Origin of the sequence: Pseudomonas sp. MWU12-2345 (assembly GCF_023242385.1) — a bacterium.
GTDB classification, from domain to species: Bacteria; Pseudomonadota; Gammaproteobacteria; order Pseudomonadales; family Pseudomonadaceae; genus Aquipseudomonas; species Aquipseudomonas gingeri_D.
Genome location: NZ_JALLJA010000012.1, coordinates 1 through 57,051 on the forward strand (window position 1 = coordinate 1; position 57,051 = coordinate 57,051).

The 57,051-nt window shown below is 62.0% G+C and carries 54 protein-coding genes and 1 pseudogene (1 of these 55 only partly in view); 17 read left to right on the forward strand and 38 right to left on the reverse strand.

The window, feature by feature from the left end; translation table 11 throughout:
- A pseudogene (locus tag M5C71_RS21750) lies at window positions 1–126 on the reverse strand (electron transfer flavoprotein subunit beta/FixA family protein); the annotation flags it as partial.
- Window positions 127–688: 562 nt separating this feature from the next.
- Here M5C71_RS21750 and M5C71_RS21755 point away from each other — a divergent pair.
- Together M5C71_RS21755 and M5C71_RS21760 are read left to right on the forward strand one after the other, a co-directional pair.
- Window positions 689–2,353, forward strand: coding sequence for an electron transfer flavoprotein-ubiquinone oxidoreductase (locus tag M5C71_RS21755; RefSeq protein WP_248768699.1), 1,665 nt, complete (start codon window positions 689–691; stop codon window positions 2,351–2,353).
- A 76-nt stretch (window positions 2,354–2,429) separates the two neighbouring features.
- The gene (locus M5C71_RS21760) at window positions 2,430–2,684 is read left to right on the forward strand and encodes a hypothetical protein (RefSeq protein WP_248768700.1); all 255 of its coding nucleotides are present in this window, start codon (window positions 2,430–2,432) and stop codon (window positions 2,682–2,684) included.
- Here M5C71_RS21760 and M5C71_RS21765 read toward each other — a convergent pair.
- Window positions 2,645–3,538 (reverse strand): AraC family transcriptional regulator, encoded by an 894-nt coding sequence (locus M5C71_RS21765; protein WP_248768701.1) that lies wholly within the window; start codon window positions 3,536–3,538, stop codon window positions 2,645–2,647. The genes M5C71_RS21760 and M5C71_RS21765 overlap by 40 nt on opposite strands.
- Window positions 3,539–3,717: 179 nt before the next feature.
- On the opposite strand from M5C71_RS21765, the gene M5C71_RS21770 reads away from it, so the two are divergent.
- Complete coding sequence (locus M5C71_RS21770) at window positions 3,718–4,770, forward strand: NAD(P)-dependent alcohol dehydrogenase (protein WP_248768702.1); 1,053 nt, start codon at window positions 3,718–3,720, stop codon at window positions 4,768–4,770.
- Between the two features lie 127 nt (window positions 4,771–4,897).
- Window positions 4,898–5,539: a TetR/AcrR family transcriptional regulator gene (locus M5C71_RS21775; protein WP_248745693.1), complete on the forward strand. Its 642-nt coding sequence runs from the start codon at window positions 4,898–4,900 to the stop codon at window positions 5,537–5,539.
- 125 nt (window positions 5,540–5,664) lie between these two features.
- Here M5C71_RS21775 and M5C71_RS21780 read toward each other — a convergent pair whose 3' ends face one another.
- The 4 genes from M5C71_RS21780 to M5C71_RS21795 form a co-directional block, all read right to left on the reverse strand.
- Window positions 5,665–9,240 (reverse strand): molybdopterin cofactor-binding domain-containing protein, encoded by a 3,576-nt coding sequence (locus M5C71_RS21780; protein WP_248768703.1) that lies wholly within the window; start codon window positions 9,238–9,240, stop codon window positions 5,665–5,667.
- 16 nt (window positions 9,241–9,256) lie between these two features.
- The gene (locus tag M5C71_RS21785) at window positions 9,257–9,733 is read right to left on the reverse strand and encodes a (2Fe-2S)-binding protein (protein ID WP_103499675.1); all 477 of its coding nucleotides are present in this window, start codon (window positions 9,731–9,733) and stop codon (window positions 9,257–9,259) included.
- Between the two features lie 291 nt (window positions 9,734–10,024).
- On the reverse strand, window positions 10,025–10,474 hold the full coding sequence (locus M5C71_RS21790; protein ID WP_100940725.1) for a MarR family winged helix-turn-helix transcriptional regulator: 450 nt from the start codon (window positions 10,472–10,474) through the stop codon (window positions 10,025–10,027).
- A 246-nt stretch (window positions 10,475–10,720) separates the two neighbouring features.
- Window positions 10,721–11,773, reverse strand: a complete 1,053-nt coding sequence (locus M5C71_RS21795) for a 2,5-dihydroxypyridine 5,6-dioxygenase (protein ID WP_103498261.1) — start codon at window positions 11,771–11,773, stop codon at window positions 10,721–10,723.
- A gap of 311 nt (window positions 11,774–12,084) precedes the next feature.
- Here M5C71_RS21795 and M5C71_RS21800 point away from each other — a divergent pair, with 311 nt between their 5' ends.
- From M5C71_RS21800 to M5C71_RS21820, 5 genes are all read left to right on the forward strand, one after another.
- The gene (locus M5C71_RS21800) at window positions 12,085–13,233 is read left to right on the forward strand and encodes an FAD-dependent monooxygenase (RefSeq protein ID WP_103498260.1); all 1,149 of its coding nucleotides are present in this window, start codon (window positions 12,085–12,087) and stop codon (window positions 13,231–13,233) included.
- Window positions 13,230–14,036 (forward strand): alpha/beta hydrolase, encoded by an 807-nt coding sequence (locus M5C71_RS21805; protein ID WP_248768704.1) that lies wholly within the window; start codon window positions 13,230–13,232, stop codon window positions 14,034–14,036. Before M5C71_RS21800 ends, M5C71_RS21805 begins: the two co-directional genes overlap by 4 nt.
- A 24-nt stretch (window positions 14,037–14,060) precedes the next feature.
- On the forward strand, window positions 14,061–14,693 hold the full coding sequence (locus M5C71_RS21810; RefSeq protein ID WP_248768705.1) for an N-carbamoylsarcosine amidohydrolase: 633 nt from the start codon (window positions 14,061–14,063) through the stop codon (window positions 14,691–14,693).
- 172 nt (window positions 14,694–14,865) lie between these two features.
- Window positions 14,866–16,176 (forward strand): MFS transporter, encoded by a 1,311-nt coding sequence (locus M5C71_RS21815; protein WP_103498257.1) that lies wholly within the window; start codon window positions 14,866–14,868, stop codon window positions 16,174–16,176.
- A gap of 90 nt (window positions 16,177–16,266) precedes the next feature.
- The gene (locus tag M5C71_RS21820) at window positions 16,267–17,346 is read left to right on the forward strand and encodes a nucleoside hydrolase (RefSeq protein WP_248768706.1); all 1,080 of its coding nucleotides are present in this window, start codon (window positions 16,267–16,269) and stop codon (window positions 17,344–17,346) included.
- Window positions 17,347–17,482: 136 nt separating this feature from the next.
- Here M5C71_RS21820 and M5C71_RS21825 read toward each other — a convergent pair whose 3' ends face one another.
- On the reverse strand, window positions 17,483–18,025 hold the full coding sequence (locus tag M5C71_RS21825) for a cysteine hydrolase family protein (RefSeq protein ID WP_103498256.1): 543 nt from the start codon (window positions 18,023–18,025) through the stop codon (window positions 17,483–17,485).
- A gap of 238 nt (window positions 18,026–18,263) precedes the next feature.
- On the reverse strand, window positions 18,264–18,809 hold the full coding sequence (locus M5C71_RS21830) for a histidine phosphatase family protein (protein WP_248768707.1): 546 nt from the start codon (window positions 18,807–18,809) through the stop codon (window positions 18,264–18,266).
- 164 nt (window positions 18,810–18,973) lie between these two features.
- Between M5C71_RS21830 and copC the strand changes: the two genes are divergently transcribed.
- The 3 genes from copC to M5C71_RS21845 all read left to right on the forward strand — a co-directional run bounded on the left by copC (window position 18,974) and on the right by M5C71_RS21845 (window position 21,729).
- A complete protein-coding gene (copC, locus tag M5C71_RS21835) occupies window positions 18,974–19,351 on the forward strand; it encodes a copper homeostasis periplasmic binding protein CopC (protein ID WP_103498254.1) in 378 nt (125 codons plus the stop codon).
- Between the two features lie 4 nt (window positions 19,352–19,355).
- Window positions 19,356–20,207 carry a copper homeostasis membrane protein CopD gene (gene copD, locus M5C71_RS21840; protein WP_248768708.1) on the forward strand — a complete coding sequence of 284 codons (852 nt, stop codon included), beginning with the start codon at window positions 19,356–19,358 and terminating at the stop codon, window positions 20,205–20,207.
- Between the two features lie 151 nt (window positions 20,208–20,358).
- Entirely contained in the window at window positions 20,359–21,729 is a 1,371-nt protein-coding gene (locus M5C71_RS21845; protein ID WP_248768709.1) for a gluconate:H+ symporter, read from the forward strand.
- Window positions 21,730–21,901: 172 nt separating this feature from the next.
- On the opposite strand, the gene M5C71_RS21850 is transcribed toward M5C71_RS21845, so the two are convergent.
- A complete protein-coding gene (locus tag M5C71_RS21850; RefSeq protein ID WP_103496794.1) occupies window positions 21,902–22,387 on the reverse strand; it encodes a GNAT family N-acetyltransferase in 486 nt (161 codons plus the stop codon).
- 61 nt (window positions 22,388–22,448) lie between these two features.
- Entirely contained in the window at window positions 22,449–23,009 is a 561-nt protein-coding gene (locus M5C71_RS21855) for a DUF4865 family protein (protein ID WP_103496793.1), read from the reverse strand.
- A gap of 106 nt (window positions 23,010–23,115) precedes the next feature.
- On the opposite strand from M5C71_RS21855, the gene M5C71_RS21860 reads away from it, so the two are divergent.
- Window positions 23,116–23,982 (forward strand): LysR family transcriptional regulator, encoded by an 867-nt coding sequence (locus tag M5C71_RS21860; RefSeq protein ID WP_103496792.1) that lies wholly within the window; start codon window positions 23,116–23,118, stop codon window positions 23,980–23,982.
- A gap of 104 nt (window positions 23,983–24,086) precedes the next feature.
- Here M5C71_RS21860 and lpxO read toward each other — a convergent pair whose 3' ends face one another.
- The 22 genes from lpxO to M5C71_RS21970 all read right to left on the reverse strand — a co-directional run bounded on the left by lpxO (window position 24,087) and on the right by M5C71_RS21970 (window position 43,504).
- The gene (gene lpxO / locus M5C71_RS21865) at window positions 24,087–24,986 is read right to left on the reverse strand and encodes a lipid A hydroxylase LpxO (protein WP_103496791.1); all 900 of its coding nucleotides are present in this window, start codon (window positions 24,984–24,986) and stop codon (window positions 24,087–24,089) included.
- Between the two features lie 310 nt (window positions 24,987–25,296).
- The gene (locus M5C71_RS21870; protein ID WP_283094046.1) at window positions 25,297–26,208 is read right to left on the reverse strand and encodes a PfkB family carbohydrate kinase; all 912 of its coding nucleotides are present in this window, start codon (window positions 26,206–26,208) and stop codon (window positions 25,297–25,299) included.
- A gap of 162 nt (window positions 26,209–26,370) precedes the next feature.
- Complete coding sequence (locus M5C71_RS21875) at window positions 26,371–27,837, reverse strand: cytosine permease (protein WP_248768710.1); 1,467 nt, start codon at window positions 27,835–27,837, stop codon at window positions 26,371–26,373.
- Between the two features lie 115 nt (window positions 27,838–27,952).
- Window positions 27,953–28,957 (reverse strand): ADP-ribosylglycohydrolase family protein, encoded by a 1,005-nt coding sequence (locus M5C71_RS21880; RefSeq protein ID WP_103496788.1) that lies wholly within the window; start codon window positions 28,955–28,957, stop codon window positions 27,953–27,955.
- Window positions 28,954–29,667 carry a GntR family transcriptional regulator gene (locus M5C71_RS21885; protein WP_103496787.1) on the reverse strand — a complete coding sequence of 238 codons (714 nt, stop codon included), beginning with the start codon at window positions 29,665–29,667 and terminating at the stop codon, window positions 28,954–28,956. Before M5C71_RS21885 ends, M5C71_RS21880 begins: the two co-directional genes overlap by 4 nt.
- A gap of 194 nt (window positions 29,668–29,861) precedes the next feature.
- Window positions 29,862–30,425: a DUF1285 domain-containing protein gene (locus tag M5C71_RS21890; protein ID WP_248768711.1), complete on the reverse strand. Its 564-nt coding sequence runs from the start codon at window positions 30,423–30,425 to the stop codon at window positions 29,862–29,864.
- 2 nt (window positions 30,426–30,427) lie between these two features.
- Complete coding sequence (locus M5C71_RS21895) at window positions 30,428–31,045, reverse strand: DUF4823 domain-containing protein (RefSeq protein ID WP_248768712.1); 618 nt, start codon at window positions 31,043–31,045, stop codon at window positions 30,428–30,430.
- 67 nt (window positions 31,046–31,112) lie between these two features.
- Window positions 31,113–32,081 carry a radical SAM protein gene (locus M5C71_RS21900; RefSeq protein ID WP_103496784.1) on the reverse strand — a complete coding sequence of 323 codons (969 nt, stop codon included), beginning with the start codon at window positions 32,079–32,081 and terminating at the stop codon, window positions 31,113–31,115.
- A gap of 137 nt (window positions 32,082–32,218) precedes the next feature.
- The gene (locus tag M5C71_RS21905) at window positions 32,219–32,857 is read right to left on the reverse strand and encodes a TetR/AcrR family transcriptional regulator (protein ID WP_103496783.1); all 639 of its coding nucleotides are present in this window, start codon (window positions 32,855–32,857) and stop codon (window positions 32,219–32,221) included.
- Between the two features lie 415 nt (window positions 32,858–33,272).
- A complete protein-coding gene (locus M5C71_RS21910) occupies window positions 33,273–34,058 on the reverse strand; it encodes a TatD family hydrolase (RefSeq protein WP_248768713.1) in 786 nt (261 codons plus the stop codon).
- A gap of 13 nt (window positions 34,059–34,071) precedes the next feature.
- Window positions 34,072–34,428 carry a PilZ domain-containing protein gene (locus M5C71_RS21915; protein ID WP_103496781.1) on the reverse strand — a complete coding sequence of 119 codons (357 nt, stop codon included), beginning with the start codon at window positions 34,426–34,428 and terminating at the stop codon, window positions 34,072–34,074.
- Window positions 34,429–34,471: 43 nt separating this feature from the next.
- A complete protein-coding gene (locus M5C71_RS21920; protein WP_103496780.1) occupies window positions 34,472–35,458 on the reverse strand; it encodes a DNA polymerase III subunit delta' in 987 nt (328 codons plus the stop codon).
- Window positions 35,451–36,083, reverse strand: coding sequence for a dTMP kinase (tmk, locus tag M5C71_RS21925; protein ID WP_103496779.1), 633 nt, complete (start codon window positions 36,081–36,083; stop codon window positions 35,451–35,453). The genes M5C71_RS21920 and tmk overlap by 8 nt, the downstream gene beginning before the upstream one ends.
- Window positions 36,084–36,102: 19 nt before the next feature.
- Complete coding sequence (gene mltG / locus M5C71_RS21930; RefSeq protein WP_103496778.1) at window positions 36,103–37,338, reverse strand: endolytic transglycosylase MltG; 1,236 nt, start codon at window positions 37,336–37,338, stop codon at window positions 36,103–36,105.
- A 1-nt stretch (window position 37,339) separates the two neighbouring features.
- Window positions 37,340–38,155, reverse strand: coding sequence for an aminodeoxychorismate lyase (pabC, locus tag M5C71_RS21935; protein ID WP_248768714.1), 816 nt, complete (start codon window positions 38,153–38,155; stop codon window positions 37,340–37,342).
- Complete coding sequence (gene fabF, locus M5C71_RS21940; protein WP_248768715.1) at window positions 38,155–39,399, reverse strand: beta-ketoacyl-ACP synthase II; 1,245 nt, start codon at window positions 39,397–39,399, stop codon at window positions 38,155–38,157. Before fabF ends, pabC begins: the two co-directional genes overlap by 1 nt.
- A gap of 111 nt (window positions 39,400–39,510) precedes the next feature.
- Window positions 39,511–39,747 (reverse strand): acyl carrier protein, encoded by a 237-nt coding sequence (gene acpP, locus M5C71_RS21945; RefSeq protein WP_152737125.1) that lies wholly within the window; start codon window positions 39,745–39,747, stop codon window positions 39,511–39,513.
- 196 nt (window positions 39,748–39,943) lie between these two features.
- Window positions 39,944–40,684, reverse strand: coding sequence for a 3-oxoacyl-ACP reductase FabG (fabG, locus tag M5C71_RS21950; RefSeq protein ID WP_103496774.1), 741 nt, complete (start codon window positions 40,682–40,684; stop codon window positions 39,944–39,946).
- A gap of 16 nt (window positions 40,685–40,700) precedes the next feature.
- Window positions 40,701–41,639 carry an ACP S-malonyltransferase gene (fabD, locus tag M5C71_RS21955; RefSeq protein WP_103496773.1) on the reverse strand — a complete coding sequence of 313 codons (939 nt, stop codon included), beginning with the start codon at window positions 41,637–41,639 and terminating at the stop codon, window positions 40,701–40,703.
- A gap of 127 nt (window positions 41,640–41,766) precedes the next feature.
- Window positions 41,767–42,777: a phosphate acyltransferase PlsX gene (gene plsX / locus M5C71_RS21960; RefSeq protein WP_283094042.1), complete on the reverse strand. Its 1,011-nt coding sequence runs from the start codon at window positions 42,775–42,777 to the stop codon at window positions 41,767–41,769.
- Between the two features lie 3 nt (window positions 42,778–42,780).
- A complete protein-coding gene (gene rpmF / locus M5C71_RS21965; RefSeq protein WP_003179396.1) occupies window positions 42,781–42,963 on the reverse strand; it encodes a 50S ribosomal protein L32 in 183 nt (60 codons plus the stop codon).
- Between the two features lie 13 nt (window positions 42,964–42,976).
- Entirely contained in the window at window positions 42,977–43,504 is a 528-nt protein-coding gene (locus M5C71_RS21970) for a YceD family protein (protein ID WP_100940760.1), read from the reverse strand.
- Between the two features lie 106 nt (window positions 43,505–43,610).
- Between M5C71_RS21970 and M5C71_RS21975 the strand changes: the two genes are divergently transcribed.
- Window positions 43,611–44,189 (forward strand): nucleoside triphosphate pyrophosphatase, encoded by a 579-nt coding sequence (locus M5C71_RS21975; protein WP_248768716.1) that lies wholly within the window; start codon window positions 43,611–43,613, stop codon window positions 44,187–44,189.
- Between the two features lie 131 nt (window positions 44,190–44,320).
- On the opposite strand, the gene sppA is transcribed toward M5C71_RS21975, so the two are convergent.
- Genes sppA through rluC form a run of 3 tightly spaced genes read right to left on the reverse strand, consistent with a single transcriptional unit; the run spans window position 44,321 to window position 46,945 of the window.
- On the reverse strand, window positions 44,321–45,316 hold the full coding sequence (gene sppA, locus M5C71_RS21980; RefSeq protein WP_248768717.1) for a signal peptide peptidase SppA: 996 nt from the start codon (window positions 45,314–45,316) through the stop codon (window positions 44,321–44,323).
- A 20-nt stretch (window positions 45,317–45,336) separates the two neighbouring features.
- The gene (locus M5C71_RS21985; protein WP_248768718.1) at window positions 45,337–45,999 is read right to left on the reverse strand and encodes an HAD-IA family hydrolase; all 663 of its coding nucleotides are present in this window, start codon (window positions 45,997–45,999) and stop codon (window positions 45,337–45,339) included.
- Window positions 45,989–46,945: a 23S rRNA pseudouridine(955/2504/2580) synthase RluC gene (gene rluC / locus M5C71_RS21990; protein ID WP_103496768.1), complete on the reverse strand. Its 957-nt coding sequence runs from the start codon at window positions 46,943–46,945 to the stop codon at window positions 45,989–45,991. The genes M5C71_RS21985 and rluC overlap by 11 nt, the downstream gene beginning before the upstream one ends.
- 712 nt (window positions 46,946–47,657) lie before the next feature.
- On the opposite strand from rluC, the gene rne reads away from it, so the two are divergent.
- The 3 genes from rne to M5C71_RS22005 all read left to right on the forward strand — a co-directional run bounded on the left by rne (window position 47,658) and on the right by M5C71_RS22005 (window position 53,694).
- Complete coding sequence (gene rne / locus M5C71_RS21995; protein ID WP_248768719.1) at window positions 47,658–50,957, forward strand: ribonuclease E; 3,300 nt, start codon at window positions 47,658–47,660, stop codon at window positions 50,955–50,957.
- A 204-nt stretch (window positions 50,958–51,161) separates the two neighbouring features.
- The gene (locus M5C71_RS22000) at window positions 51,162–53,288 is read left to right on the forward strand and encodes a hypothetical protein (protein WP_248768720.1); all 2,127 of its coding nucleotides are present in this window, start codon (window positions 51,162–51,164) and stop codon (window positions 53,286–53,288) included.
- Window positions 53,289–53,292: 4 nt separating this feature from the next.
- Window positions 53,293–53,694 (forward strand): hypothetical protein, encoded by a 402-nt coding sequence (locus M5C71_RS22005; protein WP_248768721.1) that lies wholly within the window; start codon window positions 53,293–53,295, stop codon window positions 53,692–53,694.
- On the opposite strand, the gene M5C71_RS22010 is transcribed toward M5C71_RS22005, so the two are convergent.
- The 3 genes in view from M5C71_RS22010 to M5C71_RS22020 are tightly spaced (each overlapping or abutting the next) and all read right to left on the reverse strand, a layout consistent with a single transcriptional unit that may run on beyond the window.
- On the reverse strand, window positions 53,672–54,271 hold the full coding sequence (locus tag M5C71_RS22010) for a nucleotidyltransferase family protein (RefSeq protein WP_248768722.1): 600 nt from the start codon (window positions 54,269–54,271) through the stop codon (window positions 53,672–53,674). The genes M5C71_RS22005 and M5C71_RS22010 overlap by 23 nt on opposite strands.
- Entirely contained in the window at window positions 54,264–55,250 is a 987-nt protein-coding gene (locus M5C71_RS22015) for an XdhC family protein (protein WP_248768723.1), read from the reverse strand. Before M5C71_RS22015 ends, M5C71_RS22010 begins: the two co-directional genes overlap by 8 nt.
- Window positions 55,250–57,051, reverse strand: the 3' portion of a protein-coding gene (locus M5C71_RS22020) for a xanthine dehydrogenase family protein molybdopterin-binding subunit (RefSeq protein ID WP_248768724.1). Its footprint extends 517 nt past the window's final position; 1,802 of the gene's 2,319 nt are visible here — the last part of the coding sequence; its start codon lies off the right edge, out of view; the stop codon is at window positions 55,250–55,252. Before M5C71_RS22020 ends, M5C71_RS22015 begins: the two co-directional genes overlap by 1 nt.

Here is a 57,051-nt window from a genome sequence, read left to right on the forward strand (position 1 = left end):
TGCGATTTCGCAGAACGGGTTCATCGACATCTTGACGTTGGCGAGGTCGACGCCGGAATTGTCCGCCTTGACGCGGACCTTGACGTTGTAATCGACAACGCGTTTGACAGCTACAAGAACCTTCATGGATTCCTCGTTACTCTCCGGTGAAAAGGAAATCGCCAGGACTCATCCTGGCGGTTGATGCTCAACGGCGCACGACTCCATAAGAAGCACAAGGGCACCTCCAAAAACGCCGGCACTTGATAAGGAAAATACCAACGCCGACCACCCTATACCGTCCGTCGGACGTGACCGGGCAGTCATGAACCGTCAAGGCGTGTAAACTCCGCGCCAGAACGGCATGCCGCTGTACTTCCCACTGCCTTCGCCCTGTCTTTAGAGGGGCTCCTGAATCCTTGATTCAGCCTACGGCGAGCGCGAAACCGCCCGTATCTTGACCGGAACGCCCATTCCGGTCAATACGGCAAAATGGCCAGTCATAAGCCGCGCTTCTTTGATTTATCTAGCCTGCAGCGAATTCAAACAAACGTTTGTATTGGACGCTGGTAGTGGTGTAGATATAATGCGCCGCCTAGAGAGAAAGATGTCTCATCCGTGATCCTCCTCCCGACGTGGTGCAGGAATACTGGAGCGCGACACCAAACCTCCAATTAGAAAAATGTGAGCCTTGAGTAGGAGAGAGTCTGTGGAACGCGAATACATGGAATTCGACGTGGTCATCGTCGGTGCCGGCCCCGCAGGCCTGTCCGCCGCTTGCCGGCTGAAACAGAAAGCGGCCGAAGCGGGTCAGGAAATCAGCGTCTGCGTCGTGGAGAAAGGTTCCGAGGTCGGTGCCCATATCCTTTCCGGCGCGGTGTTCGAGCCACGGGCCCTGAACGAACTGTTCCCGGACTGGAAAGAGCTCGGCGCGCCGCTGAACACCCCCGTCAAGCGCGACGACATCTATGTCCTGCGCAGCCACGAGACCTCGACCAAGGTTCCCGACTTCTTTGTGCCCAAGACCATGCACAACGAAGGCAACTACATTATCTCCCTGGGCAACCTGTGCCGCTGGCTGGCCCAGCAGGCCGAGAACCTGGGCGTGGAAATCTACCCGGGCTTCGCCGCCCAGGAAGCGCTGTTCGACGAGAACGGCGTGGTTCGCGGGATCATCACCGGTGACCTGGGTGTCGACCGTGAAGGCCATCCGAAAGACGGCCTCTACACCCCTGGCATGGAACTGCGCGGCAAGTACACGCTGTTCGCCGAAGGCTGCCGTGGGCATATCGGCAAGCAGCTGATTTCGCGTTTCAAGCTCGACAGCAATGCCGATGCCCAGCACTACGGCATCGGCCTGAAGGAAATCTGGGAAATCGATCCGGCCAAGCATGAGCCAGGCCTGGTGGTGCACACCGCCGGTTGGCCGCTGGACATCATGAGCGCCGAGAACACCGGCGGCTCGTTCCTCTATCACCTGGAAAACAACCAGGTGGTGGTGGGTCTGATCGTCGACCTGTCCTACAGCAACACCTTCCTGTCGCCGTTCGACGAGTTCCAGCGCCTCAAGCATCACCCGGTGCTCAAGCAGTACCTGGAAGGCGGCAAGCGCATCAGCTACGGCGCCCGCGCCATCTGCAAGGGCGGCCTGAACTCGCTGCCGAAGATGGTCTTCAACGGCGGCGCGCTGATCGGTTGCGACCTGGGCACCCTGAACTTCGCCAAGATCAAGGGCAGCCATACCGCGATGAAGTCCGGCATGCTCGCCGCCGAAGCCGTGGCCGAGAAGCTGCTGGCCGGTGCCGAGGGTGGCGATGAGCTGCACAGCTACGTCGAGTCGTTCAAATCGAGCTGGCTGTACGAAGAATTGTTCGCCAGCCGCAACTTCGGCCCGGCGATGCACAAGTTCGGCCCGATCGTCGGTGCCGGCTTCAACTGGCTCGACCAGAATATCTTCGGCGGCAAACTGCCGTTCACCCTGCACGACACCAAGCCGGACTATGCCTGCCTGAAGCTGGCGAAGGACTCGACGAAAATCGATTATCCGAAACCGGACGGCAAGCTCAGCTTCGACAAGCTCAGCTCGGTGTTCATCTCGGGTACCAACCATGAAGAAGAGCAGCCCTGCCACCTGAAGCTGAAGGACCCGAGCATTCCGATCGGCAAGAACCTGCCGCTCTATGATGAGCCCGCACAGCGTTACTGCCCGGCCGGTGTGTATGAGGTGATCACCCAGGAAGACGGTGCGAAGCGTTTCCAGATCAACGCCCAGAACTGCGTGCACTGCAAGACCTGTGATATCAAGGACCCTTCGCAGAACATCACCTGGGTCACCCCTGAAGGCGCCGGCGGCCCGACTTACCCGAACATGTAAGTCCTCGCTACAACAGAAAGGCCCCTTCGGGGCCTTTTTGCTTACTTAAGAATAATCTCAAGCTTGGCTGTGATTTGTGCTTACCCGCGGAGCTTGTAGCGTCCTCAAGGCCTTTTCGCGGGCAAGCCATGCCGGCACGCCCAGCTATATCGCCCCGGAAGCCTACGGCGGCGCCCCCCGTCCTTTGCTGGAGCGCGAACCGCTCAAGGTCTGGCGCGCCCTGGCGTTCGCGCTGAAAAGCCCGGCGATCCTGGTGATCGGCGAAGTGGCGGCCAGCGCGTCAAGCCAGGTTCAAGCCGCCCGCTCGTCCCCGGGGCTGCGTTCGAAGTAGCGTTTGTACTCGCGACTGAACTGCGAGGAGCTCTGATACCCGACCCGATGGGCGACCTGCGCCACACCGAGGCCGTCGGCCAGCAACAATTGTTGTGCCTTGAGCAGGCGCAGGCGCTTGAGGTATTGCACCGGCGACAGCAGGGTGACGCGCTTGAAATGCTCGTGAAAGGTCGACAGGCTCATGTTCGCGCAACTGGCCAGGGTCTCGACATTCAAGGGCTCGGTGTAATGGGCATGCAAAAGACTCAGGGACGCCGCGATCCGGGAAAAATGCCCCTGCTGCTCCACCAGCGCACGCAGCACTTCCGACTGCGGCCCGCGCAAGGCGGCGAACAACAACTCGCGCACCCGCGCCTCCCCCATGACACGACACTCCAGCGGGTCCCGCAGGCAACGCAGCAAGCGTTCGACGCAACCACGCATGCTGTCATCCAGCACCACCGAGGCCATGGATTCCGGGGTCTGGGCCGCCGCCGGGCTGTCATGGTTGAAACCCATGGCCAAGACCAGCTCCCCGAGCACCGCCCGGTCGATAGCAACGGAAATCCCCAGCAGGGGCGCGCCATCACTGCCGGCAAAGGTCTCGCACTCGAAGGGCACCGAAAGGGCCTGGATCAGATAGTGTCCGGCGCCATATTCCAGAGTCCGCACCCCCAGGTAGGCCAGCTTGCTGCCCTGGACAATGATCATCAGGCTCGGCTCGTAGATCTGCGGACCACGGGCCACATCACAGCCGACGCGCAACACCTGCACGCCCGGCAACAGGGTCGGGACGAAGCCGTCACGGGTGGCCAGGGGCTCGATCAGCGCAACCAGGGGGGCATTGGCGTCCAGATGACGGGTCAACTGCATGGCAAAAACTTCACGGAAAGAGGGATGAGAACATCTTCGCAGGTCCGGGGACACAGGCGAATGGCGAAAACGCGATACCGGAGGAATAGGCAAGACACGCGGAGGAATCGCCATGGCCGTGTCCAGCTTCGACGCCGACAATGCATCGCCTCAACCGTCACAGCTTTGCGAGGCTCCTCATGTACACCGCCATCGGTTATGCCGCCCAGTCGCCAACCACGCCCCTCGCCCCCATGTCCTTCCAGCGTCGCTCGCCGCGACCTGACGATGTCGCCATCGAGATCCTCTACTGTGGCGTCTGTCACTCCGATATCCACCAGGCCCGCAACGAGTGGGGCATTGCCGTCTACCCGTTGATGCCCGGCCATGAAATCGTCGGCAAGGTCACCGCCGTCGGCGCCAACGTTACCCGGCACAAGGTCGGCGACCTGGTGGGCGTCGGCTGCATGGTCGACTCCTGCCGTCATTGCGAAGCTTGCTCCGCCGATCTGGAGCAATACTGCCTGGAAGGCCCGACCATGACCTACGCCACCCCGGATCGGGTCGATGGCAGCAACACCATGGGCGGTTACTCCGACAGCATCGTGGTCAGCGAACACTTTGTCGTGCGCATTCCGGAAAAACTCGACCTGGCCAGCGCCGCGCCGATTCTCTGCGCCGGCATCACCACCTACTCGCCGCTCAAGCACTATGGCGTCAAGCCGGGGGACAAGGTCGGGATTCTCGGCATGGGCGGCCTGGGCCATATGGGCATCAAGTTCGCCAAGGCCATGGGTGCCGAAGTCACCCTGTTCACCCGTTCGGCGAGCAAGGCCGAGGAAGGTCGTCGCCAGGGCGCCGACCATGTGATCGTGTCCACCGATGCCGGGCAGATGGCCGCCGCCGCGGGCCGCTTCAACTTCCTGCTCGATAGCATCCCGGTGCAGCACGACCTCAACCCCTACCTCGACACCCTGGCCTTCGACGGCGTGCATATCCTGGTGGGCCTGATCGAGCCGGTGGACCCGGCGTTGCATGCCGCCAAGCTGGTGCTCAAGCGCCGGGTACTGGCCGGCTCGTTGATCGGCGGCATTGCCGAAACCCAGGAAGTCCTGGATTTCTGCGCCGAGCACGGCATCACCTGCGACATCGAGATGCTCGACATCCGCCAGATCAACGAGGCCTACAGCCGCATGATCGCCGGTGATGTGAAATACCGTTTCGTGATCGACATGGCGACCCTCAAGGCCTGATCAAGTCTGCGTGCGCCACGGCAGGAGCCGGTAAACCGGCTCCTGCCCCTCCCACCGGGCCTGCATCCACGCAACGGCCCCCATGCTATATTCGCGTCCCTTTCCGACCCACAGAAGGAATGCCGACGTGAACAAGAAGACCGGCATCAGAGCCCAGCAAGCCGACCAGACCCGCGCGCGTATTCTCAAGGCGGCGGTGAAGGTGTTCACCCGCGACGGTTATTCCGGCGGCCGGGTCGAAAGCATTTCCCGCGAGGCCGAATCCAACGACCGCATGCTCTACTACTACTTCGGCAGCAAGGAACGCCTGTTCATTTGCGTGCTGGAACATATCTACGAGCAGTTCAACAAAGCCGAAAGCAAGCTCAAGCTGAACCTCGAGGAACCGCTGCAAGCCTTGCAGGACCTGGTGGCCTTCGTCTGGACCTACTACGTCAAGCACCCCGAATTCGTCGCCATCCTGAGCATCGAGAACCTGCACAAGGGGCGGCATGCGCAGCAGTCGGGTGAATTGCGCCGGCTTTCCGGTGAAGCGGTGGGCGTGCTGCGCCCGATCATCGAGGCCGGCCAGGCCAAGGGCATCTTTCGCCAGGACCTGGATATCAAGCATGTGTACCTGATGATCGCCTCGCTCTGTTATTTCTATAACTCCAACCAGCACACCCTGAGCTCGTTCCTGGGGGAACCGCTGGCGGAGAAACGCCAGCAGCAGGACTGGCTGGCGTTTATCAGTGACCTGGTGGTGCGCGGGGTGTTGCGCCTGCCTTAAATTCTGCAAACCCCACGGACCTGTAGGAGCCTGGCTTGCCAGCGAAGCTTTTAGCGGTCTTGAGGGCCTCTTCGCCGGCAAGCCAGGCTCCTACAGGGTTGTGGTGCTACAACGAATAGCGTTCATCAGTGAGTACCAGGATTCGCTCGAACATGGGCCACGGTCTTTTCCAAGCCCTGCCACGGCGGCGCCTCGCCGGCAAACCGACTGCGCAGATACGCCGCCAACTCCGCCACCTGGGTATCCGACAGGCTGTCCTTGAATCCCGGCATATAACCCAGGTCCCGGGTCGCCGGATTCTGGATACCCTGCAGGATCACCTTGAGCAGATTGTCCGGCACATCGCTGTGCACATTGCTGTTGGTCGCCAGTGATGGGCTGACTCCAAACAACTTCGGCCCCAGCCCATCGGCGTGGCAACCCTGGCAGGAACCTTCGAACAGGCGCTGACCGTTACTCAGTGACAACTTCACCTCAGGCACCACCTTCTGCGCAGCGGCCACCGGCCGGGTCGCCTTCTCCACCACCTGCGCTTCGGCCTGCGCCCCATTGAGCGACGCCAGGTACACCGCCATCGCCCGCACATCCTCTTTCGGCAATTTCGCCAACTCGGTGACCACCGGCCCCATCGGCCCCGTCGCCACGCCATGGGCATCGGAGTAACCGGTGCTCAGGTAGCTGAACAACTGATCCTCGGTCCACGGCGTCGGCGCCTTCGACAAACCGTTCAACGCCGGCGCCTCCCAACCATCGACCATCGCCCCGGACAGAAACGCTGCCCCGCCCTTCTCCGCACCCAGAAGATTGCGCGGTGAATGACAAGCCGCGCAGTGCCCCAATCCGTTGACCAGATAAGCCCCACGATTCCATTGCTCGCTACGCTGCGGCTGCACCTGGATTTCCCCCTTGCGCAGGAACAGGGCATTCCAGCCGGCCATCAACGGCCGCTGGTTGAACGGAAAACCCATTGCATTGGCCTTGGCCGGCTGGCTGACCGGCGCCTGGGACATCAGGTAGGCATACAGCGCCTGCATATCGGCATCGTTGATATTGCGAAACGCCGTATAGGGAAACGCCGGATACAGATTGCGCCCGTCACGACCGATGCCGTCACGCATCGCCCGCTCGAAGGCCGGATACGACCAACTGCCGATGCCGGTCTTCACATCCGGGGTGATATTGCTGCTGTACAGCGTGCCGAACGGCGTCTCCATCGCCAGCCCGCCGGCGTTGGTTACACCACCCGGCGCCGTGTGGCACACCGCGCAATCGCCGACCGCCGCCAGCAAGCGCCCACGCTCAAGGGTCGCCGTCGACCAGGTCCCGGCACTGGGCGGTGCGATAGGCGCGATTTCCCCATGCCAGGGCCAGGCCGTGGCGGCCATGCCGAGCAGCGCGCCGAAGGCCGCGAACAACGAGCCGAACAACCATTTCGAACGTTTCTCCGGCGACTTCGGCGGATCCCCGGCGGTGCCGGCATTGAGCGCCTGCAACACCCGCTCGGGGGTAATCGGCAGTTCGCGAAAACGAATCCCGGTGGCATCGAAGATCGCATTGGCAATCGCCGCCGCGCTCGGCACCGAGGCCGATTCGCCGGCGCCCATGGGCGGCTCGCTCTGGCGCGGCATCATCAGCACATCGATCTGCGGCACCTCGGGAAAGGTCAGGATCGGATAACCGCCCCACTCCTTGCTCGTCACCGTCGACTCTTCAAAGGTCACCCGCTCCTTGAGCACCCGGCTGGTGGACTGGATCACATTGCCGTGAATCTGGTGCCGCACGCCGTCGGGGTTGATCATCATCCCCGAGTCATGGCCGATCACCACCCGGGTGACCGAGACATCGCCGGTCTGCCGGTCCACCGCCACATCCGCGACCCAGGCCGCCCAGGCCGCGCCGAAGCCGGGAAACTTGCTGTGGATATAACGCGCATAGGCAAAGCCGCGACCGCGCAGCAGATGGTCTTCGTTCGGCGTTTGCATCGGCGCGGTGCGCGGGGTCCAGGCAGCTCGCTCGGCGGTGGATTTCACCAGGTCCACGGCCCGCTGGTCCGGCAGGTAACGCAGGCGATATTCCACCGGATCGACCCCGGCGGCGAAGGCCAGCTCGTCGATATAGGACTCATGGGCAAAGGTGTTGGGCAAGGCCGACACCCCGCGCATCCACGACGCCCGGACAATCGGCGACATGTCGTTGATGCTGACCCGCATATGCTCATAGGCATAAGGCGGGATCGAAGTGCGGTCGCCCATTTCGAACATTGCCGCCACCGGCTCGACCCGCCCGGTCAGCAGCAAGGCCAGGGTCGGTGCGCCATTGGACGGGTAGCTGGTCTCGAAGTCGTAGGCCGCCACGCTGCCATCGGCATTCAGGCCGCCATCGATGTCCATCAATTGCGCCGTGCCCTTGGGTTCCCAGGCGTGTTCCTGGTCACGGGTCAGTTGCACCCGTACCGGCTTGCCCACCGCCCGGGATAGCAACAGGGCGTCGGCACAGACGTCATCGGCGCAGTTGCGGCCGTAACAGCCAGAAGCCTCCATGCGGATGATCTCGATACGTTCTTCCGGGTACTCCAGCAGCCAGGCGAGGTCGGCCCGCAACAGGTGCGGATTCTGGCTGCCGGACCAGACCCGGATGCCCTCCTCGTGATAATCCGCCAGGCCACAGGACGGGCCGATGGAAGCATGCATCTGATAGGGCCAGAGGTAGGTGCGCGGCATGCGCTGGCTGGCGCCGGCGAGGGCCACATCGACATTGCCCTGGTCCAGCACCGTGCGCTTGATCCGCGGGTTGTCGCGGATCGCCTGCTCGACATCGCTCAGGTCCGGCAGCTTCTGCGTCCAGTCCTTCCAGCGTACCCGCAGTTCCCGCGCCGCCTTCGCCGCCTGTTCTTCGCGCAACGCAACCACCCCGATAAAGTCGCGGATCACCACCACCGCGACGATCCCGGGGATATGGGCGATGGATGACTCATCGACCTCCAGCAGGCTGTTGCCGACAAAGTCGCCGCAATCGAAACCGGCATAAGGCGGGCGCACGACCCGACCATGGAGCATGTCCGGCACGCGCATGTCATGGACATAGATCAGCTCGCCAGTGGCCTTGGCCGGAATATCCACCCGCGCCGTGCCCTTGCCCACCAGCCGATAGTCTTCGGCCGGCTTGAGCGGTGCGTTGCCGCTGATACGCAACTGGTCGTGCTCTCCCGCCACCAGTTCGCTGTAGCCCAGGGCCCGGCCATCCGGCGCCTTGACGATACCGCGTTCGACCCGCAGCGCCGCCACGTTCAGCGACCAGCGCCCGGCAGCCCGTTCCAGCAGGAAGCGCCGGGCTTCGGCCGCGGCGTTGCGCAGGGGAATCGCGGAGATCTGCAAGGTCGCGCTGGCAATGGTTGCGCCCTGGTTCGGCGCGCGCTCGGTGTCGCCGAGCACCATGCACACCTGCTCCACCTCCAGGTCCAGCTCCTCGGCGACGATCTGCGCCAGGGAGGTGCGAATACCGGTGCCCAGGTCCACATGGCCGTTGAAGGCATAGACGAGGCCATCGTCGTTGACCGCGATAAACAGCCCCAGCTCCTTGGGCAAGACCCGCGGCGTGCCGCCTTTGGCCACCGGCCCCGAGGGCGGCAGGATATCGTCGACGATCAGCAGCACGCCGGTCTTGGCCAGCCATTGGTCGCGGGTGGGGATGGCGTCGCTCATGGTCGTCGATCCTGGTTCAAGGCAATGGACGGGCGGCACGCAGCACCGCGCGAAGAATTTCGATATGGGTGCCGCAACGACAGAGATTGGCCGACAGCTCCTGGCGGATCTGCGCTTCGCTGGGGTGCGGGATACGGTCGAGCAAGGCCTTGGCGGTCATGATCATGCCGTTCAGGCAATAGCCGCACTGGGCCGCCTGCTCGTCGATAAAGGCCTGTTGCACCGGGTGTGGCGCCTCGCGGCTGCCGAGGCCTTCGAGGGTGACGATCTGCCGGTCCTCAGCGCCGGCCAGGGGAAACACGCAGGAGCGCGCGGCCACGCCGTCGACGATCACCGTGCAGGCGCCGCACTCCCCCAGGCCGCAGCCGTACTTGGGGCCGTTGAGCCGCAGGTCGTTGCGCAGCACCAGCAACAGCGGGGTATCGGCCATGGCCGTCACCGAATGGCGTTGGCCGTTGACCTCAAGGGCTACCGTGATTTCCTGCATCGTCATGGAATGCGCTCGCTTCATTTGATGAAGTAACTACTACATGAAAAGCGCGTGGGTTGAGAACGATGTCTCCTGACGACACACTTTTTTCGATGAAGTGGTTACTACATGAAAGGAGAGCAAGAAGAGTGCCAGTTGGACTTTCAGGCGTCCGACCATGGCATTGGAGAAACACAAAACCTGTGGGAGCGGAGCTTGCCCGCGAAAGGGGGACACCGCGGTTCTTCAGCTAGACCGCGTCATCGTTCTTCGCGGGCAAGCTCCGCTCCCACACAGGCCCGCATCCAGAAAGGGTTACTCGTCGCGGTCGTCGATCATCTTGCGCAGCAGGAACAGCACCGCGACCTGTTCGGCGGGATTGAGGTTGCTCATGGTCAGTTCGCTGATCTTCGCCGCGCAGGGCACGGTCTGCTGCACCAGCCGGCTGCCGGCCTCGGACAAACCGACAATGACCTTGCGCCGGTCTTCCGGGTCCGGCTCCAGGGTGATCAACTCACGGGCCCTGAGCCGTTCGACGATGCCGCGAATGGTCGCCTGGTCCACGGCGGTGGCCTTGACCAGTTCGGTCAGGGAGCTGGGGCCGTGATCGCGCACCGCGCACAGGGTGACGAACTGCACGGCGGTGAGCTGCGAGTCGCCGACATTCTGCTGGAAGATCGCCATATGCCGCTGGTAGGCCTTGCGCAGCAGGTGGCCGACTTGTTCGGAAAACACATAAGGGTTGGAATCAGGAGTATCCGGCACGGCAGGCTCGAAAAGGCGAGGGAGAATGGGCAGGCATGATGGACAGGTTGGGGGGCAGACTCAAGTGTGAGGTTGTCTGGCCCGGCCTCTTCGCGGGCAAGCCCTGCTCCTACAGTTTGGCGTCGAACACCGATTTTGCGCACGACATAAAAACCTGTAGGAGCAGGGCTTGTCGGATCGCCGCACCGCCGCGAAGGGGCCCGCAAGACCACCAAAAGTCTCACTGACAGCCCCTTCACCCCAGACTCAGCGCGCCCGCGACGCCTCCGGCGCCACCACATCACCGCCGATCACCACCGCCTGGTCATCCAGGTACACATCGCAATGGCGCAGCGGAATGTCCATATGGCACGGCGTCTTGCGCGTCCCGCCGACCTCGGTATTCGGCCCGGTGGAGAACAGGAAGTTGCCATAGAACGCCCGGGCATCCATGCACATGCCGTCGTTCTTGTCGTGCAGCCCCATTGCCGTCCACTGCGCCCGTGGCTGCAGGCCCCAGCCGATATGGGAGATGCCATACACCTCGGGATCATTGAAATACTTCATGTAGTCGCGCAGGTACCCGGCCTCGAAACCACCGTGGATCGAGGTGATAAAACCCTTCTCGATCTCCAGGGTGATCTTCTCCCGGGTGTAGGTCTTGAACGGCAGCAGGATATCGCCGACATCCAGTACCAGCACGCCCTCGGCGGTTTCTTCGTTCGGCCAGGAGAACAGAAAGCCGCTCGGCCAGTGATCCCAACGCCCCGGTTCATCGGCGAAACCATACTCGGTCACCGACGGATACTGCCCCAGCGCCGCGCGGAAATCGCTGCCGGCGCGGGAGGTCACATGGATCGAACGGGCCTTCTTCAACAGCTCTTCCGCCGCCAGCACCCGCACCTTGTCGGCCTCGGTCGGCAGCATCCGCGCCAGCACTTCCGGCGGCTCCACCGCCAGCAGGATGCGCGTGCCGGTCTTGAGAATCTGCTCCTGTTCCGGCGAGTGCAGCAGCATCATGGTGTCGACGATCAGATCCGCCGCTTCCAGCGCCCGCTGCGCGGCGATATTGCCGGTCAGCGCGGTGTCGCCACAGTAGGCGGTCATATCGTTGCCCATGGCCGTCGGGTGGTTGAACGACGGCAATTCCACCGCGTACACCTTGGCCCCCAGGCGCTGCGCCGCCTCCATCGCCGAACGCACGGTGCGCGGATCGGAGTAATGACTCTTGAGCACCGCGACACTCTGGGTCGAGTCGACTTTCGACAGCTTCAACACGTGTTCGAACATTTGCGTCAGTTCGCAATCACTTACCGGCATTTTCCTCTCTCCTCTTCGCTCGCGCTGCACCAAGTCGAGGCGCGACGCTTCAGTCTAGTGCGTTTTTATAGCGTACACGCCATTTAGTATCGATAAAACCTGAATTCACAGCGCTCTGCAAGCAGCAGACCAAAACGTTACAAACTCACACACACCCAACAAAACAAGGTTACTTAGCGTTACCAGAGGCTAAAACCGGTAAAAATTTAATTTTCCAAGAGACGCTAGTCTTTTTAAAAAAAGAGCGTATACACTTTAAAAACCCGGTGGCCGAATCCGCCACCCCACACTCGGAACGAGGAGCAAGCCCCATGGCAAGCACGCAAAAAATCGCCATCGTCGGCGCGGGCCTGGGTGGCGCCGCCGCCGCCACGCTGTTGCAACAAGCTGGATTCGACGTGTCGATCTACGAGCAGGCCCCGGAGTTTTCCCGCCTGGGCGCCGGGATCCACATGGGTCCGAATATCATGAAGATCTTCCGCCGCATGGGCATCGAGCAGCAGCTCGACCAGATGGGCTCGCACCCGGATCACTGGTTCAGTCGCGATGGCATGAGCGGTGACTATCTGTCGCGCATTCCCCTGGGTGAATTCGCTCGCAAGGAATACGGCGCCTCCTATGTCACCGTGCACCGTGGCGACCTGCATGCCTTGCAGATGTCGACGATCAAGCCCGGCACCCTGCACTTCAACAAGCGCCTGGAGAAGATCGAAGACACCGGCGACCAGGTGCGCCTGAGCTTCACCGACGGCACCACGGCCAGCGCCGATATCGTTATCGGCGCCGACGGCATCAATTCGAAGATCCGCGAGGAACTGCTGGGCCACGAAGCACCGCTGTACAGCGGCTGGGTCGCCCACCGCGCGCTGATCACCCGCGACAAGCTGGCCCGCTACGACCTCAATTTCGAAGACTGCATCAAGTGGTGGAGCGAGGACCGGCACATGATGGTCTACTACACCACCGGCAAACGCGATGAGTACTACTACGTCACCGGCGTGCCACACCCGGAGCTGGACTTCGAAGGCCCGTTTGTCGACAGCAGCCGCGAAGAGATGTTCGAAGCCTTCCAGGGTTACCACCCCACCGTGCAGGCGCTGATCGAATCCACCGACACCGTGACCAAATGGCCGTTGCGCAATCGCAATCCGCTGCCGCTGTGGAGCCGTGGGCGCCTGGTGCTGCTGGGCGATGCCTGCCACCCGATGAAACCGCATATGGCCCAGGGCGCCGGCATGGCCATCGAAGACGCCGCCATGCTCACCCGCTGCCTGCAGGAAACCGGCCTCGGCGACCACCGTACCGCCTTCGAACTCTATGAAGCCAACCGCAAGGAGCGCGCCTCGCGGGTCCAGGCGGTCTCCAACGCCAACACCTGGCTGCGCACCCAGGAAGATCCGGCCTGGGTCTACGGTTACGACCTCTACGCCCAGGTGCTGAAATCGGGGGTGGCGGCGTGAGCACTTTCGTCCACGGCGGCAACGTCCAGGCCAACGGTATCCGCCAGCACTACCTGCGGTATGGCGGCACGGGCCCGGCGCTGATCCTGATCCCCGGCATCACCAGCCCGGCGATCACCTGGGGCTTCGTTGCCGAACGCTTCGGCCGGCACTTCGATACCTATGTACTGGATGTTCGCGGACGCGGCCTTTCATCCAGCGGTCCGGAACTGGACTACAGCGCCGAGACCTGCGCGAGCGATATCGCCGCCTTTGCCGCCGCCCTGGGCCTGGACACCTACCATCTGGTCGGCCACTCCATGGGCGCGCGCTTTGCCGTGCGCAGTGCCGTGCTCTGCCCCGCCGGGGTCAAGAGCCTGGTGCTGATCGACCCGCCGGTGTCCGGTCCGGGTCGTCGCGAGTACCCGAGCAAGCTGCCCTGGTACGTCGACTCGATCCGCCAGTCGCTGATCGGGATGGACGCCGAGGCGATGCGTGCCTTCTGCGCCACCTGGACCCAGGAGCAACTGCAACTGCGCGCCGAATGGCTGCACACCTGCTACGAACCGGCCATCGTCAGGGCGTTCAACGACTTCCATACGGTGGACTTCCACCAGGACCTGCCTCGGCTCACGGCCCCCTCCCTGCTGTTGGTGGCCGGTCGCGGCGGCGTGATCCTGCCGGAGGACGAAGCCGAAATCCGCGCGCTGCAACCGGGCATCCAGGTCGCCCACGTGGCCAATGCCGGCCACATGATTCCCTGGGACGACCTGGACGGTTTCTTCGCTGCCTTCGGTGACTTCCTCGGCGTGAGCCTGACTTGAACCTGAACCTGTGGGAGCCTTGAGATGAGCGAACAAAGCGCCAATGACAATTACCAGGGCGTCTGGGGCCAGCGGATCGGCTTCGGCCAGAAACCGGCCCTGCTGATGATCGATTTCATGCAGGGCTACACCACCGAGGGCGCGCCACTGTTCGCCCCTGGCGTGGTCAGCGCCGTGGCCGAAAGCGTCGAGCTGCTGGACTGCGCGCGGCAGCATGGAATTACGGTGGTGCACACCAATATTCGCTACCATCCGGGGCATTTCGCCGATGGCGGCATCTGGGTGCGCAAGGCGCCAGTGATGAAGGACATGGTCGAAGGCAATCCGCTCGCGGCCTTCTGCGAAGCGGTGTTGCCGCTGCCGTCGGAAGTGGTGATCAGCAAGCAATACGCCAGTGCGTTTTTCGGCACCAGCCTGGCCTCGCAGTTGCACGCCCAGGGCATCGACACCGTGGTGCTGGCCGGTTGCTCCACCAGCGGCTGCATCCGCGCGACGGCGGTGGATGCCGTGCAGCACGGGTTCAGGACCATCGTGGTACGTGAATGCGTGGGTGACCGCCATCCGGCGCCCCATGAAGCGAATCTGTTCGACATCGACAGCAAGTACGGCGATGTCGTCAGCAAACAGGAAGCGATCTCGAAGTTCCAGGGAGCTTGACCGCAGAACCGTGCCACAGAGCATGGTCGCGTAAAAAACTGAGCGTCGCCTCCGTGCGGAGCGTGACGCCCAGTCTTCTGACACTGCCTTTGGAAGCCGCCTTTACCGCGCTCCAGAGTGCTGGAAAAAGCGGCTGTAATAAAAACCATAAGTCACCGCCAGGAGACAACCAATGCCCATTGCGAATGCAACATCAGCGACCTCGGTCGCCGACCCGACCCAAGCGCTTTACCACAAGATCACCTGGAAACTGATCCCGTTCCTGTGTTTCTGCTACCTGGCCGCGTACCTCGACCGGATCAATATCGGCTTCGCCAAACTGCAGATGCTCGACCAGCTGCACTTCAGCGAAACCGCCTTCGGCCTCGGTGCCGGGCTGTTCTTCGTCGGTTATATCCTCTTCGAAGTACCGAGCAACCTGGTACTGGAAAAGGTCGGGGCGAAAATCTGGATCGCGCGGATCATGATCACCTGGGGCCTGCTCTCGGCCTGCACCATGCTCGTAACCTCGACCACCCAGTTCTACATCCTGCGTTTCCTCCTCGGCGCCGCCGAAGCCGGCTTCCTGCCGGGCGTGTTGTTCTACCTGACCACCTGGTTCCCGACCCATCGACGCGGGCGGATCATCGCCCTGTTCATGATCGGCCTGCCGCTCTCCAGCGTTATCGGCGGACCGCTGTCGGGCTGGGTCATGGGCCACTTCGACCAGGTCAACGGACTGCGCGGCTGGCAATGGCTGTTCCTGATCGAAGCCGTGCCCAGCGTGCTGCTCGGCATCCTGACCTTCTGGGCATTGCCGAATCATTTCCGCCAGGCCAAATGGCTCAATGAAGAAGAAAAAGCCGTCCTCGAAAGCGAACTGAAAAACGACGAGGCCAGCAGCCCCGACAGCAAGCAGCACTTTCGCGACGGTTTCTTCAACCTCAAGGTCTGGATGCTCGGCGGTATCGACTTCTCGATCCTGCTCAGCGCCTACGCCATGGGCTTCTGGATGCCGACTTTCATCCGCAACGCGGGGATCACCGACACCTTCCATATCGGTGTACTGACCGCCCTGCCAAGTGTCGCCGCCCTGCTCGGCATGCTGCTGATCGGCGCCAGTTCCGACAAGCATCGCGAACGTCGCTGGCACATCATCGTGCCGTTTTTCGTCGGTGCCGTCGCCATGGCCACCAGCACCTTCTTCACCCATAACGTGGTGGCGACGGTGGCTCTGTTCGCCATCGCCTCGGCGGCGATCATCGGCGCGGTGCCGGTGTTCTTCAGCCTGCCGGCGACCTTCCTCAAGGGCACCGCGGCGGCCACCGGTTTTGCCCTGGCCTGCTCGCTGGCGAATATCGCCGGGCTGGTCAGCAACTCGCTGATGGGCGTGGCCATCGACCTGACCGGCAGCAGTGCCGGGGCCCTCTGGTTCTTCGCCGGCTGCCTGATCCTGAGCAGCTTCCTGGTGATCGCCCTGCCGGCAAAACTGGTCAATCGTTAAGTAACCACTTACCTGCCGATGGCCTTTCCAGGCCTCGGCAGGCATGCTGGCTTACCGCAATACAACAACAACTCATTGGGGCACATCACCATGCAACGCTTTCTCAAGGGCTGCGCGCTGGCGCTGGCTGTCGGCCTGTCCGCCGGCTCGCTGCAAGCGGCTGAAAAAGTCATCATCGACACCGATTTCAATGTTCTCAACGACGACGGCCAGGCCTTTATCATGCTGGCGCAACTGCATGCGCAGAAGAAGATCGACATGCTGGGCATGACCCTGGTCAGCGGCAATGCCTGGGTCGACCAGGAACAGGTCGACGCGCTCAAGGCGGTGGAACGCATGGGGGTGGAAAAGGAGATCGGCGTCTACTCCGGCGCGGCCTATCCGCTGCTGCATGACTTCGCCACTTATCCACAGGAGCAGGCGATGTTCGGCGCCGGCTGGCCCGGGGCATTCAAGAACCCGCGGCCGACCTCGGCTTCGCAATTGGTCGCGCCGCCCGATGGCCTGGCGACCCATACCAAGCTGCGCAGCGAAACCGCGCCGCAGTTCATTATCGACAGCGTGCGCAAATACCCCCATGAAGTGACCTTGCTGGCCATCGGCCCGCTGACCAACCTGGCCCTGGCAATCCGCCAGGCGCCGGATATCGTGCCGCTGATCAAGCGTATCGTGTACATGGGCGGCGCCATCGAGATTCCCGGCAATACCACGCCGGCGGCGGAGTTCAACTGGTGGTTCGACCCGGAGGCGGCGAAGATCGTCCTGCGCTCGCCGATCGAACACGTGATCTTCCCCAACGATGTCTGCGAGAAAGTCACCTTCGACGCCTCGGTCTACAACCGGGTGATTGCGGCCAAGGGCGCGGTGCCGGAGTTGTACAAGAGCGTGTTCGGGCCAGAGTTCGCCAAGAACCCGGGCTATCACAGCTTTACCTGGGACAGCCTGCCGGCATTGTTCCTGGCCGAACCTGAGATCGTCACCGAGTCCCGTGATATGTGGATCGATGTCGACACCCATTTCGGTCCGGACTACGGCCGCGCGCTGGGCTACAAGAAGAGCCCGCCAGTGGGGACGCAGAAAGCCAAAATCGTGTTCGCGGTGGACCAGAAGAAATTCTGGAACGACTACGTCTCGCTGGTGACCTTGCCGACGCCGGTGAAAAAACCCTGAGGTCAGCGGCGCTAGATAGACCGCTATCGCCAGCAAGCCGGCTCCCACAGAAGAGTAACGGTGAACGCTCCATCGGAGTAGACACAGACCTCTGTGGGAGCTGGCTTGCCAGCGATGACCGCGCAGCGGTCGCCATTCAGAACCGCACGTCAACCGTACTCAGCACCTGCACAAACGCCCCGTTCAAGGTCGCGTTGTGATGCTCGACAATCGCCCGGGCCGACAACCCGGGTGTTTCCATGCAGGTATGGGCATCCCCCACCAGCACCGCCTCGAAACCCAGATCCCGCACCAGGCGGCTGGTGCTGTCGACGCAATACTGAGTCTTCATCCCGACGATCACCAGGCGCTGCACACCGGCATCATCCAACTGCTCGGCCAGCCCGGTATTGAAGAAACAACTGGGGCGCGTCTTGTCGACCAGACGATCCACCGCGGGATCCACCCGCAACTCCGGCACCAACTGCCAGGGCGCACTCCCCGCCGCAATCGGCGAGCCTTCAGGGCCGGTATGCCGGACCGCAAAAATCGGCGCACCGGCCTGCCGCGCCGCGCCAATCAGCTGATTGATATTCTCCAGCACCCGCTGCCCTTCCCAGGGCTGGTCGGGGCCATGGAACAGCCCGACCTGCATATCGATGATCAACAGGGCCGAACGCTGTGCATTGTCTGCTTGCATGGGGTGTTTCTCCTTCCGTGTGATGCCAGCAAAGGCCCGAAAACCAAAAGGCCCCGTCCATTGCTGGCGGGGCCTGGGTTCGCTGCGTTTACCGACTCACGCACCGACCTCACGCCCGCCATAGGCGGTCGTGGTGGTCTGGGTGAGGTTCAACGGATTCCGGTTCATGGGCTCGATCATGCTACGGTCGGTTCGAACCTGGCAACCCCGTCATCGAAAAAGACAACAGCGCGCAGCCTCAGAAGCGCAACCGCCAGTGCCCGTTACGGCGCAGGTCGACCACGGATAAGGGCTCGATATCGATCGAATTGAAGGAGGTAGGCCCGGCCCCCAGCGCGTGCAGCAGTGCCGCGCGGATCACGAAGGGATGGGTCACCACGATAAAATGTCCTTCCTCGCGAAAACCCTCGAGCCAGGTCCCGACCCGGGCACACAACGCCGCCACCGACTCACCCGCCGGCGGGACCTGCGTCGGGTCCGAGGTCCAGGCCGCGAGCAATTCGGGTTCGCTCTCGAGCAAATCCGCCAGCATGACACCCTGCCATTCGCCGACATCCAGGTCTCCCAGTTCCGGGACGATCTCGACCTCCGCCCCCAGGGCCTCGGCGGTCTGCCAGGCGCGGGTTTCCGGGGCACTGAGGATGCGCACCGGTTTCTTCAAACGCGCCGCCAGCTCGGCCGCCTTGAGCAAGCCCTTGGGCTCCACCGGTTCGTCCAACGGAAAACGCCCCAGGCGCTGGGCCTCGGTGCGGGCGTGGCAAACAAAGCTCAAACGAATCGACATAAGGGTGTGTTCCGAAAGGCAGTCCGTGTCGTGGCTCAACATACCGGGAAGTCACTCAGCCGGGATTGCAAGTATCGCTCAAGCGAACAAAGGCTCAAATGCGACGTTCGGCTGCAGAGCGAGCTAGTATAGTCAGCTCACTTGATCCCACGAGGAACTGATCGATGCCTGTTGTCGTCCCGCTCAAGAAAACCCTCGGCGCCCTGCTCCTGCTGGTCGGCCTGGCCGGTGCGAACAGCGCCTTCGCCCATGCCCACCTGAAAAGCGAAACCCCGGCCAAGGATGCCACCGTCAGCGCCCCGGCCGAATTGCGCCTGGTGTTCAGCGAAGGGGTTGAAGCCAAGTTCACCAAAGTCGAACTCAGCAGCGCCGATAAAGCGGTCACGCTGAAAAGCATCGCCACCGATCCGTCCGACAAGAAAACCCTGATCGTTACCCCTGCGGCTCCTCTCCCGCCTGGCCAGTACAAGGTCGTGTGGCACGCCGTGTCGGTCGACACTCACAAGAGCGAAGGCAACTACAGCTTCACGGTGGGCAACTGAGTCTATGCAGAACGCCATGGTCCTGTGCCGCTTCCTGCATTTCGCCGTGGTGTTGTCGTTGTTCGGGGCCTGCCTGTTCAGGCCCTGGCTGATCGGCAGCGCGGCCAGCCCGGCACTCGACCGGGGGCTGCTCGAAATCAAGCGCTGGCTGGCGCTGCTGGGGTTGCTCAGCGCCGGCGGCTGGTTGCTGCTGACCACCGCCACTATGACCGGCGACTGGGCCGACGCCCTGAATCCCGCCACCCTGCAGTTGGTCCTGGGCAAGACCTTTTTCGGTCAGGTCTGGAGCTGGCACCTGGGCTTGTCCCTGTTGCTGGTGATCAGCCTGTTGGCCAACGCCCGCCCGGCCATCAACCTGCTGCTCGGTTTCCTGCTGCTGGCGACCCTCGCCCCGGTCGGCCACGGCGCCATGCTCGACGGCCTCGACGGTCGCTTGCTGATGCTCAACCAGTTCATCCACCTGAGCGGGGTCGGTGCCTGGGTCGGCGGCTTGATGTTGCTCGCCCTGATGCTGAGCAAGCCGGCGGAACATGACATCAAGCGGGTCCTGCGACGGTTCGGCGACCTCGGTTACCTGCTGGTCGCCGTGATTATCGTCACCGGCCTGATCAATGTGCGGGTACTCACCGGAGCCCTCTGGCCGACGCCACTGTTCAGCGGCTTCGCCCTGATCCTGCTGATCAAGGTGCTGATGGTCGCGCTGATGCTGGGATTGGCCCTGTTCAACCGGGTGATGAGCCCTGGCGGGCGTTTCAGCGTCTTGCGCACCAGTGTGACGGTCGAATGGCTGCTCGGCCTGGGGGCGATTCTCGCGGTATCGCTGCTGGGCACTCTACCGCCGATGCTGATGGACTGAGCCCCCGGGGCTGGCTGGCGAACAGCGTAAATCCGTCCGGACTTTCATACTCCCGTTCGCAAAAAAACCTGGCTCATCTAATCATCTATATGAATCCATCAGGTATATTCCTTCCAACCGCGTAACAAAATAATACAAGAAGGGGTTCCCGTTGGATCTTTCACATGCCGCGTGGCTTGCCCACGACACCCGCCTGATCGTCTGCTGCCTGCTGGCCATCGCCACCATCATCGTGCTGATCAGCCTGACCAAACTGCCGCCCTTCCTGTCCATCCTGATCGGCACCTTCGTCGCCGGGATCGGCGCCTCGCTGCCCCCTGAAGAAGTGGCCAAGGCGTTCAGCAAGGGTGCCGGCAGCCTGCTCGGCGAAGCCGGGATCATCATTTCCCTGGGCGCCATGCTCGGCGCGCTGATGGCCGAGTCCGGGGCCGCCGACCGCATTGCCTCGACCCTCCTGCGCCATGCGCGAGGCAAGGCCCTGCCCTGGGTCATGGCAATGGTCGCGATGATCATCGGCCTGCCGCTGTTCTTCGAAGTCGGCCTGGTGCTGATGGTGCCGATCATCTTCGTGATCGCCCGCCAGTCCGGCCAGCCGCTGCTCAAGGTGGCGATCCCGGCCCTGGCCGGCATGACCACCCTGCATGCGCTGATGCCGCCCCATCCGGGCCCGTTGATCGCGGTCAGCGCCTTGCACGCCGACCTCGGCATGACCATGTTGCTGGGCTTTTGCATCGCGGTGCCGGCGGTGATCCTCGCCGGCCCGCTCTATGGTATCTGGTTGTCCAAGCGCCTGGATGTGAAGGAGCCGGCGGAAATCGGCGCCTTGTTCACCGCCAAGGTCGAGACCCGGCGCAAGCCGAGCTTCACCATTTCACTGTTGATCATCCTGCTGCCGGTACTGCTGATGCTCGGCAGCACCCTGGCCAAGGTCGCCATGGCGCCGCAAAGCAACCTCGCCATCACCCTGAAGTTTCTCGGCGAACCCTTGATCGCCCTGGGCCTCGCGGTGATCGCGGCGGTGATCTGCCTGGGCTGGTCCATCGGCATGGCCCGTGACCAGGTCGGCAGCGTGCTGCGCAAAAGCCTCGGGCCGATTGCCATGCTGCTGCTGACCATCGGCGCCGGCGGCGGCCTGAAACAGACCCTGCTGGAAGCCGGCATCAGCGACACCATCAGCAAGGTCGCCACCGGCGCCAACCTGTCCTACGTCCTGCTGGCCTGGCTGATTGCCGTGGCCTTGCGCCAGGCCACCGGTTCGGCGACCGTGGCGACCACCACCACGGCGGGTATTCTCGCGCCGCTGATGGCCGGCCTGGCAACCACCCAGGCCTCGCTGGTGGCCCTGGCCATCGGTGCCGGTTCGGTGTTCTTCTGCCACGTCAACGACGCCGGCTTCTGGATGGTGCGCGAGTACTTCGGCTTGCAGCTCAAGCAGACGATCTGGGTCTGGTCGGTGTTGCAGACCATCGTTTCAGTGGTCGGGCTGATTGGCACGCTGCTGTTGTGGCAGTGGTTTAAATAAACTGCCGTAATCCATTTGGTAAGCCTGAACACGATCCCTTGTAGGAGCAGGGCTTGTCGGATCGCCGCACCGCCGCGAAAGGGCCCTCAAGGCCGCCAAAAGCTTCGCGGGCAAGCCCTGCTCCTACAGGTTTCGCGGCGCATTCAAATTCGTGGTGTTTCAGGATCCCCGCTCAGTCCTGCGAATAGGCAAAGTTCTTCAACACCTCACCATCCATGCGGTAGCGCACCCATTCATTCTGGGGTTGCGCACCAATGGATTCGTAGAAGCGAATCGCCGACTCGTTCCAGTCCAGCACACTCCACTCCAGGCGCCCGCAATCATTGGCGCAGGCGATCTGTGCCAAGTGCCGCAAGAGCTTCTTACCGGCGCCGGCACCGCGTTGTTGCGGTGAAACGTAGAGGTCTTCCAGGTACAGGCCATTACGCCCGAGCCAGGTGGAGTAGCTGAAGAAAAACACCGCAAAACCGACCGGCTCGCCATCACGCAGGCAGATCAGGCCATGGGCCGTGGCACCTTCGCCAAACAGGCTGCGCTCGATGTCGACGACGCTGGCGATCACTTCATGGCGGGCCCGTTCGTACTCGGCCAGTTCAGTGATGAAGGCCAGGATCTGCGGCGCATCGCTGGGCCGGGCTTCGCGTATTTCAAGGGACATGGGCGCTTCCAGAGTCGGTGAAGTCGCCCATGCTATGCGGATTGTGCGACGGTTTGAATCACTATTGCTCGAGGCCCGGTTGTGCCAGGTACAGCACTTCATACGCCTTACCCGAGCGATGGCGGTCAGGCTCGGACGACGACAGGGTGATCCGGATCAACTGCCAGGCCGCCGTATCCAGCGCGAGGAACACCGCCACCGTGTCGTCCTGACGAACGATGGCCTGGTTACGCTCCACCTCCTCGGCCAGCAACCGCACTCGATCCGCTTGCGCATCGAACGGCAAGGTTTCGCGATACAGCGCCCGGGCCTGCGGCGCACTGCCCAGCTGCAGATCCAGCGGCAACCAGGCCTCGATATCCGGACGACCGAATGAGTCGATCACCCGCTGGAAACGCTCGTCCATCAGAAAGCCCGCAGCGGCGCTCGGATCGGCCCAGAGGTACACCGACGAATACAGATTGGCCTGGGCCCCGAAGACCCCGCGTTCCTCGGCGATAAAAGCCTTGAAGACCAGCCCTTGGGTATCGTCCCAGAGCGGCCCCAATTCGCTGGCCCGGCGGCGGATCAAGCCCATGTCATAGTTGGCGGGCAAGCGGTGTGAATACTGTTTGGCAAACATGACGACACTCCTGTGGGAAAAGGTTATCGAGAACCTGGAGCCAGCTTGCGCAAGATCGATAATTACAACAAGATATCGATAAATATATGTGTGATAAGAGATAGATATGACTGAAGCCGTCAAGCCTCTCGATATCGACACTGTCCAGGCCTTTGTGCTGATTGCCGATTTCGCCAGTTTCACCCGCGCGGCCCAGGCGCTGGACACCTCCCAGGCGGCCATCAGCCTGAAGCTCAAGCGCCTGGAAGAACGTCTCGGCTACCGCTTGCTGGAGCGCACACCCCGCCATGTGCGGCTGTCGCCTTCGGGTGAACAATTTATCCACGCCGCCCGCGCGTTGCTCCAGGCCCACGAACGGGCGCTGGGGGATATGAGCGCCACACCCAATCGTCGCCTGATCATCGGCATCAGCGACCATGTCGCGGGACCGGACCTGCCGACCCTGCTGAGTCGCCTGGCGCACTACGATCCCCTGCTGATCATCGAGGTGCGGATCGCCTCGTCCCGGGACCTCGGCGCGGCCTTCGATCGTGGCGAGCTGGATGCGGCCATCGTGCGCAGCGAAGGCGACCGTCACGACGGCGAGGTGCTGGTGGTGGAGCGCTTCGGCTGGTTCGCCGCACCCACCTGGCAACACACCCCCGGCAGCGTCCTGCGCCTGGCGACCATGGCCGCGCCCTGTGGCGTGCGGCATCTGGCGGTGCGGGTGCTGGATGATGCGGGCATCCCCTGGACCGAAGTGTTTATCGGCGGCGGCGTGATGGCGGTGGGCGCGGCGGTCAGTGCCGGGCTCGGCGTGGCAGCGCTGGCCAAGCGGGTGGCACCGGCCGGCGCGATCGAAGTCGGTGAACAACTCGGGCTGCCGGCGCTGCCGATCACCGAAATCATCCTGCATGCGCGTCCCACGGACTCTCGTTCTCAGGAAACCTTGAGAGCGCTGAGTGCTGCATTTCGTGGGGTACTGGAGCGCTAGTCGATCATGACTTCCAGGCGGCGTAACGACCTGGACAATTATGGAAACAAATCGGCCGGGCTCCCTTTGGGGGCCCGGCCGAATTCGTTAAGCGACAACCTGAACTAGATCAGCAGGAACAACGCCAGCAAGCCACCGAAGATCGCCCACTTCTCCAGGTAGTAGCGGGTGCGGTTGGTTTTCTTCAAGGCCTTGCCCCGCAGGCGAATGCCGTAGATCTTGGTGAAGAACTTGTTGATCCCACCGGTCTTGTCGTTCGCATCATTCGGCGAAGCGGCGGCGGACATCACATTACGACTGAACCAGCGGTTGAACGCCGTCGCCCAGCGATATTTCAACGGGCGCTCGACATCGCAGAACAGGATCACACGGTTCTGGTCGGTCTTGTTTTCGGCGTAGTGGATAAAGGTCTCGTCGAACATAACCGGCTCGCCATCGCGCCAGTGGTAGTCCTGGCCATCGACGTTGATGTAGCAGCCCGGATCGTTCGGCGTTTCCAGGCCCAGGTGGTAGCGCAAGGAACCGGCGTAGGGGTCGCGGTGGCGAACCAGGCGCGAACCCGGCGGCAACTCGGCGAACATCGCCGCCTTGATGCTGCCGATGCTGTTGAGCAGCTCCGTGGTGCGCGGGCACAGCTCGACGGCGGAAGGATGGTTGTCGCCATACCACTTGAGGTAGAAACGCTTCCAGCCAGTCTTGAAGAAGGAGTTGAAGCCCACGTCGTTGGGCGTCTCGGATTTCTTGATCTCACCGGCGCGCAACAGGGCCAGGGCCTCGGTGCGGATTTCCTGCCAGTTGTCCTGCAACGGCTTGAGTTCGGGGAAGCCGGCCGGGTCCAGGTACGGGCGGCTCGGCACCTTGGAGAAGAGGTAGAGGAAGCAGTTGACCGGGGCGAGGAAAGTCGAGTGGTCACTCAATTGCCGGCCCAGCTTGTGCCGGACCTTGCCGCGCAGGTGTACGTACGCGATGGACAAGACGTAAACAGCGATAATGATGAGTTTCACGGGCGTCGTCACAGAAGTCGAAAGGACACGCTACCTTTCATGCATCTGGTGGCCCGGTGCACACGGCCGGGGTCCAGAGGTCGCAAAGGTAGCCAACGCACTAGGGTAGAACAGCTGGCGTATGGGTTTCCAGTGTTTCGTCTTCCGGGCGAAAGCAAAACCACTATCTGTTACAGGATTTTCTTATAGCTTCACTGGTGCACTCCATCCCTGTAGGAGCCGGCTTGCCGGCGATGGCGATCCACGGAGCGCCACCAAAATCCCGCCTGCCGGCGGATCGCGAGCAAGCTTGCTCCTACAGGAGCCGGATTCAGCCGTTCGCCAGCATGGCATCCACTTCTTGCTTCCCGGGCGAGGTGGCCGGCCCCCAGCGTGTAACCGCCAGGGCCGCCGCCGCATTGGCGCGGCGAGCCGCCTCGACGGCATCCAGCCCCGCCGCCAGCCCGGCGAGGAACACACCGGCATGGGCATCGCCCGCGCCGTTGCTGTCCACCGCCTGTACCTTGAAACCAGGCACATGCCGGTGCTCCCCGACCCGACTGACCCAACAACCGTTCGGGCCATCGCGAACCACCAGTAGCGCACCCTCGGCCAAACGCTCGGTCAGATTGTCGAGGGAACCGGCAATATCCGCCGCGCCGGTAAAACGCAGGGATTCGACACTGTTACTGGTCCAGATATCGATACGCGGCAACAAGGCCGCCATGGAGGCTGCGTCCGGCGAGTTGACCAACGGACCCGGATCGAACACCACCGTCACCGCCTTCGGCAAGGACAACACCCATTCCAGCAGCGCCGGTGCCTTGTCCGGATATTGCAGGCTGTAGCCGCTGACATAGACGTAATCGTCGGTTTGCACCGAGACCCGCGCCAGCTCTTCAGCCGAGACACCGCCTTCGGCTCCGATATAGGAAATAAAGGTGCGCTCGGCGCTGGCCTCGGTCAGCGACACGCAAAGCCCGGTGTCCTTCGCACCATCGCGCTCGAGGGCGATCTCGACCCCCTCCGCCGCCATCGCCTGGCGGGCGATGTCGCCGAAGCGCCCGTTACCGTGGCGCCCGAGGTAGACCACCGGCAGGCCATTGCGCCGGGCCGCGGCCATGACGTTAAAACCCGCACCGGCTTCAAAGCTGGCGGCATTCGCCAGCACGTCGCCGCCGGTCGCCGGCAGCTGGTCGAGGGACATGACCAGGTCAACCATGACCTGGCCGGTATGTAGCAACTTGGTGTTCTGTCTCACAAATAAGGGTCCTCTTTTGGCGAGTGGCTGTTGTTGTCAGGCAAGGCGCCGCGACGAGTCATAGCCCGCTATGGCGAGGAGCGGCAACGCAGCATGACGACGACAGACGCCGTCAAAAAGGGCCAGTATTTGTGTGACAGGACACTATCCATTGGCATTCTCTAAAAAGGCTGCACGACGATCCGCCGCGCCGCCGAGCACGGCGTAAATACCGCCGGCAACCAGAAAGGTGACGATCCAGCCCAGGCCGTTGTGGCCCAGCCAGGAGTCGGACAGGAAACCGCGGAACCAGGTGGTCTCGGCGGTGGTGCCGATGGTGGTGAAACTGAAGCCCAGGACAATCGCCACGGCCCAGGCACCGAAGGCGCGCCATTCGATGCCGCCGCTATACCAGTAGGCGCTGGTCGGACTGACGTCCAGCAGGTCCTTGGGGCTGTAGTACTGGCGATGCACCAGGTCGACCACGAAGATCCCGACCCAGGCGGTGATCGGCACCGCCAGCAGCGAGATGAAGGTGATGAACGGGCCGTAGAAGCTGTCGGCGATCAACATGAAGTAGATGGAGCCGACAAAGATCGCGACGATATCGACGATCACCGCATGCACGCGCTTGACCTTCAGGCCCAGGGTCAAGGTGGTCAGACCCGCCGAGTACACCGACAGGTTGTTCGACAACAATAGCCCGCCGAACGCGGTGATCAGGTACGGCACGGCCATCCAGGTCGGCAGCATGTCACGGATCGCGATGATCGGGTCAGTCGCCTGGGCCAGATCGTGGTTGCCCACCGACAGCAGGCCGCCGAGGGTGATCAGCAGCACCAGCGGGATACCCGCGCCGAAGGCCGCCGAGGCCACCAGACGGACCGCCTTGACGCTCTTGTGCTGGTAGCGCGACATGTCGGCGCCGGCGTTGGCCCAACCGATCCCGGTGCCCGCCGCCATGGTGCCGATGCCGATGATCATCGCGCTCATAGGCGCCGGGGTGGCGTTGAACACCGCGCTCCAGTCGATGGTCGCGCAGAGGAAACCGCCCACCAGGATATTCAGGCCGCCGAAGACATAGGTCGCCCACTTCTGGATCACCAGCAAGGTGGCATGCCCCAGGCCCGAGACCGACAGGGTCAACAGCACGAAGATGGCGATAAACAGCAGCGTCAGCACTGGCGCGCTCTTGGCCTCTACGGGTGAGTGGAACAGGATCGAACACAAGGACAGCAGCACGAACGCCGCGGTGGTGGTGTTGACCGTTTCCCAGCCCAGGCGCGACATCAGCGAAACGATGGTCGGGCCGATATTGCCGCGCACGCCGAAAATCGCTCGCGACAGGGTCAGGCTCGGCGCATGGCCACGCCGACCGGCGATGGAGATGATCCCCACCACGGCGAAGGAACCCGCCGCGCCGAGAATCGCGACGATGATCGCCTGCCAGATCGCCAGCCCGCGAAAGGCCACCAGGGTTGCCCCCAGTGGCAGGCCGAGAATACTGATGTTGGCTGCGAACCAGACCCAGAACAGTTGCAGGGGATGGCCGTTGCACTCGGCTTCCGGGACCGGTTCTATACCGCGGGTTTCCAACTGGCCGGCACTTTGTCCGGCTTTTGATGAGGTCATGGTGTTCAGCTCCTGATGCCAATTGTTGTGGTTGTTGGGCAGTGCGGAAGGTGTAGAAACCCCTGGGCCACTTCCGGGCCCCCTTCGTCTGCAGTCCATTGCGTGTTGTTGTGTGTCAGGCGTTGCGCAGGGCGATCAGCCCCTGGACCAGCGGTACCAGTTCCAGCGCATTGACTTCGATGATTTTCGCGACCATCTCGGCGGGCCAGCAGTCCAGACCGTCGCAAGCCCCGAGCATGGCGCCGAGGATGCCGGCGATGGTGTCGGTGTCGCCGCCGATGCTCGCGGCGAGGCACAGGGCCTCGAAGGCGTTGAGCTGGCCGAGCGCGACCCGCTGGGCCAGCGCGAAGGCCACCACCACCGACTCCTGGGAGGCGACCGAGGTACCGACCACGTCATACAGCAGGTCGGCCAGTTCGGCGTCCGGGCAATCGCGGACGAGCTCACGGACCCAGCGAATCCGTGGCCCCAGGCGCCCGCCGGCAACCCAGTGACCATGCTGTTCGGCGCTAAAGGCCATTTCGGTGCCGATATCCAGCGCGTGCGCCAGGCTCTGGCGGTTGATCCCGCAGGAAATCACCGCGGCGACGGCGGCGGCGCTGGAGATTCCCAGGCTGGTGTTATGGGTGACCTGGCAGGCCTGGATCACCGCGTCGAGAAAGCGCTGGGGCTGGTCGACATCGGCGGCGATGCCCACCGGGGTGATGCGCATGGCTGCGCCGTTGGTGGTGCCGTAGCGCCCGGCTTCCTCGGGGCTGTGGCCGGCCAGAATCATTTCAATGGCGCGCTTGGTCGATGGACCGAGCAGATCCTGCGAGCCCTTGGCCTGCATCACCGCTTCCCAGGCGATCAACCGTTCGGCCAGCAGCGCCGGCTCGATATGGCCGTTACCGTCGATCAGCAACTGCCCGACCAGGATCGCCTGTTCGGTGTCGTCGGTGATGGAGCCGGCGGGCATGTTCGGCGCGATCGGCTGGTCGGGACCGGCGTCGACCAGCGTGGTGATGCTGCCGAAGCGAGCCCGGATCTGGGCGCGACTCAGGGATTGGGTCGGCATACCCAGGGCGTCGCCCAGGGCGAGGCCGTAGAAGGCACCGAGGGCTCGATGAATCGGGGTCATGTCGGGTTTCCAAACGCCAGGTGCAGGCGGAAATGCAAAGGATCGAGCAGACTTTCGACTTGCTCCATAAAACGTCCCCGCTTGTCGTAGGTGGTTCGCAAGGCCTTGAGAAACACCGTGCCCAGCGGACGCCCGAGCAGTTCGGCATCTTCCGCGCAGAGGGGTTCGGCGCCGATCCACTGATCGCCGCGATCACCGACATAGCCGTAGGCCGCCAGGGTAATGGTCAGGGAGTTGTCGATCAGGCCGACGTTGGGCAGGCCTTCCAGGCCGCCGCTGGCCGGTATCAGCGAGTGTTCGAGGGAAACCGCGGTACCTTCGGTATTGCGCCGGCGCCGGTCGAGGGCGATGAACTGCTCGGTGCCATAGCGACTGAACAGGTCCGGCCGCGTCACCGCTTCCAGGCGCAACACCTCGGTGTTGATCAGCGCCCCGCTGTCCGCCAGGGCCTGGGCCCAGCCGGCGCGCTGGTCGAGGGGAATGCCATCGTAGGTGACGATGGAGCCCACGCCGCTCTGGGTCGCAATGTAGTTGCGCCGCTTGAGCTCGGCCAGGGCCTCGCGCAGCGTGCCGCGGCTCACCGAGAATTCTTCGGCCAACTGATGTTCACCCGGCAACAGCAAGCCGTCTCCAAGAAGACCGCTTTCGATGCGCCGGATAAGCTCATCGACCACCCTTTTTTTCTTATCAAATCGGACATGTCTAATCATGTACAAATTGATAACCGAAAGAGGCTCAGGGGTGCAAGGGATTTATTTTACAAGGAGATGAATGGTGGTTTTTTTCAGGGCGCTATCGCCAGCAAGCCAGCTCCCACAGGTTCGGGCTTGGCACAAAATATAGTCGTGCCCGGGTCCACTGTAGGAGCCAGCTTGCTGGCGATCCGCCGACAGGCGGAGAGAATTCAGGGCTTCAGGCCAATGGGGAAAAACACGCCCCCGCTCCAGACCCCCAGCCAGGATTGGCCGTCGATCTCACGGCTGACCGCCAGTTCCACCAGTTGGTAGAACACATTGCGATGAATCAGCGCTTCCAGATTACTGCGCACATGCACGTAGGGCGCCGGTTCCTGGCTGATCGGATCGATCACCACCCGGATCGGATGCTCGGTACCGGCCGTCACCTGTTCATCGACGTAAGTGGTAAACCGCAGTTGCTGTGCCTCGCCCTGCCCTTCGACCTCCAGGGTCACCGCGACAAAGGGCGCATCGTCGACTTTGATCCCGACCTTTTCCACCGGCGTGATCAGGAAATAATCATCGCCGTCGCGGCGCATGATGGTGGAGAACAACTTGACCATCGGCTTGCGGCCAATCGGCGTGCCCTGGTAATACCAGGTGCCGTCACGGGCGATACGCATGTCGATATCGCCGCAGAACGCTGGATTCCACAAGTGGACCGGCGGCAGGCCTTTTTCCGTCTTGGGGATTTGCGCCAACAGGTCGTTGGCCTTGCCCGACTCACTCATACTCAATCCGACATCCACTGTTCACCGACGCCTAACAGACTACGCGCATATTCGGCCAAGGGGGCGGCGATCAGGTCTTCGGGCTTGGTGTTGTGGAACGTCAGCAAGCCGCCACGGCTTTTGATCCGTGCCGTATCGATCAGGTACTGGGTGCCGGTCTCGATCAGCATGATCTGGATCACCCCGCTGTCCACGCCCAGGCGGTCGACGGATTCCTGGTCGGCCCACTCGTCGTAGTTGCCGATGCGGTCGTCAGCCTTGGCGAAGCGCGTGTACAACAGGTAGTGCGCGCCGGCGGAGCGGGCCTCGGCCATGGCCTGGTCGAGCCCCAGGGGCGCACGGGCGCGGCGCACCATGGGGAAATATTCGACGAAGCCGTTGAAGGCTTCCTCGGCCACCACGTTGGGACGCGGGTAAGCACTGCCGGGTGGCGTGAAAGCGCCCTGGGCAATGTAGATAAAGGAGTCCGGCTGGATGCGGAACGAGCGGATCCGACGCGTATCGCTATGATCGAGTAGCCCGGCATCGCTCGCCTCATAGCGAACACCTTCCCCCAGATCACTGACTTTCATGCAGCCGCCCAGCGCTAAAAACGCCAGCAGCACAACCAGGCTACGCATCCTATCCTCCAGAGGCCGGTGACGGAAAACCGGCGAATAAGCGCGAGGATGCAGCTTCCGCGCCAGATCAGCCGCCGATGATTTTCATCACCGTCGCGCCGCCCGAGAAGGCCACTTCCTGTTTGTCCCCCAAGGCCTTGACCAGCAGCCGCTGCAACGCCGGCAACGCCTCGTGGCGCGGCTTGTCGAGCAGGTCGCCGACATAGTGCCGGTTGCTCGACGACAGGCAGCCATGCAGCCAGCCGGTGGACGACAACCGCAAGCGCGAACAAGTCCGACAGAACGGCACGCTTTCGTTGGCGATCACCCCAAAGTGACCACGCCCCGGAATCGCATAACGCACGGCGGTGGCATCGACCGGGGCATCGGCCTGCAGGTATTCATAGCGCTCGCCAATCAGCCCGAGCAACTGCTTGAGGCTGACGAACTGCTGGAGAAAGGCATTGCCATCGCTGGCCAGGTGGCCCATGCGCATCAGTTCGATAAAGCGCAGCTCATAGCCGCGCTCAAGACAGTAATCCAGCAGCGGCATCACCTGGTCCAGGTTCTGCCCGCGCAACGGCACCATATTGACCTTGATCTTCAGTCCCGCCGCCCGCGCCTGCTCCATACCGTCGAGTACGCTGGCCAGGTCGCCACCACGGGCGATAGTACGAAAAGCACTGGCATCCAGGGTATCGAGGGAAACGTTGATCCGTTTGATCCCGGCCTCCACCAGCAGCGGCAATTTGCGCGCAAGCAACTGGCCATTGGTGGTCAGGCTGATATCGTCCAGGCCCATCTGGCCGACCGCGCCCATAAAGGCTTCCAGCTTCGGACTGACCAGCGGCTCGCCGCCGGTAATGCGCAAGCGCTCGATCCCCGCCGCCTCGATCAGGTAGGCCACGCCCCGTGCCATGGCCTGCGCCGACAGTTCGTCCTGGGCAGCCACCAGCCGCTTGCCATTGGGCACGCAATAGGTACAGGCATAATTGCAGGCGGATGTCAGGCTGATGCGCAGATTGCGAAAACGCCTGCCTTGACGGTCAACGATCATGGGACACTCCGGCGATGGACTGTGGAACGCGCAAAACTTGACTTAAAAATCAAGTTTTGACAAGCCCTATCCCCGAGTATAAGCCCGGGGCATTGCGCCATATAGGGGAACGTGGCGCAATCACCAAGCCGAATATCTTAGCTGACGGGCGTTTCAGGGTCGCGCTTGCGCTTGTTGCCCATGCGCACGCCGATATCCATCAGGAACTGGAAGAAACCTTCCTGGTCTTCCAGCACATTGCTCCAGAACGGCGAGTGGTACAGCGCGACAGCGCCATGTACCAGGGCCCAGGCGGCGCAGTAGTGGAAGTACGGCGGCACGTCCTCGAGCTTGCCTTCGCTGATACGGCCCTTGATCAGCAAGGTCAGGCGTTCGAAGTTGGACGCGCGGATCTTGTGCAACTCCTCGACCATCTCCGGCACCTGGTGGCCCTTGACCACTTTTTCTTCCAGGCGGTCGAACAGGCGATAGCGCTGGGGATCACGCATGCGGAATTCGAAGTAGGCCCGGGACAGGGCTTCCTTGTCCTTGTCGACATCCGCCGAGTGCAGCAACTCGTTCAAATCACGCTCGTAGTCGAGCATCAGGCGCAGGTAGATCTCCGCCTTGGATTTGAAATGCTTGTAGATGGTGCCTTTGCCGATACCGACGGCATCCGCGATCATCTCGACGGTGACACTGTCTTCACCTTGTTCGAGGAACAGCTTTAGCGCGGTATCGAGAATTTCCTGCTCGCGGCGACGAAACTCACGGACCTTACGGGGTTCTTTATGCATAAGAAAAGGTCTGTAGGGGCAAAATCGAAGCCAAGTATTATGCCTGACTCGCGCCAAATTGCACGAATCATCCGAGGCTTTTAGTTTTCACTGTCGACGAATCAGGCCGCCCTGGTCAGAAAATCTTCGCGGTGGTCACGGATCGTCGCCGCCGCCGGTCGCCGAAAAGCGTCCTGGCACGATGAGAACTCAACAGAAGCGCCTGTATTCCAAATCTGTTTAAAAAATGAGCAATGCTGACTGGACGTCGGGCGATCCTGACCAATACTTGAACTGTCGGCGCGACATCTCCCCCAAGTGACGCGCTGATAAAGGTGCCGAAGGACCGCGTACCTTTGTTTTACTCCTAATGGTCTTAACCCGGATTCACCCCCCAGAACCCGGGTTTTTTTTGCCCGCGATTTAGCCTCTCGGCTCAGGCGCGCACATGGGCAAGGGGAAACAGGCGCTTGAAGTTCTCGGTGGTCTGCTCGGCGAACTGCTCGTAGGGCACCCCGCGCAGCATCGCCAGGTAATCGGCGACATCGCGCACATACTGCGGCAGGTTCGGCTTGCCGCGATGGGGAATCGGCGCCAGGTACGGCGAGTCGGTTTCCACCAGCAGGCGGTCGGCCGGCACTTGTCGCGCGACGTCGCGCAAGGCGTCGGCATTGCGGAAGGTGACGATGCCCGAGAGGGAAATATAGAAGCCCAGGTCCAGTGCGGCCTTGGCCATCTCCCAGTCTTCGGTGAAGCAATGCAGCACGCCGGCCTGGGACAGTTGCGCCTCGCGCAGCAACGCCAGGGTATCGGCGCGCGCGCCACGGGTGTGGACGATCACCGGCTTGCCGGTCTGCGCGGCTGCTTGCAGGTGCAAGCGGAAGGACGCCTGCTGCAGTTCGGCCGCTTCAGGCTCGTAATGGTAGTCCAGGCCGGTTTCGCCAATGGCCACGACCTTGGGATGCTCAAGCTCGCGCAGCAACCAGTCGAGCGCCGGCGCGGCGTCGGCCTTGACGTCCAGCGGGTGCACGCCGACCGAACAATCGACATCGGCGTAACGCTCGGCCAGGGCCTTCACATCAGCCGCATTGTCGACACTCACGCCGATACACAGGAAGTGCCCGACTCCGCGCTGACGCGCTGCGTCGAGCGCCGCATCGAGGGAGCCGGCATGTTCGGCGAGATCAAGACGGTCGAGGTGGCAATGGGAATCTACAAGCATAAAAAGGCGACAACTACATCGTATGGGTGGGACGGTCGGACTTCAGGGCGCCGGCCAGGTGGGTTTCGATCTTGCTGCGAGCGGTGTTGTCGCCGTCGTTGAATTGCACGCCGACGCCCGCCGCGCGGTTGCCCTGGGCACCCTTGGGGGTGATCCAGGCGACCTTGCCGGCGACCGGGATCTTTTCCGGCTCGTCCATCAGGTTGAGCAACATGAACACCTCGTCGCCCAGCTTGTAGCTCTTGCTGGTGGGGATGAACAGCCCACCGTTCTTGATAAAAGGCATATAGGCCGCGTACAGCACGGACTTGTCCTTGATGGTCAGGGACAGGATGCCGTTGCGCGGGCCGGGACCAATGGGTTCGTTCATACTCGCTCCGGTCATGCAGATAGCCGATTCTAGGCCCATCGCCTCAGTGTTGGGTAGGTAAAGCTGCCCATTGCACCAATAGCGCTTCGAGCAGCAGCACCCGATTGAGGTTGGCCTTGCTCAGGACTTTCTGCCGCTGGGCGAGAATCCAGTCCTGGATCGACAGGACCTTGTCCCGGGCGGTTTTCTGCGCCAGGTATTGCACCACCTTGCGCATGTCGGCCAGGCCCAGGCCGGCTTCGTCTTCAGTCAGTTGATAACGCAGGATCAAACTCGACCAGTCGCAGAACCAGTCGAACAGCAACAACAGGGGAATCGCATTCCACCCTTCGGCCAACTGGGTGGCCGATTGCTGTTGCTTGAGCAATTTCTTCACCCCATCGACCACCAGCGCCCGCTGTTCGCGAACGCCCTGGGCCTGGAGACTGACCGCGGCCAGTGGTGAACCCGCCGCCAGGGTCAACAATTCGACCCGTTCTTCCGCACTGCTGTCCGGCAACGCCGTCGCCAGCCATTGCAGGCTCATGGCCTCGCTCGGCAGCGGGCAGGCCTGTTGCACACAACGGCTGCGGATGGTCGGCAGCAAGCGGCTGGACTGATGGCTGACCAGCAACAGCACGGTATCGCCGGAGGGCTCTTCAAGGCTCTTGAGCAAGGCGTTGGCGGCGTTGATATTCATCGACTCCACCGGCTCGATCAGCACCACCTTGCGCCCACCCAGTTGCGCGGTCTGGACCACGAAACTGACCAGGTCGCGGACCTGGTCGACCTTGATCGCCTTGTCGGCTTCTTCAGGTTCCAGGATGTAGTTGTCCGGATGACTGCCGGCGTTCAGCAACAGGCAGGACTTGCAGTGCCCACAGGCATTGAGATTCGTCGGGCTCTTGCACAGCAGCAGCGCCATCAGCCGTTCGGCCAGGGCGCGCTTGCCGATGCCCGCCGGGCCATGCAGCAGATAGGCATGGGCATGCTGGGGCCGCCCGGCCATTTGCTGCCAGAGGCTGTCCTGCCAGGGATAGGCTTCAGCCACGGTGCCGCTCCAGGATTTCCGGCAGCAGGCGGTCGAGGGATTGTTGCACCTGGGCCAGCGTCTGGGCCGCATCCACCAGCCGGTAGCGCGACGGATCGGCTTCGGCGCGTTTCAGGTAGGTGCTGCGCACGGCGTCGAAAAACACCCGGCCTTCCTGCTCGAAACGATCCAACCGACCCCGGGCACTGGCCCGGGCCAGGCCGACTTCCACCGGCAGGTCGAAGACCAGGGTCAGGTCTGGACGCAGTTCGCCCTGGACAAAATGTTCCAGGGTGGCGATACGCTCATGGGACAGGCCGCGACCGCCGCCCTGGTAGGCATAGGTGGCATCGGTAAAACGATCGCACAGCACCACCGCGCCACGGGCCAGGGCCGGACGGATCACCGTGGCCAAGTGCTGGGCCCGCGCAGCGAACACCAGCAGCAGTTCGGTATCGGCACACATGGCTTCATCGCTGGTCGCCAGCAGCAGTTCGCGGATCCGTTCGGCCAGCGGCGTACCGCCAGGCTCGCGGGTCAGCAGGACATCGACGCCCTGGGCCCGCAGGCACTCGGCCAGGTAATCGCGGTTGGTACTTTTGCCGGCGCCTTCCGGGCCTTCCAGGGTGATAAACAAGCCAGTCACGGGCAGTCCTTAATCAGGGTCATTGCGAGTCTTTCGCCTCGGCTTCGGTTGACGCGGGTGCCGCGGGTACAGGTTCGACAAGCGGGGCCGACGCGGGTTTCGATTCTGACTCGGGCTCCTCGGGAGCCGGGCTCTGAACCGGGGCCGGCGCGGCCGCTGGAGCCGTCGGCGCAGGTGCAGGTGCCGGAGTAGCAGTCGAAACCGTCGGTGCAGGAGCAGCCGCTGGCGCAGGGCTGGAGCGGTAATCGGCCCGGCGCTTGAGCTGGAACTCACGCACCGCGTTGTTATGGGAGTCCAGGTCGTCGGAAAAGACATGGGTGCCATCGCCGCGCGCCACAAAGTACAGGCTGTTGCCCGCTACCGGGTTCAACGCGGCGTGAATCGCCTCGCGTCCGACCATGGCAATCGGCGTCGGCGGCAGGCCGACATTCATGTAGGTATTGTAGGGATTGGCCTCACGCAGGTGGGCACGGGTGAGCTTGCCGGTATAACGTTCGCCCAGGCCGTAGATCACCGTCGGGTCGGTCTGCAACAACATGCCCTGTTGCATCCGCCGCACGAACACCCCGGCGATCTGGCCGCGCTCCTGGGGCACGCCGGTTTCCTTTTCCACCAGCGATGCCATGATCAGGGCCTGATAAGGCTCGGTATAGGGCGCATCGGCGGAGCGTTTCTGCCACTCCTGGGCCAGGACGCTATCAAGACGATCATAGGCCTTCTCCAGCAGTTCGGCGTCGCTCATGCCACGCACGAAGCGGTAGGTGTCCGGAAAGAAACGCCCCTCGGCGAACACATCCTTGTGCCCCAGCCTGGTCATGACTTCACTGTCACTGAGACCGCTCAGGGTCTGCTGGAGCTTTTCGTTCTTGGCCAGAGCCGCACGCACCTGGCGGAAATTCCAGCCTTCGACCAGAGTCAGGCTGTACTGCACCACTTCGCCGCGCTGCCACAGGGACAACAGCGCACGCACGTCCATGCCCGGCGTGATCCGGTACTCGCCACTGTGCAACGGCACCCCGGCCAGATTGAAACGCCAGTAGAGGCGCAGCCAGAAGGCGTCCTTGAGCAAGCCTTCGGATTCGAGTCGATTGAAAGTGCCCGTCGGTGTCGCACCGGCCGGGACATCCAGCAGCTGTTCCTGCGTCAGGTTGAGGGGCTGCTCCAATGCCGAATGCAGCTTCCAGGCGGAACCGCCCAGCAGCAAACCGGCCAGCACCAGAACGGCTTGCAGCAGCACCAAGAATTTACGTCTCAATTCAAACTTCCAATAGCACGCGGGCAATGCCTTGCAGTTTACGGGTGAGCGGGCCAACCGACCAGCTCAGGTCGGCAAAAGCCCGAACGGGCCAGACACCGTAGACACTGTTACAGAGAAAGACTTCATCAGCTTGCCGGAATTGCTCCAGGCTGATATCGGAAATATCAACAGGGATTGCCAGTGCCTGCGCCTCTTCCAGCAACTGGGCGCGCATCACCCCCGCCACGCCGCAACGACTGAGGTCGGCGGTGCGAAGCACACCCGCCCGCACCAGGAACAGATTACTGAACACGCCTTCGATCACCCGACCGGAGGTGTCGAGCATCAAGCCTTCGGCCTGTTCGCCCCCCTGCCATTCGGCACGGGCCAGGACCTGCTCCAGGCGATTGAGATGCTTGAGCCCGGCCAGCAGGGGCTGCTCGGACAAACGTGTCGTACAGGGGAAAAGGCCAATGCCGTGCTGCTGGTAGGCCTGTGGATAAGTCGGCGGCGGGCTGCCTTGCAGGATCCGTCGCGGTTGCGCATCGGCCGACACCACATAGCCGCGCTGGCTGTCACCCCGGGTGAGAATCAGCTTGAGCACGCCCTCCCCCAGTGCCGCACCGTAGGCGAGCAACTCGCGGCGAACCAACCCGTGATCCGCCGCGATACCCAGGCGTCGACAACCTTCGGCCAGGCGTTGCAGGTGCCGCTCGAGCAGCAGCGGCTTGCCGGCTTTCACGGCGATGGTCTCGAACAGACCATCGCCGTAGGCCAGGCCGCGGTCCTTGAGGGACAACGCATCGCCCGGCCGGCCGTCGACCCAGCTGTCCATCACTCGGCGAACCGGCGGAACACCAGGGAGCCGTTGGTACCGCCAAAGCCGAAGGAGTTGGACAGCACCACATCGATGGGCATGCGCCGGGCTTCGTGGGGCACGAAATCCAGGTCGCAGCCTTCATCAGGCTCATCGAGGTTGATGGTCGGCGGTGCAACCTGGTCGGCGATGGCCAGCACGCTGAAAATCGCCTCGATGGCACCGGCGGCGCCCAACAGGTGGCCCGTCATCGACTTGGTCGAACTGATCGCCAGCTTGTAGGCATGCTCACCGAACACCCGCTTGATCGCCTCGGCTTCGGCCAGGTCGCCGGCCGGGGTAGAAGTACCATGGGCGTTGATGTACTGCACCTGATCCAGGTTCAGCTTGGCATCGCGCATGGCATTGGCGATGCAGCGGGCCGCACCGGCACCGTCGTCGGGTGGCGAGGTCATGTGGTAGGCGTCGCCGCTCATGCCGAAGCCGATCAGCTCGGCATAGATGGTGGCGCCTCGGGCCTTGGCGTGCTCCAGCTCTTCGAGCACCAGGGCGCCAGCACCGTCGGACAGCACGAAACCGTCACGCCCCTTGTCCCACGGACGGCTGGCACGGGCCGGCTCGTCATTGCGCGTGGAGAGCGCCCGGGAAGCACCGAAACCGCCCATGCCGAGGCCGCAAGCCGCCATTTCGGCGCCACCGGCAATCATCACATCGGCTTCATCGTAGGCAATATTGCGCGCCGCCATGCCGATGCAGTGGGTGCCGGTGGTGCACGCCGTCGCGATGGCATAGTTCGGCCCCTGGGCGCCCAGGTGGATGGACAGGAAACCGGAAATCATATTGATGATCGACCCGGGCACGAAGAACGGCGAAATACGCCGTGGCCCCTGGTCGTGCAACGTGCGGCAGGTCTGCTCGATATTGGTCAGACCACCAATACCCGACCCCATGGCCACGCCGATGCGCTCACGGTTGGCATCGGTCACTTCAAGGCCGGCGTTACGCACTGCCTGGAAACCGGCTGCCAGGCCGTATTGAATGAACAGGTCGAGTTTGCGGGCTTCTTTGGCCGACAAGTACTCTTCGACATTGAAACCTTTTACCGAGCCGCCAAAACGGGTGGTATAGGCAGAAAGGTCTGTGTGTTCGATCAGACCAATGCCACTACGGCCAGCCAGAATGCCTTGCCAGGTACTCGGAACATCCGTACCCAATGGCGACAACATCCCCATGCCGGTGACTACGACGCGTCTACGCGACACAGCACTCTCCTTTATCCTGTTGACGACACTTTGCCTCACACCTAAAGAAAAAACCGCACGCCGTGATGGCAGTGCGGTTTTTCCATGACAGCGGGCAACGACTACAAACTATTACGCCTGATGGGCAGTAACGTAATCGATAGCTGCTTGAACGGTAGTGATTTTTTCAGCTTCTTCGTCAGGGATTTCGGTCTCGAATTCCTCTTCCAGAGCCATCACAAGCTCAACGGTGTCAAGGGAGTCGGCACCCAGGTCTTCAACGAAGGAAGCAGCCAAGGTGACTTCTTCTTCTTTGACGCCCAGTTGCTCGGCAACGATTTTCTTGACGCGTTCTTCGATGGTGCTCATACCTTGTTTTCACTCCTAATGGAAAAATTCAGGCAGCTGGCCGGTGGGTAAGTGTATAGAAAGGCTTTTCAGCTTTTCAACCGAAAGCTTCAGCCTTTGTCCCCCTTTGCCCTCTGCCCCTCAATAAGTTGCAGCTTTATAACGGATTTTAGACAGCTGGTATGACATTTTTTTGAAGCAATCCGTCACATTTGAATTACATGTACATCCCGCCGTTCACCGGGATTGTAGCCCCAGTCACGTATGCCGCACCGTCCGAAGCCAGAAAAGCGACCACTTGCGCGATCTCTTGAGCCTGGCCCAGGCGGCCCAGCGGAATCTGCGTCAGCAAGGCTTCACGCTGCGCTTCAGGCAATTCACGGGTCATATCGGTGTCGATGAACCCTGGAGCCACCGAGTTTACCGTAATCGAGCGCGAACCGACTTCACGCGCCAATGCACGGCTGAAACCTTCGAGGCCGGCCTTGGCTGCCGCGTAGTTTACTTGGCCTGCGTTGCCCATGGCACCCACAACCGAACCAATATTGATGATTCGGCCCCAACGGGCCTTGGTCATGCCGCGCAGAACGCCCTTGGACAGGCGGAACAGGCTGTTGAGATTGGTATCGACCACGTCGTACCACTCGTCATCTTTCATCCGCATCATCAGGTTATCGCGGGTGATACCGGCATTATTGACCAGGATCGCCGGCGCACCGAACTGCTCGCCGATGCTCGCCAGAACGGTGGCAACCGACTCATCGCTGGTTACATTAAGTTCCAGACCCGTGCCTTGAATGCCATGCTCCTTGAGGGTCGCGGCAATTCGCTCGGCACCGGAGGCCGAGGTCGCGGTGCCGATGACCACGGCGCCAAGACGCCCCAGCTCGAGGGCGATGGCTTGGCCGATGCCACGGCTGGCGCCGGTGACCAGTGCAACTTTACCTTGCAGACTCATGCAGGCTTCTCCTGATTCAGGCCCGCGCCGCGCGCGTGGCGGCGAAGGCATCCGGGGTATTGAGGTTGGACGTGTTGACGCCATCGGCGCAACGCTTGTTCAGGCCGGCCAGCACCTTGCCAGGGCCGCATTCGACCAGTTCGGTGGCGCCGTTGGCCGCCAGGCACTGGACCGACTCGACCCAACGCACCGGCTTGTAGAGCTGTTCCAGCAGGTCGCGCTTGAGGGTAGCGAGGTCCGTGGCCACCTGGGCACTGACGTTCTGCACCAGCGGGATCTGCGGTGCCTGCCAGTCGATGGCGGCAACGGATTCGGCAAAACGCTCGGCGGCCGGACGCATCAGTTCGCAATGCGACGGTACGCTGACCGGCAGCGGCAGGGCGCGCTTGGCACCCTTGGCCTTGCAGGCTTCCATGGCGCGCTCGACGGCGGCCTTGGCCCCGGCGATCACCACCTGGCCCGGCGAGTTGAAGTTCACCGCGCTGACCACTTCACCTTGTGCTGAGTCGACGCAGGCCGCAATCACATCGGCATCGTCCAGCCCGAGGATCGCCGCCATGGCCCCCTGCCCGGCCGGAACCGCTTCCTGCATCAGTTGCCCACGGCGCTCCACCAATTTCACCGCATCACCCAGGCTCAGGCTGCCGGCGGCGACCAGCGCGCTGTATTCGCCCAGGCTGTGACCGGCGACATAGGCCGGACGCGCCCCACCTTCAGCCAGCCACAGGCGCCACAAGGCGACGGAGGCGGTGAGGATCGCGGGCTGGGTCTTGTCGGTCTGGTTCAGTTGCTCTTCCGGCCCCTGCTGGGTCAGTGCCCAGAGGTCATAGCCCAGGGCATCGGAGGCTTCTTTGAAGGTCTCCAGGATCAGCGGGTATTGCGCGCCCAGCTCGGCAAGCATGCCGAGGGACTGCGAACCCTGTCCTGGAAAGACGAATGCGAGGGATGTAGACATGTAACAAGCCCCTAATGATCTTGTCGTCGAAGAATTGACGTCCCGCCTTGGCGGACGCAAGAAACTGTCAGTTTGGATGGCTGATTGAACTGAGCGGTCACATTTAAGCATTCCCGCGGGAAAACGCCTAAAGCAATAGCTCCTCCAGGCGACCATGCAGGCGCTCGGGGAGGTTTTCCTGGATCTCGATCAGGGCTCGGGCAATCGCGCTCTGGAAACCCTCGACCCCGGCGGAGCCGTGACTCTTGATGACAATGCCCTGCAAGCCGAGAAAACTCGCGCCATTATGCCGCGCCGGAGCGAGATCGGCCTGCAGGCGCTTGAGCAGCGGCAAGGCCAGGGCACCCACCAGGCGCGAGGCCAGGTTCTGCCTGAACAGCGCCTCGATCCGCGCGGCGATCATGGTCGCCAGGCCTTCGCTGGACTTGAGCAGGATATTGCCGACAAAACCGTCGCACACCACCACATCGGCCTCGCCGCGATACAGCCCGTCGCCTTCGATGAAGCCGATGTAGTTCAGCCCCCGCGCCTGCTGCAACAGCGTCGCCGCCAGCTTGACCTGCTGGTTGCCCTTGATGTCCTCGGTGCCGACATTGAGCAGCGCAACACGCGGCCGCAGCACGCCAAGAGCCTCGGCGGCCACCGCCCCCATCACGGCGAACTGGAACAGGTGCTCGGCGCTGCAATCGACGTTCGCCCCCAGGTCCAGCAACTGGCAATAGCCGCGCTGGGTCGGGATGGCCGCGACCATGGCCGGACGATCAATCCCCGGCAAGGTCTTCAGCACATGCCGCGACAAGGCCATCAAGGCCCCGGTATTGCCGGCACTGACACAGGCCTGGACCTTGTCATCGCGCAGCAACTGCAAGGCCACGCGCATCGACGAATCCGGCTTGCCACGCAGGGCCTGGGACGGACGCTCATCCATGGTGATGATTTCGCTGGCAGGCGTAATGGTCAGGCGCGCGCGATCCACAGTCGGATAACTGGCGATCAGAGGTTCAAGCTGGGAAGGTTGACCGACGAGGGTCAGGTGCAGCGAGGGTGTAGCAGACAGACAGGCAATACTGGCCTGGACAATGCTGCGGGGACCGAAGTCCCCGCCCATTGCGTCGATCGCGATGATCTGAGCGGACAAGATTTACTCGTCAGCGCCCTTGTCGATCACTTTGCGGCCACGGTATACGCCTTCTGGCGATACGTGGTGACGCAGGTGAACTTCACCGGTGGTCTTTTCCACGGACAGGGTGCTTGCCTCGAGGGCGTCGTGCGAACGACGCATGTCACGGGCGGAGCGGGATTTTTTGTTCTGCTGAACAGCCATAATTGATTAACTCCTAAACGTTTGGGTCACGCTTTAACTGCGCCAATACACTGAACGGGTTGGACCGCGTTACCTCGTCCTCGCTCGGTTCGGGCTCATCGAGCCCCGCCGGCTGCTGGCATTCTTCCGGATGATGAGCAGGCACAATGGGCAAGGCGAGCAGAAGCTCTTCCTCGATCAATGCCTGCAGATCCAAAGGATCTTCGCCCAGTTCCAGCACGTCATAACCTTTCGGCAACGACTGGGTATTCGCACCCTCCTTCACCACAGCATAACTGCATTCGCTGTGGATCGGCAGGGTGACCAGCTCAAGACAACGCTGGCAAACCATTTTGACCTCGGTGTCGATAAAGCTGTGAATCATCACGGCCTTACGTTCATCTCGTTCAAAAACGAATTTAGCCTGCACCGTACCGACAGTGTCGGAAAGCGAGTCGCAGAGTCTCTCCAAATCGGCCAGCAGCAGTTCACCTTGAAGGGTGGTGCCACGATCAGCCAATTTGCGCGGGTCAACGTGAGGTGGAATCGGGTCATTCAACATAGGCGCAGCATTCTAGGGATGCACCCTGCCACTGTCAAAGGAAATTAGGCCCTGTCCGTCAGCCGGCCGGCCGACTAGAATCGGCGACCTGCCTCAGGAGAACCGCATGCTGCCCTTGTTACTTGCCTCAAGCTCGGCCTATCGCCGGGAATTGCTGACCCGCCTGCGCCTGCCTTTCACTTGCGCCTCGCCGGATATCGACGAAAGCCAGCGTCCCGGCGAAGCCGCCATCGAGCTGGTCAAACGCCTGGCCGAGGAAAAGGCCCGGGCCCTGGCCGCCCATCATCCGGCGCACCTGATCATCGGTTCGGACCAGGTCGCGGTACTCGACGGACGGATACTCGGCAAGCCCCACGGCTTCGAGAAAGCCCGCGAACAACTGCTGGCCGCCAGCGGCACTCGCGTGAGCTTTCTCACCGGACTGGCGCTGTTCAACAGCCAGACCGGGGCATGCCAGGTGGACTGCGTCCCCTTCAGCGTGCAGATGCGCAGCTTGACGGTCGAACGCATTGAACGCTACCTGCACGCCGAACAACCCTACGACTGTGCCGGCAGCTTCAAGGCCGAGGGACTGGGCGTAAGCCTGTTCCAGAGCACGGAAGGACCGGATGCCACCAGCCTGATCGGACTGCCGCTGATTCGTCTTGTGGACATGTTGCTGGCCGAGGGAATGCAGATTCCGTAATCTTGTTTATCGCAGAACCCTCAGCCTGCCGGCTGATCGCGAGCAAGCTTGCTCCTACATACCGGAACCCTGCATTCCACCCATAAAAAAACCGGTCATTCACGACCGGTTTTTTTATGGCTGCACGAACATCAGCGCAAGGTCGGACCCTGGAAGCCCATCCACATCGCCAACTGCTCGGCGACACTGGCACCCAGCTTTTTCGAGAAGCGATCGAAAGGCGATTCCTGAACGGTAAAGTCCACCAACTCCTTCTCGCCGATCACATCCCGCGCCACCGAACTGGCACTGCCCAGGCCGTCGATCAAGCCCAACGGCAACGCCTGCTCGCCGGACCAGACCAAACCGGAGAACAGCTCGGGATGATCCTTGTCTTTCAGGCGATCACCACGCCCCTTCTTCACGCTGGCGATGAACTGGTTGTGAGTCGTGTCCAGCACACTCTGCCAGAACTTGGTCTCATCGGCCTTCTGCGGCTGGAACGGATCGAGAAACGCCTTGTGCGCCCCCGAGGAGTAGGCACGACGCTCCACACCCAGTTTCTCCATGGTGCCGACAAAACCGTAGCCGGCCGCCGTCACACCAATGGAACCGACCAGACTGGACTTGTCGGCATAGATCTCATCCGCCGCACTGGCAATGTAATAGGCACCGGAAGCCCCGATATCGGAAATCACCGCATACACCTTGGTATCCGGGTGCAGACCACGCAGGCGACGAATCTCGTCAAACACATAACCGGACTGCACCGGACTGCCGCCCGGGCTGTTGATACGCATGATGATCGCCTTGACCTTCGGATCCTCGAAGGCCGTACGCAGGCTGCCGACAATATTGTCGGCACTGGCCGACTCCTTGTCCGCAATCACCCCGCGCACCTCGATCAGGGCGGTGTAGTGAGCCCCACGACCGGCGCTCTTCTCCATATTGATCAGCGGCGAGAACATCACCAGCGCGCCGAACAGATACACAAAGGTCAGCAGCTTGAAGAAGATCCCCCAGCGCCGCGAGCGACGTTGCTCCTGTACACCAGCCAGCAAGGTCTTTTCCAGCAGCTTCCAGCTCCTGTCATCACCCGAACCCGATTCGGCATTCGCCTTTGGCGGCGCGCCCCATTCATCAGACATGCGTACTCACCCCAACGAATTCAATTGACCCGGCCATCGAGCCAGGCATGCAACTGTGGAAAACTGTCAATCTCCAGGCGCGGCTCGAACACCCGCAACTCATCCATCGACAAGGCACCATAACCTACAGCCACTGAATCCATGCCAGCATTGCGAGCCATTTGCAAATCGAACACCGAGTCCCCGACCATCAGGGCCTGGGAAGCCGGGACACGACAATGGGCAAGAATCTGCTCAAGCATCAGCGGATGCGGCTTGCTGGCGGTTTCATCGGCGGCACGGGTGATATCGAAATAATCCGACCAGCCATGGGCGTTCAATACCCGGTCCAGGCCGCGACGGTTCTTGCCGGTCGCGACCGCCAACTGGTAGCCGGCGGCGCGAAACGCCTCCATGGACTCCAGGACGCCTGGAAACAGCGGCGAAGGAACCGTTTCAAGAGCAATGTAGCTGTCGGCATAGTGCTGGCGAAAAACCACCAGTTCTTCATCGCTGATCGCCGGGTACAGGGTGCAGATCGCTTCCGGCAAGCCGAGACCGATAATGCCCTTGACCGCCGCCTCATCGCGCGGGACAAAACCCGAACGCGCGGCCGCCACCCCCATCGACTCGACAATCCGACCAATGGAATCGGCCAAGGTGCCGTCCCAATCGAAAATCAGCAGCTTGTATTCAGACCGCACTCAGTCGCTCCACCGTCTTGGCCCACATTTCATCCACCGGCGCCTGCAACTTCAGTTCGCCGCCATCGGGCAGCGGCACGGTCAGCATATAGGCGTGAAGGAACAGGCGCTTGCCGCCCAGATCGCGGATTTCCTTGGTGAAACCATCGTCACCGTACTTGCTGTCGCCGGCAATACAGTGCCCGGCGTGCAAGGTGTGCACACGAATCTGGTGGGTCCGACCGGTCACCGGCTTGGCCTCGACCATGGTGGCGAAATCACCGAAACGGCGCAGCACCTTGAACACCGTGAGCGCCTCCTTGCCCTCCTCGTTGACCTCGACCATGCGCTCGCCGGAGCGCAGGTTGCTCTTGAGCAAGGGCGCGCGCACCTGCTTGATCGAAGCCGCCCAGTTACCACGCACCAGGGCCATATAACGTTTATCGATGCCGTCGCCGCGCAGCGCTTCGTGCAAATGGCGCAACATGCTGCGCTTCTTGGCGATCATCAGCAGTCCGGAGGTGTCGCGGTCCAGGCGATGGACCAGTTCCAGCTCCTTGGCATCCGGGCGCAACTGACGGAAGGCTTCGATCACGCCATAGTTCAGGCCGCTGCCGCCGTGCACGGCAATACCGGCCGGCTTGTTGATCACGATCAGGGCCTTGTCTTCAAACACGATCGAAGCCTCCAGGCGCTGCAACAGCCCCTGGGCCAAAGGCACCGGTTCGTCGCGCTCGGGGACGCGCACGGGCGGAACCCGCACGATATCGCCGGCCTGGAGTTTGTACTCGGGCTTGATGCGCCCCTTGTTCACTCGCACTTCGCCTTTGCGCAAAATGCGGTAAATCAAGGTCTTGGGCACACCCTTGAGCCGAGCGAGAAGGAAATTGTCAATGCGCTGGCCGGCATATTCCGGCGAGACCTCAAGCAGTTGTACGCCTGGAGTCGGGGGGGTAGTCGTCGTCATGCCGGCGATGATAACAATTTTTTATGGAATTGAAGCACTTAATCATTGCTGCTATAGTCGCGAACGCCGCCAAAAGCGGCTGGACAGAGGACCAACGGCCAACAGCCGGCCCTGCCCAACGCAATTCATCAGGATGCGAGGCCGTCCTACGGGGCTTTCGCCGTTCGAGGAAAGGTTCGCGATCGTAACGAGCGCAGGTGACATGAGGCCTGAAGCGCGCCGGAAAACTGAGTCAACACTCGTTTCCCGAGCCGGTATTAACGGCCAGTTCACAAAGTGCAGTCGGTCACGAGTCACACCTGGGCGAAGGCATCGGAAACAACGCCTAATTAGCCATGAGCGTGCTTTTCCCTTTCGGAGAACACGGTAAATGCCAACCCGCTGCGGATTCTGCGCGCGGCCGCACCCGAATTATCAGGGATACGTGTAGGGTGGAGATGCACAACCGTCGGACTGTGTAGCATTAGGCTTTATCAAGACGCTTCATATCGTCCACACCCGCGGTTGATTCCTCCTCCTGACAGAGCTTTTGCTTGTGAGGTGCCTTTTGTCACCCCAAGAAGCAGGACGCGTGAGTCGCGACTTCGTCCCCTCTGGACGAACCTCGCCAGACACAGGAATGGCCAACCACTCCTGACGCACCTGACACCGACCGTGAGAAGTCGTGTGTGCCGAACGCCGTTTCCGGCAGCCCGGAAACCGACGGTACTACATGAAAAGAATGCTGATTAACGCAACTCAACCCGAAGAGTTGCGTGTTGCCCTGGTAGACGGCCAGCGCCTCTACGACCTGGACATCGAGTCCGGTGCACGCGAGCAGAAGAAGGCCAATATCTATAAAGGCCGGATTACTCGCATCGAGCCAAGCCTTGAGGCTGCCTTTGTCGATTTCGGCTCTGAGCGCCACGGCTTCCTGCCGCTGAAAGAAATCTCCCGCGAATACTTCAAGAAAGCCCCCGAAGGCCGCGTCAATATCAAGGACGTCCTGAGCGAAGGCCAGGAAGTCATCGTCCAGGTCGAGAAAGAAGAACGTGGCAACAAGGGCGCCGCCCTGACCACCTTCATCAGCCTGGCCGGTCGTTACCTGGTACTGATGCCGAACAACCCACGTGCCGGCGGTATCTCCCGTCGCATCGAAGGCGAAGAGCGCAATGAACTGCGTGAAGCGCTGAACGGCCTGGTGGCCCCGGCCGACATGGGCCTGATCGTGCGCACTGCCGGCCTTGGCCGCAGCAGCGAAGAAATGCAGTGGGACCTCGACTACCTGCTGCAACTCTGGACCGCCATCAAAGAAGCCTCGCTGGATCGCTCCGCGCCTTTCCTGATCTACCAGGAAAGCAACGTGATCATCCGCGCCATCCGCGATTACCTGCGCCAGGACATCGGCGAAGTGCTGATCGACAGCGTTGAAGCCCAGGACGAAGCCCTGACCTTCATCCGCCAGGTGATGCCGCAGTACGCCAGCAAGATCAAGCTGTATGAAGACAGCGTGCCACTGTTCAACCGTTTCCAGATCGAAAGCCAGATCGAGACCGCCTTCCAGCGCGTCGTCGAACTGCCTTCCGGCGGCTCCATCGTCATCGATCCGACCGAAGCCCTGGTGTCCATCGACATCAACTCGGCGCGCGCCACCAAAGGCAGCGACATCGAAGAAACCGCGCTGCAGACCAACCTGGAAGCCGCTGAAGAAATCGCCCGTCAGTTGCGCCTGCGCGACATCGGCGGCCTGATCGTCATCGACTTCATCGACATGACCCCGGCCAAGAACCAGCGCGCCGTGGAAGAAAAAGTCCGCGAGTGCCTGGAAGCCGACCGTGCCCGCGTACAAGTCGGCCGTATCTCGCGCTTCGGCCTGCTGGAAATGTCCCGTCAGCGCCTGCGTCCGTCCCTGGGCGAAAGCAGCGGCATCGTCTGCCCGCGTTGCAACGGCACCGGCATCATCCGTGACGTCGAATCGCTGTCCCTGGCGATCCTGCGCCTGATCGAAGAAGAAGCCCTGAAGGACCGCACCGCCGAAGTCCGCGCCCAGGTGCCGATCCCGGTTGCAGCCTTCCTGCTCAACGAAAAACGCAACTCGATCACCAAGATCGAACTGCGCACCCGTGCACGCATCGTGATCCTGCCGAACGATCACCTCGAGACGCCGCACTTCGAAGTGCAACGTCTGCGTGATGACAGCCCGGAAGCCCACACCAACCAGTCCAGCTACGAAATCGCCGCTGCCGCTGCCGAAGTGGAAGAAGTCCAGCCGGCTGCGGCCACCCGCACCCTGGTTCGCCAGGAAGCGGCGGTCAAGACCGCTCCGGTCCGCGCCAACGCTCCGGTTCCGGCCGAAGAAGTCGCCGCTCCGGTTGCCGCACCCGCACCGGTTATCGCCGAGCCAAGCCTGTTCAAGGGCCTGGTGAAGTCGCTGGTCAGCCTGTTCGCCAGCAAGGAAGAGCCTGTTGCACCGGCCGTGGTTGAAAAACCGGCAGCCGAGCGTCCGGCCCGTAACGAAGAGCGTCGCAACGGTCGCCAGCAGAGCCGCAACCGTAACGGTCGCCGCGATGAAGAGCGCAAGCCGCGCGAAGAACGTGCGCCACGTGAAGAACGTGCACCGCGCGAGCCGCGTGAAGAACGCGCCCCACGGGAAGAACGTGCGCCGCGTGAAGAGCGTGCGCCACGTGAAGTCCGCGAAGTGCGTGACGAAGCCCCGGCCGTAGCCCGCGAGGAACGTGCTCCACGTGCTCCGCGTGAAGAACGTGCACCGCGCGCCCCGCGTGAAGATCGCAAGCCACGTGGCGAGCGTGAAGAACGCGTGCGTGAACTGCGCGAGCCGCTGGATGCCGCACCGGCCGTCGCCGCTGCTGCAACGGCTGCTGTAGTCGCTGAAGAGCGTCCAGCCCGTGCGCCACGTGAAGAACGTCAGCCGCGTGCACCGCGTGAAGAACGCCAACCGCGTGCCGAGCAACCTGCTGTTGCCGGTGAAGAAGAAGTGTTGCAGGGCGAAGAGCAACTGCAGGACGACGGCCAGGACAACGCCGAGGGTGGCGATCGTCCACGTCGCCGCTCCCGTGGTCAGCGTCGCCGCAGCAACCGTCGTGAGCGTCAACGTGATGCCAACGGCAACGTGATCGAAGGTTCGGAAGAAGGCAGCGAAGAGCACCACGAGCACGCTACCGGTACCGAACTGGCTGCCGGCCTGGCCGTGACCGCCGCTGTCGCCAGCAGCGTGATCAGTGCTCCAGCCGAAGCCGAGGCGCACCAGCAGGCCGAACTGGCCACTGCCGCGATCCAGGAAACCCCGGTGGTTGAAGCTCCGGTCGTTGAAGCCACCACCCCGGTGGAAGCGCCAGCGGTACCGGAAGTGGAAGTCGCCCCGGTTCGTGAAGCCGAGCCTGTGGTTGAAGCCGCCGTCGAGCCAGCGGTTGCCGCTGAACTGCCGGTATTCGTGGCGCCTGAACCGGCCATCGAAACCGCGGTTGTCGAAGCGCCAGTCGTTGAAGAACCTGTTGCTCCGGCCCCTGTCGTCGAAGCTCCGGTTGCGGAGTCCGCGCCAGAGCCGGCTCAGGAAGTCCAGGCCACGTTCCAATGGTCCGAGCCAGCCGTCGAAGCACCTCAGGCACCCGTGACCGAAACTGTGGTGGCTGAAGAGCCAGCCGTGGTTGCACAGCCAGAGCCTGCTCCAGTCGTGGCTGAAGTCGCTGCACCGGTTGCCGAGGCGGCTCCGGCCAGCGCCCTGACCAGCAACGGTCGCGCTCCGAACGATCCGCGTGAAGTGCGTCGTCGCAAGCGTGAAGAAGAGCGCCTGGCTCAGGAAGCTGCCGAACGTGCCGCTGCTGCCCCCGCAGTAGAAGCCGTGGTCGCTGCCGAACCGACGCCTGCGCCTGAAGCGGCTCCAGCGGAGTTCGTGCCGGCTGAAAGCGAAGCGGCTGCACCGACCATCGACGAAAACCTGCAGTCCGTCGAAGAAGTGGTTGAACATAACCACAAAGCCCAGGAAGAAGCCCACGAGCCTAAACCCCTCGCCTGATTCTGACGGCTGTTGAAAAGCCCCGCCTGCAGCGATGCAGGCGGGGCTTTTTTTGTCCGCCATTCATCGCCCACCTCCTTTCCTGCCTGAAGATCCAGCCGCCATGCAGCAAGGAAAAGCCCTACATCACAAACTGAAGCCAACTGACTGACTCCCGCTTTTCGTCGGCGCACAGTCAGCCTCTCAGGGACGGGTGAGAGGGCAATGTTCATGAAGAACGCAAACAAGAGGCTAGCCTGGTGCTTTCCTTTCAAGGTCGCAGGTGCTCGCAGCCGGGAAGTCGCGGACCCGCAAACCTGCTACGACGCCCTGGCCAAAGCCACGGGCGGCACCTACCCGCTGGGGCAAGGCGGCCTCTGGCATGGCGGGGTGCATTTCGACAAGAACACGGCGGCGCTCCTCGACCAGGAGGCCGTACGTTGCATTGCCGATGGCGAAGTCATTGCCTACCGCATCGATCAGGCCTACCCCACCTCCCCCAAGGCCAACGGCGAGCCGGCGGCCTATTCAACGGGGTTCGTGCTGATCAAGCATTGCCTGAGCCTTCCCGGCCAGCCGTACAGCGCAATCTCCCCGCTGTCGCCACAGTCGCTGACGTTCTACAGCCTCTATATGCATTTACTCAGTTGGGAGCACTACCAGCGCGACCCCGGCAGAGCCAGGCCGGCTTTCTGGATGGTAGAACCTCAAGCCAAGGCCCGGGTCATCTCTCTCGATACTCCGTTCGCCATCAAGGCCGGAGCACTGATCGGTCATCCCGGCATCTTCAGTACACCCAGTCATGGGGATGGCGAAGGCCTGCTGCATCTGGAAGTCTTCAGTTGCGACGATGTGCCGGCCTTTATCGAAAAGAGTCGCGCCTATGCCGCCAGCCTCCCCGAGAGTGAAAGAAGCCTGGCCCGCATCAGTAGAATCGCCAGTGCTCTGGTGCCACACACTCCTGATATCAACGCCAGTCACCCGCCGAAGATGGCAAAACGCAGCCTGCGGACGCTCCCGGGCCTGATCCTGCCGCGGGTGGTCCTCGATAACCTGCCGTCCGATCACCGGATCCGCGACACCTTTGCCCTGCCCGGCCTGAAGCCCTACACCCAGCACTGGTGGCACCTCAAGAACCGCATGGCCGATGCCAGTGGCCAGCGTGTCAGCGGCTGGCTGGGCGAGAGTGCGCTGTTCTTCGACGACTACAGCCCGTGGGATTGGGCCGGCTTTGATTGCCTGCGCGAAACGACCTGCCATAGCGAACAGCTGGCCTGTCACTTCCAGGCCATGGAGTTGTTCAGCAAGGCACAACAGGCCGACTACGACTTGCAAGTGCACAAGGCGAACAACGGCCCGATCAAGACCCGACTGCGCCAGATTATCCAGGGCAACGCTGATTCCATCGCGGTCAGCCCGCTGCTGACACCAAAGCGAGTTCGCGCCGCGCTGGACAATCCCCATCACGCCCAAGCCATTTCGCAGTTGATTGTTCATTATGAAAGCGAGTGGTTCTGGAACCCCGCCAAATGGAATGAGCTGGATCACCTGCTACGACACAGTGACAGCGAACCCAATAAACGCTGGGAGCAGGAGAAAAAGCGGATTCAGAAACTGTCCTGGTGGGCCGAGTTGGCGGGAAAGCATGGGATCAATCCGGACGGGAAAGCCTGGTACTTTCATCCCATCGGGTTATTGGCAAACTTTGTGGTCATCGAAGATGAAAACGACCTCAAGTGGCTCACGGTGGAGCGAGGACAACTGACGTTTGATGTGGAAGGTAATGATATTGATGATCCAACCCATCCGCTACATATCTACTTCAGTCGCAAGGTGCACTGGCCGGGTGGGGCATCGGGAATAACCATTGGTCGCGGGTATGATCTGGGACAGAACAAAAATGCCGAAGCCGATCTGGCGGCGGCCAATATTCCTGAGCCGTTGTATAGCTGGTTGATTGACGCCAAAGGGCTTCGTGGTCAGGCGGCAAGAAACTATCTCAAGGCTGCCAGCCTGGAGATAAAGAGGTTTTCCATATCCAGAAAGCAACAGCATGATTTATTCATCCCAGTCTATGAATTCATGAAGAGCGAAGTTATCCGAATTTCAGAGAAGCTTTCCAAAAATCGCGAATATGGAGCCCTGGACTGGGACGCAATAGAAAAAAGAATTCAGGATCTGATAGTCGACTTAAGATACAGAGGAGACTACGACGCTGACGCCAGACTCCTATTGCAAAGGCACTTTGTAGAAAACGATCTCCCAAGGTTATTGAACATCATGAGCAACCGCTTGAATTGGCCTAACGTACCATCCGACAGGTTCAATAGACGTATAAGGCATTTGAGGTAACTTTATGAAAAAAATAACAGCGTTAGTACTTATCTACACGGCAAGCACAATGGCCGAAGAAATCAGCTACAGATCAATCTTCGAAGTGGACTCCAGGCGCTTTGGAAGCACAGTCGCACGCTACTTGATAAGTCGCGACAATTACCCCTGCTTGAATGTAGAAATTTTAGACCCTGATAAAAACTGGAGCATTTCCTCAAGGAAAAAATTCTGTAGTTTTGAGGGAAAATCCTTAAGAGCCGACTTTACCGATGCCGACTTCGAAAATATAAAATTCTCGAAAAGTGGAATAGAAACAACACTTTCAATTACCCCACGTGCGTTGACAGGAGAGGAACGCTTTATCTGCTTGATTCCCATAGAGGGGAATCGCATAGGAAACCTTAGCTGTAGCCGCCAGGAGTAAGCATTGCCGGTACATCTACATCCCAAAGCACACCAGGATCGTCCACAGAAACCTCTCGCACTTTGCCTTCCGCAAACAGCGGCTTGGCCCCGCGATCTCCCGACAAACCCATCAGGGCCGGTCCAAACGAACGCCCGAATCCCACCGGATGCCCATACTCACCTCGAAAAACCGGCACGAAAACTCCGTCGCCCTCAATCCCTGCCATCACCTGTGCAATCGTCCCCGGCAGGATAAACGGCATATCCCCCAGCACCACCAGCCAGCCCGCCGATTCGGCCGTCGCCGTCACTGCAGCGGCGAGACTGTCGCCCATGCCCGTCGACTCGATCAGCAGCACCCGGCAGCCATACACCTGCGCCAGACGAATGACCTCCAAGCGATCCGCCGTCGTCACCAATAACCGGGATCCAAGCCCCTGCGGCAAACTCAGCAGCACATGCTCCAACACAGCCCGCTCGACACCATCACGCCCAACACAGCGCGCCAGCAACTTGTCCTGATCGGCCCCCGCCGCCTGTCGAAAACGACTGCCCTGCCCCGCCGCCAGGACAATAGCCGCGATCTCCTCACTCACTGGCCGCCAACTCCGGCTTTTTCTGCCGTAACTCGACGCCGTTCTTGATCGCGACGATTTCCGCCATCAAGGACAAGGCAATCTCCGCCGGTGTATGGCTGCCGATATGCAGGCCAATCGGACCATGCAGGCGAGCAATGGCCTCCGCACTCAAGCCCAACGCCGCCAGATTATCTCGGCGCTTCTGGCTATTGACCCGCGAGCCGAGCGCACCGATATAAAACGCCCGGGAATTCAGCGCCGTCAGCAGCGCCATATCGTCAAGCCGGGGGTCATGGGTCAGGGCGACGATCGCCGTGCGTTCGTCGGTCTGGATATTCAGCACCGCCTCATCAGGCATGCCCGGTACAAAACGCCCGTGCTGTTCTTCCCAGCCGTAGACGAACTCCTTGCGTGGATCGCAGATCAAGACTTCGAAATCCAGCAACCGGGCCATTTCCGCCACGTAGCGCGACAACTGACCGGCACCGATCAGCAGCAAGCGCCAGCGCGGACCGTAGATCGCCCGCAAGCGCTCACCGTCAAAACTCAGGGTGTCGCTCTTGCCCGCGTCGCTCAAGGTCACTTCACCGGTGGCCAGGTTCAGCTCCCGAGCGACAATCTCATGGGCCTCGCAGCGCGCCAGCAACTGCGCCACCCAACCCGGATCGCCTACCCGCTCCTCGGTCAGGCGCAAGGTCCCACCACAGGGCAGGCCAAAACGCGCCGCCTCGTCACGGCTCACGCCATAGGTCACCAGTTGCACCGGCGGCCCGCCTTCCGACAGACGTCCATCCTGCAAACGCTGGATCAGGTCATCCTCGATGCAGCCTCCGGAAACCGAGCCGATCACCACGCCGTCCTCGCGCAAGGCCAGCATCGCCCCCGGCGGCCGTGGCGCACTGCCCCAGGTCTGGACTACGCTGTACAGCACCACCCGCTGCCCCGCGCGACGCCATTGCAGGACACTGCGCAGGACATTCAGATCGACACTGTCCATCAGGCTTTCACCTGGTTCCAGCCTTGCAGCTGGTAACGCACCGGCAGGTTGCGGATACGCTTGCCGGTGGCGGCAAAGATCGCGTTGCACAGCGCCGGCGCAATCGGTGGCACGCCCGGCTCACCAACACCGCCCAACGGCACCTCGCCCGGTGGCGTGACCAGATGCACCGCCACCTCCTTCGGCGCCAGGGACATGCGCGCCACTTCGTACATATGGAAATTGTCCTGCTGGACCTTGCCCTCCTTGAAGCTGATCTCGCCCAGCACGGCGTTGCCCAGGCCCATGACGCAGGCCCCTTCGAACTGCGAACGGATCCGCTCCGGGTTGATCTGCGGGCCGCAGTCCACGGCGATATCGGCCTTGTGCACGATCAGGCTGCCATCGTTCTTGACTTCCACCTCGATCACCGCCGCCACGTAGGTGACAAAGCTGTAATGCACCGCCAACCCCAGACCACGCCCCGGCGGCAACTTGCGCCCCCAGCCGGCGGCCTTGGTCGCGGTTTCCAGGACCGCGCGCATACGCCCGGTATCAATGGGATAACGTTCGGGGGACTCACCGTAGTTCCACTGATCGCTCAGGGTACGCGGGTCGATCTGGCGATCCGGAGCCAGCAACTTGAGCTGATAGGCCAGTGGATCCTGGCCGGCTTTATGGGCCAGTTCGTCGACAAAGCTCTGGATGGCGAAACCATGGGGGATATTCGATACCGAACGGTACCAGCCCACCCGCGTATGCACCTTGGCCTCCGGGTTTTCCAGGCGCACGTTGGGAATGTTGTAGGCCATGTTGGTAAAGCCCATGCCCAGTTCAAAGGCGCCCTCGTTGTTCATATTGGGCGCGAACAGTGCCGTGATACTCGGTGCCACGGTGCGGTGCAGCCAACCGGACGGCGTGCCATCCTTGTTCAGGCTGGCCCGCAGGTATTCCGCCGACACGGTGTGGAAATATGAATAGTGGATATCGTCCTCGCGGGTCCACTGCACGCGCACGGCCTGGCCCGGCATTGCCTTGGCGAGAATGGCCGCCTCAATGATGTAGTCAGGCTTGGACTTGCGCCCGAAACCGCCGCCGAGCAGGGTCACGTTGACCGTCACCTGGTCGAAGCCGATCCCCAGGCGCTCGGCGATCCGCTCGCGGGTCACCTGGGGTGCCTGGGTCGGCGCCCAGGCTTCGCAGTGGCCGTCGTTGAAACGGGCGATGGCAACCATCGGTTCCATCGGCGACTGGGCCAGGTGCGGCAGGTAATAACCGGCTTCGAACTGGCTGTCGGCGCGTTTCAGGGCCTCCTCGACATTGCCGGTATCGCGCACCACCTTGCCCGGCTGGCGTGCCGAGGCTTCCAGTTCCTGGCGGTAGGCAATCGAGTCATAACCGGCATTGACGCCGTCATCCCAGACGATCGTCAGCGCGTCGCGGCCCTTGATCGCCGCCCAGGTATTGCTGGCAATCACCGCCACACCACCCAGCGGCTGGAACTCGGAAGGCAACGGACGACTTTCGATTTCCACGACCTTGAGCACGCCCGGGACCTTCAGCGCGGCGCTGGCATCAAAGGATTTGACCTTGCCGCCGTACACTCGAGGACGAGCTACAGTGGCGTAGACGGTGCCTTCAAAATGCACATCGGCACCGTACAACGCTCGGCCATTGACGATATCCGCGCCGTCGATGGCCCGGAACGCTTCCTTGCCGATATAGCGGAATTCCGACGCTTGCTTGAGCTTCAGGCTGTCGCGGGCAGGAACGGCCAGTGCGGCGGCCGCGGCCGCCAGGGCACCGTAACCGAGCTCGCGCC

What these genes read in the sequence shown, in the direction of transcription:
- M5C71_RS21860 (WP_103496792.1), top strand. Translation starts at nt 23,116, where the DNA reads ATGACTGAAGCCGTCAAGCCTCTCGATATCGACACTGTCCAGGCCTTT.
- M5C71_RS21785 (WP_103499675.1), bottom strand. Translation starts at nt 9,733, where the DNA reads ATGACGATGCAGGAAATCACGGTAGCCCTTGAGGTCAACGGCCAACGC.
- fabD (WP_103496773.1), bottom strand. Translation starts at nt 41,639, where the DNA reads ATGTCTACATCCCTCGCATTCGTCTTTCCAGGACAGGGTTCGCAGTCC.
- M5C71_RS21915 (WP_103496781.1), bottom strand. Translation starts at nt 34,428, where the DNA reads ATGAACGAACCCATTGGTCCCGGCCCGCGCAACGGCATCCTGTCCCTG.
- M5C71_RS21975 (WP_248768716.1), top strand. Translation starts at nt 43,611, where the DNA reads ATGCTGCCCTTGTTACTTGCCTCAAGCTCGGCCTATCGCCGGGAATTG.
- M5C71_RS21770 (WP_248768702.1), top strand. Translation starts at nt 3,718, where the DNA reads ATGTACACCGCCATCGGTTATGCCGCCCAGTCGCCAACCACGCCCCTC.
- M5C71_RS21850 (WP_103496794.1), bottom strand. Translation starts at nt 22,387, where the DNA reads ATGTCCCTTGAAATACGCGAAGCCCGGCCCAGCGATGCGCCGCAGATC.
- M5C71_RS21815 (WP_103498257.1), top strand. Translation starts at nt 14,866, where the DNA reads ATGCCCATTGCGAATGCAACATCAGCGACCTCGGTCGCCGACCCGACC.
- M5C71_RS21830 (WP_248768707.1), bottom strand. Translation starts at nt 18,809, where the DNA reads ATGTCGATTCGTTTGAGCTTTGTTTGCCACGCCCGCACCGAGGCCCAG.
- fabG (WP_103496774.1), bottom strand. Translation starts at nt 40,684, where the DNA reads ATGAGTCTGCAAGGTAAAGTTGCACTGGTCACCGGCGCCAGCCGTGGC.
- rluC (WP_103496768.1), bottom strand. Translation starts at nt 46,945, where the DNA reads ATGACGACGACTACCCCCCCGACTCCAGGCGTACAACTGCTTGAGGTC.
- copD (WP_248768708.1), top strand. Translation starts at nt 19,356, where the DNA reads ATGCAGAACGCCATGGTCCTGTGCCGCTTCCTGCATTTCGCCGTGGTG.
- M5C71_RS21825 (WP_103498256.1), bottom strand. Translation starts at nt 18,025, where the DNA reads ATGCAAGCAGACAATGCACAGCGTTCGGCCCTGTTGATCATCGATATG.
- M5C71_RS21900 (WP_103496784.1), bottom strand. Translation starts at nt 32,081, where the DNA reads ATGATCGTTGACCGTCAAGGCAGGCGTTTTCGCAATCTGCGCATCAGC.
- M5C71_RS21885 (WP_103496787.1), bottom strand. Translation starts at nt 29,667, where the DNA reads ATGATTAGACATGTCCGATTTGATAAGAAAAAAAGGGTGGTCGATGAG.
- M5C71_RS21820 (WP_248768706.1), top strand. Translation starts at nt 16,267, where the DNA reads ATGCAACGCTTTCTCAAGGGCTGCGCGCTGGCGCTGGCTGTCGGCCTG.
- M5C71_RS22015 (WP_248768723.1), bottom strand. Translation starts at nt 55,250, where the DNA reads ATGGACAGTGTCGATCTGAATGTCCTGCGCAGTGTCCTGCAATGGCGT.
- M5C71_RS21905 (WP_103496783.1), bottom strand. Translation starts at nt 32,857, where the DNA reads ATGCATAAAGAACCCCGTAAGGTCCGTGAGTTTCGTCGCCGCGAGCAG.
- M5C71_RS21890 (WP_248768711.1), bottom strand. Translation starts at nt 30,425, where the DNA reads ATGAGTGAGTCGGGCAAGGCCAACGACCTGTTGGCGCAAATCCCCAAG.
- M5C71_RS21780 (WP_248768703.1), bottom strand. Translation starts at nt 9,240, where the DNA reads ATGAGCGACGCCATCCCCACCCGCGACCAATGGCTGGCCAAGACCGGC.
- sppA (WP_248768717.1), bottom strand. Translation starts at nt 45,316, where the DNA reads ATGTCTGATGAATGGGGCGCGCCGCCAAAGGCGAATGCCGAATCGGGT.
- M5C71_RS21875 (WP_248768710.1), bottom strand. Translation starts at nt 27,837, where the DNA reads ATGACCTCATCAAAAGCCGGACAAAGTGCCGGCCAGTTGGAAACCCGC.
- rne (WP_248768719.1), top strand. Translation starts at nt 47,658, where the DNA reads ATGAAAAGAATGCTGATTAACGCAACTCAACCCGAAGAGTTGCGTGTT.
- M5C71_RS22000 (WP_248768720.1), top strand. Translation starts at nt 51,162, where the DNA reads ATGTTCATGAAGAACGCAAACAAGAGGCTAGCCTGGTGCTTTCCTTTC.
- M5C71_RS21910 (WP_248768713.1), bottom strand. Translation starts at nt 34,058, where the DNA reads ATGCTTGTAGATTCCCATTGCCACCTCGACCGTCTTGATCTCGCCGAA.
- acpP (WP_152737125.1), bottom strand. Translation starts at nt 39,747, where the DNA reads ATGAGCACCATCGAAGAACGCGTCAAGAAAATCGTTGCCGAGCAACTG.
- M5C71_RS21855 (WP_103496793.1), bottom strand. Translation starts at nt 23,009, where the DNA reads ATGTTTGCCAAACAGTATTCACACCGCTTGCCCGCCAACTATGACATG.
- M5C71_RS21765 (WP_248768701.1), bottom strand. Translation starts at nt 3,538, where the DNA reads ATGCAGTTGACCCGTCATCTGGACGCCAATGCCCCCCTGGTTGCGCTG.
- copC (WP_103498254.1), top strand. Translation starts at nt 18,974, where the DNA reads ATGCCTGTTGTCGTCCCGCTCAAGAAAACCCTCGGCGCCCTGCTCCTG.
- M5C71_RS21880 (WP_103496788.1), bottom strand. Translation starts at nt 28,957, where the DNA reads ATGACCCCGATTCATCGAGCCCTCGGTGCCTTCTACGGCCTCGCCCTG.
- M5C71_RS21810 (WP_248768705.1), top strand. Translation starts at nt 14,061, where the DNA reads ATGAGCGAACAAAGCGCCAATGACAATTACCAGGGCGTCTGGGGCCAG.
- pabC (WP_248768714.1), bottom strand. Translation starts at nt 38,155, where the DNA reads ATGGACAGCTGGGTCGACGGCCGGCCGGGCGATGCGTTGTCCCTCAAG.
- M5C71_RS21795 (WP_103498261.1), bottom strand. Translation starts at nt 11,773, where the DNA reads ATGCCGGTAAGTGATTGCGAACTGACGCAAATGTTCGAACACGTGTTG.
- M5C71_RS22005 (WP_248768721.1), top strand. Translation starts at nt 53,293, where the DNA reads ATGAAAAAAATAACAGCGTTAGTACTTATCTACACGGCAAGCACAATG.
- rpmF (WP_003179396.1), bottom strand. Translation starts at nt 42,963, where the DNA reads ATGGCTGTTCAGCAGAACAAAAAATCCCGCTCCGCCCGTGACATGCGT.
- M5C71_RS21800 (WP_103498260.1), top strand. Translation starts at nt 12,085, where the DNA reads ATGGCAAGCACGCAAAAAATCGCCATCGTCGGCGCGGGCCTGGGTGGC.
- M5C71_RS21895 (WP_248768712.1), bottom strand. Translation starts at nt 31,045, where the DNA reads ATGCGTAGCCTGGTTGTGCTGCTGGCGTTTTTAGCGCTGGGCGGCTGC.
- M5C71_RS21970 (WP_100940760.1), bottom strand. Translation starts at nt 43,504, where the DNA reads ATGTTGAATGACCCGATTCCACCTCACGTTGACCCGCGCAAATTGGCT.